Genomic DNA, 57,671 nt, shown 5'->3' with positions numbered 1-57,671 from the left:
TTCGTCGGTATCGAATAGCACCGTTTCACGGCGTTGCTTTACTTCTACAGGCACAATTTCGTCTTTGAATTTGCCCGCTTCGATTGCCGCCACCGCTTTCTGTTGGCTAGACAGCGCATACTCGTCTTGCTGTTGACGGGTTAGGCCGATTTCTTTTGCAACGTTTTCTGCCGTCACACCCATGTGATATTGGTTATAAACGTCGGTTAAACCGTCTGCTACGAGCAGGTCTTTCAGCTCTAGGTTGCCCATTTTGTTGCCATCACGAATACTACTTGGCGCGGCAAACGGAATCTGAGACATGACCTCAACACCTGCTGCAACAACAATCTCTGTATCGCCACTACGGATATGTGAAACCGCATCCATGACGGTTTTCATGCCACTGCCGCACACCATGTTTACGCCATACGCAGGAACCGCGTCCGGAATCCCAGCGAACAATGCCGCCTGACGACCGACTCCCATGCCTTGACCTGCGCCGACAACGTTGCCAACAATGACTTCGTCAATCTTGTCGCCATTCAACTTCGCCGCTTCCAATGCGCCCTTAATCGCTACTGCTGCCAAATTGCCAGCAGAGGTATTTTTAAGACTGCCACCAAAGGCGCCAATTGGAGTGCGCTTCGCCGCTACGATAAACACTTTTTCCATCATCTTCTCTCCTTAGTGCATGTATAGGCCGCCATTCACCGACAAAGTCTCACCGGTGATATAGGCCCCTGCATCGCTGACCAAGAAGCTCACTGATGCTGCAATTTCTTCTGGTGTAGCAAGGCGTTTCATTGGGATTTGATTCGTGATGGATTCCAATACTTCTGGCTTCATTTGCTCAACCATTGGTGTACCAGTGTAACCTGGCGCAATAACATTTACTGTCACACCCGAGCGAGCACCTTCATACGCCAAGGCTTTAGAGAAACCTATCATCCCAGCTTTCGCCGCCGAGTAGTTTGCTTGACCAAACTGCCCTTTTAGGCCATTGACTGAAGAGATGTTAATGACACGACCACCGCCTTTTTCGCACATCGCAGCGAATAGAGGTTGCGTAACGTTGAATAGACTATTGAGGTTGGTATTAATGACGTCATTCCAAGCTTGCGCAGTCATCTTTTTAAACACGCCATCACGTGTGATACCTGCGTTGTTGATAACGACATCAATGGTCCCTTCTTCCTCAAGCAATTGCGCTAACTTTGCTGCACACTCTGCAGTGTTTGTTACGTCCAACTCAAAAAGGCGAACCTGATCTTTGGTAAACCCTTTACTGTTGAACCACTCCAACGCACATTCATAGTTGCCTGTGAAATACGTAGCGATTACACGGTAACCATCATTCACTAATTGAGAGGAAATAGCAGAACCAATTCCGCCTTTTGATCCGGTGATCAAAGCGACTTTCTTCATCGAAGACTCCATTCTTAACGGCATTTAAAAAAGCAAACTAAATACACTGATGAAATAAATCACCAACTGACGTGTTTATTTATTCTTTTGGCTATCAATCCTGTGATGCCTTTTATTTTAAGTTAAACCAGAAATATTACATTTCAAATAAAAAACTAATCCATTTGCATAAGATTGATTTAGATCTCATTAAACATGAAATGTTATAAAATGGTTAACTATTTATAAGTCATTGTTTTAAATAAAATAAAGTTAAACACAAGCTTATCAGAACATAAATTTAATCATTATTTATCAATAATTTACATACCGAACAGTGGACGTTACATCATCTCATGATTTCAGATACTACTCTCATGCTCAGAGTTGTTCTCTATAAATACGATTAGAATAATAATTCAAATATCAATATAAGCAATTGTCAGTAATATCATTTAATTACTAACTTAAATGGTATTACTGATAGTATAACCTTAATTTTATATTTATAGTTTTACTTATGAAAACTGGTATATTTAGAATGTAAAAAATAGAAGAAAACGTCTCATTTTGGTGCAGTTCGCACTATTATGACGCAGCAATTAAAAAATAATTTCAGTTTTATTTTAAATATCCAAATAACATCAATTAATTAGCATTTAACGTATCGAATCACTTTTTATCTATTGAAGTACCGGTACGGTGCAATATTCGATAGTGCCATCTCCTAAAGCAATCATCTAGATTCTTTAACCCAGTAAATTGATGTTATACCCAAATGACGTCAAGATGCAGAAATCGTGTCAGTGACATGCTCCGCAGGGCGAGTTTCCTTATCCCACAGCCTTTGTTAACGATTTTTGATTTAGAACCACTAGATCTTCAAATCGTTGCCGTGCCTGTGAGCCAAGTCATTCTCGCTGAACCTAGCACCTTGAGGTTATTTGGGGATATTTGGGGATAGTATCCTTTATTAATTTGCACTATCTTTGTGGCTTCTATCAAATCACTTAGTTATCAACAAACATGAATCTTGCATTGCTCAGTATGTTCATCCCTACCTTCTTTTTTGTCTCAATTACACCAGGAATGTGCATGACGCTCGCCTTAACGCTAGGAATGAGTATCGGTTATCGCCGCACATTATGGATGATGATTGGTGAACTCGTCGGTGTCGCGCTGGTTTCAGTCTCGGCAGTACTAGGGATCGCCGCGATCATGCTCAACTATCCTTGGATGTTTATCGCACTAAAGTTTATTGGTGGCGGCTACTTACTCTATCTTGGTGTAGAAATGTGGCGATCTCGAGGTAAGTTAGCAATAAATGTCGATAATTTAGAAAAACCCAAAAGTGGCAATGTCGCGCTCATCATGCAAGGCTTCGTTACCGCTATCGCAAACCCAAAAGGCTGGGCATTTATGATTTCTCTGCTGCCGCCTTTTATCGATCAAAATGCGGCTCTTGCTCCACAGCTGATCGTGCTTGTCTCCATCATCCTTCTTTTTGAGTTCATTTGTATGTCTCTGTATGCCACGGGTGGTAAAGGACTGAAACGCGTGTTGGGTCAATCAAAGAATGTGCGCCTGATGAACCGTATCGCGGGCACTTTAATGATGGGGGTTGGTGTTTGGCTATTACTGAGCTAAAGCAACGCTGGAAATGATGAAAAATATCCTAAGAAAAATTACGCGAAACATAAGTGAAGTATTAGATTTTCAGGCCCGGGTTTGGGTCGTAAACGTTTATGCTGGAGAACACAAAGGCGAATCTTACGTTATAAACGAAGACAGCTTTTCCGAGCCATTGCAATGGATGAAAAAGAAAGGTTATCACACATCCATGCTGCGCCTGGTTGAATCGATGAAGCGCTCTCAAATCATTGAGTTCGATTTAGGTCACGTCAAACACCGCCTGATGCGTGTGAAATAGCACAAAGTAAAACGCCACTCAAACTGAGTGGCGCAAGCACTTTTAACCTTCAGCACCTCGCCTTACGGCGCGGTATCAATCTCGACAGGTAAGTAGTGCTTCGGTTCTAGTTTGAACAGTTCAGGTAATACGGTACCAATGGAAATGGAAGACCATGTACCTGATAGCACACCAATAAACATCGCGGTTGAGAAACCCGCTAGCGGTGCTCCCCCCATAATCCATAGTGCACCAACAGTAATCAGTGTTGTGCCTGATGTCACCATCGTTCTAGAGAACGTCGCGATGACAGCCTGGTCATTGATGTCTTCCATTTTCCAACTTTGTTTCGCGATCAGTAGCTCACGAATTCGATCTGAAATGATGATCGAATCATTCAATGAGTAGCCTAAAATTGCCAATACGGCAGCAAAAACCGTTAAGTTGAATTCCATTTGGGTAACGGCAAAGAAGCCGAGGACGACAATTACGTCATGAGCCAGAGCAAATACAGAGCCACTCGCTAAGCGCCATTCAAAACGGAAACACAAGTAACCAAGGATGCTCAGCACACAAATCAATAGTGCTAAACCGCCTTGATCAAACAAATCCTGACCAACTTGAGCACCAACAATACTGTTGCTGACGACATCAACTTGATGTGAAACTGGCTTTAATACCTCTTCCACACTCGGCAGAGTTTGTCCTTCTTCTGGGGCGGAGTAGCGAATAAGCCAACGACCATCTTCACCTGTGCGGGTGACAGAGGTTGATTCACCAAGTTTTGGTTGCAGTGCATCAAGCAGATCGTGGTTGGTTAACGACTTATCGACTTTCACTTCTGTCACCATACCACCAGTGAAATCCAAGCCAAGATTCAACCCTTTAAAGCCCAGAGCACCAAGCGCGATCACCGTCAAAACGATAGAAACTAGCGTAGTGAAGTGGCGAATTTTACGAATATTTTGTTTTAGCATTTCGACCATGATTAAACCCTCACATCACGACGGGCATCTCGGCCCCAAATTAAATTGATCATTGCTCGAGAGGCAAATACGCCTGTAAACATACTGGTTAACAAACCTAATCCGAGTGTTAAAGCAAAGCCTTGGATTGGACCGTTACCGATGGCGTATAAAATCACGGCGGTGATCATGGTAGTAATGTTGGCATCAAGGATGGTCGAGAACGCGCTATCAAAGCCCAGATCAATCGCTTGAGCGAAACTGCGGCCTTCACGCATTTTGTCCTTAATACGTTCGAAGATAATAACGTTGGTGTCCACTGCCATACCAACGGTTAACACCAACCCTGCAATACCTGGAAGCGTTAGCACCGCACCTGGTAACAAGGCAATTAAGCCAAGCAAACAAAGCATGTTGGCACAAAGCGCCACGTTCGCCACCCAACCTAAGCGGCGGTACCAAAGGGCCATAAAGGTCAGTGTTAAACCCATACCCAAAGCAAGTGCCGCAAAGCCATTTTCAATGTTTTCAGCTCCCAAAGAAGCACCAATAGTGCGCTCTTCTACGATAGTAACCGGGGCTGTTAGCGACCCCGCACGAAGTAATAGCGCTAACTGCTGCGCTTCGTCCATGCTGCCAGCGCCGGTAATACGGAATTGGCTACCAAGTTGAGATTGAATAGTCGCAACGCTGATAACGCGCTCGCTGCGCTCCGTTACGCCACGATCGTTTGTCTTGTATTCGCGGTAAACCGTCGCCATTGGCTTGCCAATATGCGTTGCAGAGAAATCACTCATCTTTTTACCGCCCGCGTGGTCAAGCGAGATGTTAACTTCTGACATACCCATATTGTCGACGCCTGCACGAGCGTTAACAATGTGCTCACCCGTTAGGACTGGTCGTTTCTCCAGAACAACAGTTCGGCCATCGTTATCTTTCAGCACAAGATCTTGGCCGCTTCGCGCTTGGCCTGCATCTTTCACTTCATAGAATGCCAAACTCGCAGTGGCACCAATAACGTTTTTCGCTTGTGCTGGGTCTTGTACACCTGGTAGCTCAATACGAATGCTGTCTTTACCCTGACGCTGAACTAATGCTTCCGTAATGCCTAGCTCTTCAATACGACCACGCATAATCTTCAAGTTTTGTTGCAATGTCGTTGATTGGAACTCTTGAATATTCTGCTCACTTGGCTCAAGAACAAAACCGCGAGACGAGCTTTTCACCACCCAACCTGGATAGTTTTGACGCAAGAATTTGTTTACTTCAGCTAGGGCGGTATCAGTCTCACTGTTTACCGCAATGCGGTTACCACTTTCTGCGCGAATTTGTACACCACGCACGCGCTGATCTCGCAGGCTTGCTTTGATCTCATCGATCAAAGCATTACGTTGCTCCTCAAATGCTTTATTTACGTCGACATTCAAGAGGAACTGTACCCCACCGCGAAGGTCAAGACCGAGTTTGATTGGGCTAAAACCCATCTCATTCAGCCACTCTGGAGCAACAGACACATATGAGAAGGTAATGCTGTCTTCTTTATTTAGCTCATTGTTTAGTAACGCACGAGCTTTGCTTTGCGCATTTTCATCATCGAATACAATGGTCGTTTTGCCATCTTTTTCGATGATTTTGTCTGCTGAGATATGATTGGTTTTCAGTAGTTGATTCAACTGAACAACCGACATTTCACTGCTGTTTTGGTTTGAAAACGTTAGCTGGATCGATGGTTGCTCACCGAACCAAGTCGGAATCGCGCTTAACGTTAAGATAATGACCGTCGTGATTAATACGACATATTTCCAAGCTGAATAGTGATTCATCAGCTTTCTGTTCTTTTGCTGCTTTGGTGTTTTTTTCATGTAAACATCATCCCTTCACTACGAAGTGAAGCTTTTAATAACAAGGCTTAACACACGACAGATGCCCCCAGAATAAATTCAGGGTATGAAATGCTCAGGACGGTTACGCCCTGTTGAATACAATCGTCGTGTTAAGAGTGCACAATGGGCAAATAGATGGTGTTTAGGCAGAAAACTGACTATTGAGTGCGACGTACATTGCGTTGGTCTCTTTCCAACCAGAAATGCGATGATCGCTTGTGAAATGATAAAAAGTGTACTGGTTTTGACGCCAATTGATATCCATCAGGCTGTAGGCATAACCTGCGTCAACATAGAAAGGCGTGTTTAGGTCACCAACAACGTCAACATGCTCATCATCGAGGCCTTCACGTAAGTGAGAAACCCAACGTTGAGTGTTAAATAGAGCTAGCGTATCGAGTCTTGCATGACTTTCAGAAATCGGAGACTGCGTCGTTTCTTCTGAGACTTCAGAAAAATCGATTGAGGTATTTGCAAAAGCAATACTCGCAACAAATGGTTGCAGCTTAGAAAAGTAAGGTAAATGAGCTTTCTGATCGATTTGCGCAGCAAAAACATGCGCTGGTAGCAATACCATCGCAAGCAGCATAAAAAGCAATTTTTTCAAGCAAATCTGAGACATAAGAACTCACTAAAAACAAAACGAGTCGAGTTTTTTCACTCGACTCGATGATAGTATTCCTATTAATTATGGTTCACAACTAAAAAGTTATAAATCTCTAGAGGCTTTAAACTAAAGGCGCTCTGTTAACGGTAAAAGATATCGCCTTTATCGACATCTAAATAGATTTTGTTCTCTTGCTCCAAACCACCACAATAAATGAAGTACACATTGCGCTTGTCATAAGTAACCGAACGAACCCAGCCACCGAGCTCTTCAAAATCACTCGGATCACAGGTTTCATCGTCTAACAATTGCTGGGTTTTCTTGCGGAAGATGTCCAAGTGGACTTTTAAATCATCCGACTTCTGCAAATATCCATCCAGTATTTCTAAACGCTCTTGTTCTTTAATAACTGGCTCTGCATCAGATAATCCTTCGGCATTCAACCACTCAGCTTTTTCTTCACCGCCCTCTTCATAAACAAGGTAACCAGAGATTCGATACCAACCATCCACTTTTTCTAACACCGATACTTTTTCTCCCTTATAGAGCGTATCGACAACCAAAGCATTAACATTTGGCTTATTGTAAACATTGATTCGACGCTCAATGACATAGTATTCGGTCACTTCAGGGGGGGCGGTTTCTAAATCCAGAATCGGTTTGGATATTTCTTCTTCCACTGGCGCTTGCTCCACTTGCGCAGCTTTTAGCGCTTCAGGTTCATCTTTTTGCATAAAGAAGAAATAGTATCCAGCACCCGCCCCACCGAGCAACAGTATGACAATCAATGCGATGAGAATTTTCTTCATGTACTTTTCCTTTTCATTCTTTGTTCTTATCTCACCGGCAACACGCATGTCGCGGAAATTTGGGTATATACTCAAAAGGGTCGGTCAACTAACGCGAGCAATAATGATCAACAAACTCAATTGGATACTGTTGCTTCTTCTGTTCCCCATTATGGGGCACGCCAATATTCAATGTAACCCATCGTCGTGGAATGACAATCTTACCCAATTCAATCGTTTAGAGTCCAATTACAATAAGCATGTTGAGGTATTCAATGCACTTTTAGCCGAACATAAGCAGCGCCAGTTATTGTCCCAAACCTTTTCCCTACATGAACTCGTGTTACTTTGGCGCGCCCGCTCGAACCAAAATGCGTTCAAAACTCAATTAAAAGCCTCCATTCAATATAAAGAAGAACTCACGACTAAAGCTAATGAGTTGATTAAATTGAGCACACAATCTCAATGGTCAGCAAATGGATGGAAGAAACTTGCCCAAAAGTGCCGTGAGTCAAACGAAACAGCCAATCAAATCACTGCGGAGTGGTATAACACCAACGCTTTGCAACTTGCCGAGGATTACAAACGCCTTTCTTCACAGTACCAAGCACTAGCGCAACTCTATGATAAAGAAGCGAGATCGCTTCAATACGCTCAAGATGTTTCTAGGTAAAAATCGAGCCCGTTTTGAAAAGACGATGTCGGGTTTTCACTCCAATATTGGACGTTATTCGTGCTTTAATTCCCTCTTTTAGTGATCCCAACATTATATGTAAAAAATGGGACTGTTCCCTTTTACAAACTTGACTAAACCATGACCAAGAGAGGCAACTTATAGAGACATACGTCACAATAATGCTTTACTTATGGCCAATTTTTGGTTAATTTACCCATTAATAAAATTTAATAAAAAGTCACATTTGGCTGGAGATGATGCTACAACCATGGTTATCAATCGATTAAGTAACAGGGACTGTCCTAATGCTACCAAAGCCAAGTTTTTGTCAGTAGTTAGGCACGTAAAAGAGTTTGGTTCAATCAGCGATTTGGACCTTTGTAAAATCTTCGGAGAAACAATTTGGAGTGATGGGAGGGAATACCATTCAGCTGCGTTCTCATTCAAGGTTGATAGATACACAGGTAACTGTGAAATCTCACAATACAAGCACCAATAAGGCTTAAGAATTTATAAGGCGGAGTCAGGAAACTGATTCCGCTTTTTTGATCATCGCGATCGTAAAGTCGTGATCGGAATAACCCTCGATCAATTGTGCGTCTGGACATAGCCATCGGCAATAGCGTAACACCCCAACTTTATTATGCGATGCGAGCATTCTCATGCTCGGCAGCTTTTCTTCATCCAATAAGTTAAACACGCACCCTTTCTCTGCGGCCCGGTACATTTTCTCGATCATCTCAATGGTATGATTTGGATTCGCGGATTGATAATTCAATGATCCAGAAGCAAAGACATAATCACTACGGGGCAATACCAACGTTGAAAAGTCACCGCATACGAACTCACTTTGAGTACGAAAGTCCCGCTTTCTGGCCTCAGAGATAAACTGTTTTTGCTGATCAATGCCAATATAACTTTGGGGGCGCAGATTGTTGAACTCAATAAACGCTAATAAGTCTCCGTAGCCACACCCAATATCTAAAAGACTTGAACCGTCTAACGTTAACCCACGGCACAAGGCTTCAAATCGACTGATTTGGCTGTACTTATCCCTCCATCCCAGCGTTCGCGCTCTGTCTGTACCGAACTGTCGGTATCGCTTTCGGTGATAGTGAGCAATCTTAAGTCTATCGAGAAATTTCATCTTTCTTATGCATAAATCGGCAAGCTTCCATTTCCTTTCACTTGTCTAATCGCCAAGTGCGTATGGATATCTTTTACGTTTTCTAATCGTTGTAGCTTTCTAGTGAATGTTTCATAACCAGCGAGATCTTTGCTGACCACTTCTAACAAATAATCATAAGCCCCTGATACAACATGGCACGAGATCACTTCGTCCATTTCAACAACAGCATGTTCAAATTCATCAATCGAAGAAGCTTGGTGGTTGTTCAAACTGACTTCAACAAATACGGTCATCGCAATACCCACCGTGTCTCTGGACACAATGGCTCGATAACCGCTAATTACGCCCTCCTGCTCTAAACGCTTAATGCGTCTTGCACAAGGTGATGCCGACAATCCTACTTTGTCAGCGAGCTCTGCCGTAGTCAGGGTCGCATCCTTCTGCATCAAGTTGATCAGTTGCCTGTCAATTTTGTCCATTTGCCCTTCCATGCCAATAATCACTAACAATTAACATTTATACGCGCTTTATCACCAACATCAAGCTTAATTACGTCAAACTTTGCCTCCCTTTGGCACGAGTTTTATTCAACAATTAACACATCATTTACAAATGGACATGCCGACAATGATATTGGGATACGCAGCTATATTAACGACCTTACTGCTTTGGTCTGGTTTCTTTATTTCTTTAAAAGGGGGCGCAATTTCTAGTTTGCAGCCAGCCGATATCGCGTTAGTTCGCTTTCTAATCCCAAGTTTAATTTTATTACCATTTGTGATTAAGCATAAGCAGGCGCTTCGCGTCGTGCCTAAACGCTACCTAACTGGTGTTGTGGTAGGGAGTGGCCTGCCCTACTTGCTGGTCGTCGGCACAGCTATGCACTTCGCTCCCGTGGCGCACGGCAGTGCATTAGTACCTGGTACTTTGCCATTATTTGTTTCTGCTATCGCGGTGTTGTGCTATCAACAGTCGCTGAGTGCTCACCGCTTAATCGGGCTTTCTACGGTGCTGTTAGGGATTTTCGTATTTCTTCTTTCTAATAGCGGTGCAGAGTACAACTGGTCTCAATTACAAGGCCACATCCTGTTTCTAACCGGTAGCATTATGTGGGCTGTTTTCACCATCAGTGCTCGTGTTGCTAACCTTAATGCGCATGTCTGTGCTGGATTCGTTGCAATCGCGTCTTTGGCACTGCTCATCATTGCGGTTGGCTTCGGATGGGTAGATAGTTACCTAGCGATAACGCCGATCAGTCAGTGGCCGTGGGAAGAATTATTTGGCCACGCGATGTTGCAAGGTGTCGGCGCAGGCTTAATCGCCTCTTTTACCTTTATCTATGCAATCCGAATTATTGGCGCCGAAGCCAGTGCTGCTTTTGGGTCATTAACTCCAGTCGTCGCGACACTTCTTGCCGTTCCAATCTTTGGTGAACAACCAGATTCACTTACTTGGTTAGCGCTGATGCTGGTAACCTGCGGCAGTATTGTGGCAAGCCAAATCTTTATGAAAGATGGAATGAGCCAAACTTATCGCCCACCACTTCACAGATAGCGATAATTTTACAAAAACTTTTGTCCTACTATCTTGAATAACAAAATGGCGTTTTGATAGCCTCGATTTAACCAATAATTAAAACGCCAATGTAATGCCTGCCACTCATACTAAAGATGAACTGCATAGATTCCTCAAACCGGGAATGAAACTTTCGACTAATTTCGAGTTTGGGCCTAAGGACCAGTATACGTATTCCACCACCTATCTTGGGATGAAAGAGAACGCGTATTTGATTCTTGATATACCGATGCGTTTGCTTGAAGAGCAAGTGATGAGAAAACTCCCAAACGCCGATGTCATCGTGCGTGGTGTATCAGATACGGAGTTAGGCCATGTCATTGCATTTAAATCCAGTGTTCTAACAACTGCGGTTCGTCCTTCGCCCCTTTTATTTATTCGAATTCCAGGAACATTTGCAACCAAACCAGTCCGGGAACACGAACGATATAAGCTGCAAATGGATTGTAAGATTGTTCATGCGGGGAATGTTTACGACGGTAGCCTTATCGACTTCTCACTGGCAGGTATTGGTATCTCAACCTTTATAGAGCCTGAATTCAACGTTGGTGAAAGTGTCACTATCGACTCTTCTCTAAGTCACTATATCGGAGAAGAAAATCGGTGTGTCATTGCCAACATTAAGAAGTTGGTGAAAGGCTGGATAATAGGAATTAAGTTTGAAAGCCCAATAGCGATGAGTCACGAGCTAAAAACAGAGTTACTGGAGCAGTCCTTTCTAACCAGTAACGTCTGAACTTACTGCTGGCTAAAGCGCGTCGCCTCAAAGCTGTTGAGCACTCTGTGCACCGCATAGGTCACGAGCAGAGTGACAACAATAGCAAACAAAATACTACTCACGCGATACAGCGCGCTGAACATTAAATCGCCATCCGGAGTAAGGTATTGGCCAAATAAAATACCTAATGTAGTTAATCCGCCAAACCCAGCTCCTGACCCACTAGACTCTTTTACATGCATATAGCTGAACATCATCGCGCCAATCCACAGCAATGGGACGATAAACAGCAAGGTATCCGACCAATCGTATAGTACGAGCTGCCCAACGATACCAAAGGTTACCCCCATCAAGGTCCCCATTGCTCTTTTGCGCGCATACCCTAAAGCACCGTTCCAATGCATAGGAAACAATAAAAGCAAGGTTGTCGCCTGAGCGGACATAGAATCACTGAGGTCAAATAGCTGGAATACCAAGAAAGACATTGTAGCGATACTCGCCCCCATAAGGGCTTCATGCCGCATGCGGTGACTCTGTTTAGGCTGAGATGGTTTTGCCGGTGGCTGACGAGGCTCTGCATCAGGGATCAAAAATGTCACGACGTAGGCCACGATCACTGAAATAACATTCGCTTGTAGGTTGCTGAATACCAGATCATTTAAGTCGGTTGTTGGATAACTTGCAAAATGCAGCATGATGCTCAAGCTCAGCACGCTATTTGCCCCAAACAGGAATAAGCTCCCTTTTGACATACAGGCGAACTTATACAAAAACAACCCGAAGGCGATGATCGTCATCATGCCAGGATGTCCACCAAATAGCCCACCAAGAATACCGACCTCTAATCCGCATACGACCGCTGAAAAAATCAGCTGTCGTGCGGCATGCAGGCTCATGACTGGTACCATTCCAAGTAACAACATCGGTGTTACGGTAAAAAATACGCCATAATTCCAGCCAAAGACCTTACATAAGGTGAAGCCAATGGTCGCGCCAGTTGCAATGCGCAAACACTGACGGAAGTCGTTTTCCGACATGGGATGATCCCATAACTTCATATCGCCTCCCCGTTAATAAATGTAATGAAGAAGACTCAAAAATCGGATCTGACATCTCGCTAACCAGCCAGATAACGAGTTTTCTGGCAACAGTTGCACAGTCGCACGTGCCCCGGCCGGAAATGCGCGCTGTTGAGGTTCATCGATAGCTAAATGTAAACGTAAACGCTGCGCGTCTCTCACCCAACGGTTTGAGTCTGTCGGTGTCGCTAAACGGCCATCCGCATCAAACTGGCCCGAGCTTACCCCCGCATCCACACTCGTAATACGAGCTTCAAATACGTCACCTGGCAAGCTATCAAAGGCCACTAACGCCCGACTGTTCTGATTGAAGTGTCGCAGACTCTTTTCACGAAAGTCGGCAATAATATCCACGTCATCCGAGACTAAAGCCACAAGAGGCGTACCAGCTGCCGCATAGGCACCCGTTTCCAGCTGCAAGTTAGCGACAACGCCATCATGTTCAGCAATTACTTGAGTGTAAGACAGATTAAGTTCCGCTTGTTTTAGCTGGTTTTGTGCCACGCGGATATTTACATTCGTTGCACCTAAATCGCCTCGGTTTACTTCCAACTCTTTTAAACGAGCGCGCGCGGCCAGTAAGTTTGCTCTGGCTGCCGTTGCACTACTTTGTGCGTCGTCACGCTGTTGTTGCGAGGTGCCATTGCGATGAAACAATGTATCAAGACGTTTGGCTTCGCGAACTTTTTGCTCGGCGACAATTTTGCTTGCTTCAACGTCCGCTTTTGCCGCTGCAATAGAGGCATCAAGCTGTTCATTATTTTGAATCACACGCTCAAGGTTAAGTTGAGCCTTTTCTACGGCGAGCTGATAAGGCTGTGGATCAATCTGGAATAGTAGATCGCCTTGGCTTATTTCTTGGTTGTTGGCAACATAAAGATGCGTAATCTGTCCACTCACACGGGGAGCTACTTTAGTTACCACTCGCGTTGCCATTGCCTGGGGCGTCAGTGGCATGGCGAGATCTGCGACTAGAAAATAGGCAAAGACAAGGACAAACGCGACGCAAGAATACTTGATCCAACGTGCGAATTTTTGATCTGGAGTCATAGGCGTTTACTTCTCTTTTAATTCGGGTTTCTGACTTATTCGCTAAGTGAATCAAGTGCATTGTGAGCAATCTGATCGAGGATCAATGAAAGCTTTTGAAGCTCTTGGTCATTGATTTCTGTCAGTAGCTTGCTCCGTACTTGAAGAATTCGAGTCTCCATTTGCTTGAGTAGGGTTTTACCTTCTTCTGTAAGGCTAACAATGCGTGCTCGCTTGTCATGCTCACTGCAATAGCGAGTGATCAGAGATTGCTCTTCTAATAGCTTTAATGTGCGCATCAGCGATGCCAACTCAATCTCAAGCGCTTCAGCCAAATGCTTCTGACTAACGTTGTCGCCCATTCGATAAAGTTTCCATAACGCAGTCCAACGCGGGTACGTCAGGTTTAAAGGCTCCAACTCGCGATCTGCAACCATTTTCCACAAACGGGCAACACGAGATAACTTTTCAGCCAGAGAAAGGTCGCGCAAACTGTTGATGTCTTGAATCATAAGATCTACTCAATTACTTAGCTTGCTAAGTAATATAAGATAGTTAGCACGCTAAGTAAATAAGTTTTTGTGATTTAAATCACATAGAATATGCCATTGGGGAACAAGTTTGCGTAACGCAACGTAGTACTAGGGTTGAATAGTAGTGATATACGACACTAAAGGTGATATCAGCACTCCTGGCTTATCAACAAGTGAAGCATTGAGATACAAAAAAGCACAACCCTAAGTTATGGCGTTGTGCTTTTCGGTTTAGTGAGCGATTGAATTATCAATTAAGGCTCATAGCGAATGAGTTCATCACGTTCGTTCAATTAAGAATCGCTGCTTGAAGTCAACAAAGGCTTCATGCAGCGCATTTTCTTTAATCGGTTTGAGCAATACGTAATTCGCGCCCGCCTCCATAAACGCATCACTGGTTTCTTTCGCCGTATCGGCAGTACAAGCATAAATTGGCGTGCCTAACTTCAGCTTCTGTCGGATCTCTTTGGTTGTTTCAATTCCTCCAAGATGCGGCAGTTGGTTGTCCATCAAAATCAAATCGTAAGTATGATCTTTTAAGAACTCCATCGCTTCCAATCCATCTTTTGCCCAATCAACCTGCATTTTGTACTTGTTACAAAATGCTTTAAGAATGAAGGCATTAGTATGGTTATCTTCTACCAACAGTACTTTTAGACTCTCTGCGAATAACTCCCCAGGCTTAACTCGCAAGCTTGAATCAAGAGGGGTGAGCACTCGCTCACGATCTTTCACTGGCATTGTAACAACAAAGGTCGTGCCTAAACCTTTTTGACTACGTACTTGAACGTCACCTTCCAGCATATCGACGAGGCTTTTCACAATGGTCAGTCCCAAGCCACTGCCACCGTATTCTCGAGTGGTCGTTGCTTCCTCTTGAACGAAAGGTTCGAACATTTGGTCGAGCTTATCGGGCTCTATGCCGATGCCCGTATCCGTAATTTCCACTACCAACACACTATTTTCGGCGCCGTAGAACTGCTCCAGTTCAGCATGCAAGCGTACGCTGCCCGAGGGGGTAAACTTGACTGAGTTACTGACTAAGTTGAATAAAATTTGGTTCAGACGAACTTGGTCAGTAAAGATTTCAACATTGGGATCAATCTTGTTTTCAATGACGAGGTTAACGCCTTTATTTTCGCAAATTGGACGATAAATGTTTTCTAACGTTCGAATCGTGTCAGTGAACGAAAACGGGTGCTTTTGAATATTAAACTTACCCTGCTCAATCTTCGAAAAATCCAAAATATCATTCAAAACAGCAAGTAAGTGCTCACCACTATGTCGGAGTACATCAATTTGGTTATTCTGCTCTTCCGTTTCGACCGAGTCTTTCAATAATTGAGCAACTCCCAGAATGCCATTGATTGGCGTTCGGATTTCATGGCTCATTTTAGCCAGAAAATCGGCACGTGCTTGGGCGGATTTTTCTGCCTCTTTACGTGCCAAGTTACTTTGTTTTTCCGCTTCAATAAGCGTCGTAATATCCTGACCTTGAACAATGATACCGCTGATATCACCGTCAACTCGAATCGGCGATAAGTTCCAGCGATATACCTTGTCTCCAATTGGTACATTGACGCCAGTTAACGTGGCTCCTTGAGCTGCCATTCGCAGGTGCGGCATCAACTTTTCTTTGAAGCCTTTAAATACTGGGTGCATGGTTTCAATGTCGTTTTCCATGACCAATTCTTTGCGGGCTGCCGGATTGATTTGGATGAGTACTCCAGACTCTGACCACACCATAATCGGCGATAACGCAAAGTTAAACAGATCGCGGAATGAACGCTTTTGCGCTTCCAGCTCTTCAAAGGTGTTTTCTAGTGTCGAACCAATATGATCGAACTCCTCGATATCCGATCCGCCAAATCGTTCGAACCCTTTTTCTTCACGAGCCGAACGAGTGTATGCCATCAACGAGCCAAGCTCTTCGACGACTCGATTCTCAATCCACTCTTTGGTCATCAACGCAATCATCACCATCCCGATAACTGAAGCCAACATCGCCAAAAGGTGCTGGATTTGCAGCGTCACAACACTCTGATTGTCTTGCACGGTTAGCAAACACAAATCCGTCGTGGCAGCATTGACTTCGATAGGGGTTTTAATGATCAACAACTGGTCAAGCTTTTGCTGAGACTCTCGCCGCTTCAGAACATCAAATATCTTGTACGCTTCATCTCCGACTAGGGAGCTGGCTAGTGGCGTATCGTTGGCCACCAAAACAACATTATCAACGTTCCCTTCGTTTTTTAGTCTTTCCATCAACCCGAAGTTGTTATCTAGAACAACAACATTGTAAGAATACCCCATCACTTCACCGGTTTTAGGTTGTAAAACCGGTACACGACGCAGTAACAGATGGCGAGTTCCCATTGGGGTATGTGAAGGGAGGTAATACCAATTGTTGCTAAAAGTCACTTGGCTCGCGAGATCATTGAGAATCAAGTTATTGATGCCATAGAAATGCGCATTCCCATCGTCCCAAATAATGCCTTGATGATCGGTGAGAAAGCGAAATTCTGGCGTATGGGAAGGATCACTCTGGTCAATACTCATGAAAAAGTAATTGAGAGCTTCTTCATCCCGTTCTGTATAAAAATCTAAAACAACATCACTCTTCGAGTTACTGTTGTGATGAATCTGAATCGCAGCAAAATGGCTATCAAAAATATTAAGAATCAGCGCTGACGTCTGTTGCTTAGTTCTATCCACTTCTTGCCAAATAATTTGCTTCGAGAAGTAATAACTCTGAACGAAGATGCCTAAAATGATCGGAGCAAGTACGAGAATGATTATTTTCGTAATAAGCGTCGACAATGAGCGACGCTTTCTTGTTTTTGATGTAGTTGTCATCAATTGTCTGAGTATCTAAATGCGCGTTTTCTTAATGCTTCAATTCTTTCTGGAGAATCAGATTTCGTGACGACTTCAAAATCACCAGAATAAACGGTTGGAACGGGTTTCCCTTCAAGATCCCACTTAATCGCTTCTGCCATTGCAATGCCAGTATCATCGTTCATACGCATAACAGTAACGTCTAACTCCCCTTTCGAAAGCGCTTCTAATTCTGCAGAGCCGCCACCCCAGCCGTTGATCATGACATCTTCACGCCCTAATTCTTTCAGCGCATCAACAGCCCCTAGCGCCACATCTGTAGAACACGCATAAATAAAATCGACGTCAGGGTATTTTTCCAAACTCGCTTTTGCTGCTTCATACCCAGACTGCTTTGTCGCTTTGGTATAGTAAGCAGATTGTAGTTCAAAGTTGTTATCACGGTTGACTTGATTGATAAAGGTATTGCCTCTGATATCGCTGATATACCCTTCTGAAAAGTAGAGCACACTATAATGGCTCTGTTTTGGAAAACGCTTACCAAACTCCACGGCAAGCTCACGGCTGCCTTCAGCATGATCAAAACCAACATAAAGGAACGGTTGGTGATCCTCCCAATCTCTTACCGGTGTAGTGATATTTTGTAAGATCAACTTGGTTTTCTTTGAGTCTAAGACGTGTTCAACAAACTTACGATGCCTAGTGGTATCGAGAGTGAAAATCAGATAATCGGAGTTGCTCTTCAGCGCTTCCATTAAAGACAAACTTTGTTGCTTAATATCTGCGTTGGGACGGGTAAATACTTGATTAAGTTGATAGTCGATATCGAGTTTATCTAAACGCTGTTCAAATGCGTCTATATTTCGAATCCAATAATCCGAAATCTGTTGGCCTGGATAAACCACAGAAATTTTTAAAGGACGTTTTTTGTCTCTTTCAACCGGAACAGGAGTCTCTCGCACGGCGTCAGCCAACGCATTCGTTAACTGCTTCTGTTCTGGAAACTGGTCTAAAAATTCTTGATATGCCCAATACCCATTGAGGACTTGAGTGGCTTGCGCTATCGGCGCGACAGTGGCCATTGACATCAGGGAGAATACTAACGCTTTTTTCATCTACTGCTCTTTTAGCTTTTTATGAGCCTAATTCAGCTCTATTCGTTACCTAGCCGAGTCATCCTTTACTCTTGTAATCTACCTTCCTCTGAGTGCCTGTTTCAATAATAAATTGGTTCTTAGTCTGAGTTGGAACGAATAAACGTTTATTGTGTACCTAATTGTAAGGTCACAAAATATCATTTCTCCTTTTCATACTCTGAGTGTTTAAACAGAACACCAACCCATTATGCGTCAGTTTGTTCTTACATGGTACTCCAAAACTAAAAAGAAACCGCCTCTGTGGACGGTTTCTTTGTTATTCGGCATGTCGCGAACGCTTATTTCGATAAAGCCATTTCTAACATCATCTGCTGATTTTCATCAACGACAATACTTGCTTTTGACGTAACAAGTAGCTCTTTCTTAGCTTTTGTTAGTTGCTTAATATAATACTCAGCCCGCATGGCAAGTGTCTTTGAATCAAAATCCGAAGACCACTCCAATACCAAGGGACCTTTTCCTTTTAAAGCTTTCGCTCCTTTGCCCGTTTGGTGCTGATTGAATCTTCGCTCAACATTGTTTGTGACACCGCAATACAGCGCATTGCGGTTATTTCGTATCAAATAGACACTCCAACGCTGCGCTGTATTTTCAATCATGAAAGTAGTGACTCGACCTTAGCTTTTAGTTCATCGAGCTCTTCTTTAAGCTGAGCAACTTCGAGCTCTAACTGGCTGACTCGATCAGAATTAGAGCCAGCCGCTGACACCGGCACTGCTAGCTCAGAGACGTCAACGTCGCCACAGAACAAATGCATATAGCGTGACTCTCGCTTTCCGGCTTCACGCGGTAACTTGACCACTAATGGCCCTTTATCTTCGCTTGCTAAGTGCTCCAGAACCGTTTCAACTTCTTTTACATCATGAAATGTCGCGAGACGATTGGTACGAGTGCGAATTTCCCCAGGCGTTTGAGCACCACGCAAAAGCATACAGCACACGATTCCCTTCTCTTGTTCTGTCAGTTTTAAATCACCAAACTCCGTATTACAGAAACGGTGCTGATACTTGCTAACACGGCTGTTAAACGCACTTTCGTCACTGACGAGCCTACGCTCAATTAGAGCATCAACGGCATCGAGAACGTCTGACTCAGAGAGCGACATTACGGGATCACGGTTGCTTTTTTGATTACACGCGTTGGTTAAAGCGTTTAGGCTGAGGGGGTAAAGATCTGGGGTGGTGACTTCTTTTTCGATCAAGCAACCAATGACTCGTGCTTCAATTGCCGTTAGCTCAACTTTCATAATGCATTTCCTTATTATTTTTGCATTTGACTTGGTACCTAAATCGCTTCGAAATCATGCATCATACATTGGCAAAGAGATGCAAGAAGCGTTAACGATTCAGGTGTCGGTGTCAGGCTAAAGCATAGCGCAAGACCTGGCACCCTTTGCGAATCGGGTCAGGTATCAATGCTCCGAGAGAATTGGCACTTTCGTCAAATTGCCATCTTGATCAACCATCATTATTTTTGAACGATTCAGCTCAACTTCGATGATTTCGAGTTGCTCGCGAGCGTTGATATACGCTGTTTTTAACTTTTCAGCCACAGAGCGAGTGGCTTGCTCATTATCTTGACTACTTACTTGCTCCGCAGTGTTCCCAGAGTCCATATCAAGTTCATCATTTTGCATTCAATGGTGTTGATAATATAGTGAAGGCCACGTTATGACAATGCATCGATGGATTCTACGATGTTGCCCAAAACTCGATTAAAGAAGCGTGATTATGTAGACACATCGCAATTGGTTGAGAAATGTTCAACTCTGCATTGTGATTGATCTAAAGACTGTTATGCCACTGGATGTTGTGCTTTAATCGAGGGAGATATTCATAAAATTAGGAAAGAGAACTATGAGTAGCGTATTTGAAATCGTTAACCAAGCTCGTCGTAAAAACAAACTAAAACGTGAGCTGCTTGATAACGAAAAGAAAGTTCGTGATAACCGCAAACGTGTTGACCTTCTAGAAAACCTTCTAGATTACATCAAACCAGAAATGACTCACGATGAAATCGTCGCAATCATCAAAAATATGAAAGCAGACTACGAAGATCGTGTTGATGACCACATCATCAAAAGTGCAGAAATCTCTAAAGCACGTCGTGACATCAGCCGTCGTATTCGCGAACTGACTGAAGAAGACAAGCAAACTAGCGGCAAAAAATAAACGCTTAAGCTAGATTTTCCAACCCCGAGTAAGGCTACCTTACTCGGGGTTTATTTTTGTCTCTAAACTAAGCGCCGTGTACAATCAATCCAACTCTTATTCCTAACGCATTCAGCTTTCTATGTCCTCAACTACGACAAGTACACAACCAACACTTGCAAAACAATTATTTACGATGACTTGGCCAATGCTATTTGGCGTTCTATCTTTAATGAGCTTTCAGCTTGTAGATAGTGCATTTATCGGTCAGCTCGGCGTTTTACCTTTGGCCGCTCAAGGTTTTACTCTTCCGTTGCAAATGGTCATTATCGGCATTCAAGTCGGTTTAGGTATCGCCACGACCGCTGTCATTTCTAAAGCGCTTGGTGCGAATGAAAGTCGTTATGCCAAACAGCTCGGTGGCTTAGTTTTGATGATTGGCTCAATCGGTGTAGCCGTTTTTGGAGGGCTAATTTGGCTTTTGCGCTACCCCATTTTATCTCTATTAAGTGCTCCAGAATCTGTGATGCCGATTATCGACAGCTACTGGCCTTGGTGGCTGCTAAGTTCATGGACTGGAGCGGTTTTATATTTTTACTACAGTATTTGCCGAGCTAACGGCAACACCATGTTGCCTGGCACAATGATGATGGTGACCAGCGGTGTGAACCTTGTGCTCGATCCACTATTTATTTTCACGTTTGACTTGGGTATTAACGGAGCCGCAATAGCAACCATCGTTGCTTTTGGGTTTGGTATTTTAGTCGTCGCGCCTCGCGTAAAGAAGAATCACTGGGCAACAACGCAGTGGCAAGACCTCAACGTAGCTAAAAGTGTTGCGTCTATCGGTAACATCATGGGACCTGCGATGATCAGCCAACTGCTGCCTCCGTTGTCGTCCATGTTGGCAACAAAGTTGTTGGCAAGCTTCGGGACCGCAGCAGTCGCCGCTTGGGCGCTCGGTTCACGCTACGAATTCTTTGCTATCGTTTCGGTGTTAGCGCTGACAATGTCTATGCCCCCAATGGTCGGGCGCTTACTTGGCGCAAAGAACTACCAAGATATCCAATCGCTAGTCAGTATTGCCGTAAAATTCATTCTGGGCTTTCAACTTTTGATCGCAGCCATTACGTTTGCCGTCGCAAACCCACTTGCACTACTGATGACCAGTGATGTTCAAGTAGAGCAAGTATTAGAAATGCATTTGCTGATTGTTCCTATCAGCTTAGGTTCACTAGGTGTATGTATGTTGATGGTTTCTCTTTGCAATGCATTAGGTAAGTCTTACACCGCGCTCACCATTTCAGCGCTACGCTTGTTTGTCTTTTTCCTTCCTTGCTTATGGGTTGGCGCTCAAATGGGGGGAATCCGAGGTCTACTTTTAGGCGCTTGTATGGGCAACATTCTGGCGGGCATTTCCGCTTACCTAACCTATCGACAAACCATACGTAAACTCGCTAGCGCTCAAGCAAACGCATAACAATGCATGGTTAAAATAAAGCCCCTTTGATTGGGGCTTTATCGTCTTGAAATGTTATCGATTTAGGCGAGTTTTAATTCATTGAAGAGCTCAAATAGCTGATTCGATTTATAAGGCTTAGGTAAATAAGCATCCATACCTGCAGCAAAACAGTTGTGAATGTCTTCTTCCAAAACACTCGCGGTGAGCGCAATAATGGTCGTTTTCTCACGCCCGGCTTTCTTTTCCCAACGACGAATTTCTTTCGTCGCGGTCAGTCCATCCATCACCGGCATCATACAATCCATTAAAATTGCATCGAATTCTTCTCCCTTTGTGATGGCTTCCAACGCTTCTTGTCCATTGCTTGTTATCAAATAGTCATACCCTGCTTTATCCAGAAAGAAACTCGCGATTTTCTGATTCATCAAGTTATCCTCCGCGATTAAGATCCTCCTGTGAGAGCGCGATGTTCGATATTCAGACTTTGGAAGACCATTAGTGACAGTGTCACTTGATATAGTTTTTTCTACCTTCGCTAAGTCGTCAATGACATGCTTAAATCGATTGCCAAGAAAAGGCAATGTGAGTACAGCATGTACTCTTTCTGCATTGTCGTAGGGAGTGGATAGATGATGCTGACAAATAATCACACGACGAAGATCATATTTGAGTGACAATTCATCTAAGGCTTCATCCGTATTGGAGTCGTCACTATGGCACAGAAATATGACATCAAAGTCATCGTTTATTGCTTTTACTTCATTAACATTATTCGCACCAAAGAGATTGATTTTTGCTAATCGACACTCTTTCAAAAGTTGATCAGCGTAATCGTAATTTGTGCAGATCAAGAGCCCTTTATTTATCACGTCCGAACGCCAGCCAAACACCGGAATAACGTCAACCTCAATAGAGAATTCAAAGCATGTGCCCACTCCTTTTGTGGATGTCGCTATAAGCTGCCCTCCCATCATGGATACCAGTTGACGACAAATTGCCAATCCCAGTCCCGTTCCACCGAACTGCCTCGACACCCCTTCATCTTCCTGAGTAAAGGGTTCAAAAATCGTCGTTAACTTATCTTGTTCAATACCTATCCCGGTATCTTCGACTTTAAACATCAGTACTCCGCGCTCTTTCTCAGGTGACTCGTCATAACTGACATCAACACGTATATGCCCGCTTTCGGTAAACTTGACCGCATTCGATACCAGATTCGTGATGACCTGCTTGATGCGATGATCATCAACCATCACTCGAGTTGGAATGTTTTCAGCTAAGTTAATCCCCAGCTCTAGCTGTTTAGATGTGGCTTTGGATTGAAATAAAACCATCGACTGGTACACCACCTCTCGGATATCGGCCTCGACTAACGACAACTCCAGTCGACCAGATTCGATTTTAGAAAGATCCAAAATATCGTTAAGCAAGGTAAGTAAAGTTTGGGATGAAGAGTCAATGTCATCAACGACTTCTTGTTGATGGGAAGATAATTCGCTTTGAGAGAGTATCTCCGTCATGCCCATAATACCGTTTAGGGGGGTGCGTATTTCATGCGACATGTTGGCAAGAAATACTGATTTAGCGCGATTAGCAGATACTGCTGACTCTTTAGCATGGAGTATTTCGTCTGTTTGTCTCTGCTTTTCTTCAACCACTCGATTCACTTGCTGAGCGAAAATCGTCAGTTCATCACTGCCATCGACTTTGACTTTCGTCTGTTTCTCTTCATCGTTGATCAGCGCCGTTAAGGTATGAATAATCGCATCTAGTTTGCTATTAACCCGAAACCAAGTGCCAAAGCCAAGCCAGCAAAGCATGACGATAACCAAAATAACGCCAGAGGTAATCATCGCAATATTGGTCTTTTGTTCATGAACTTGTGTTAGGAGCGACTGCTCTGTTTGTTTCGTGAACCCATCAATGAGTACTTGCAAGCGTTGCACACGGAAATCGAGTTCTCTCAAATACGCTTCATAGTCACTACGTGACATGTCCCCTGACATTAATCGCCCACGAGATGCCAAATTTCTCTGATATCTCGGCGACGTAAACAAGCCTAGCAATTTATCAACTTGATCGTATGACCCTCCTAAATTTAAAAACGCATCCAAATTTTGCTGCTGTCGATCAATAGCCTGAAAAAACAGACTCTGACTCAACCGACTCTTAGGATCTTGAACTAGGCGATGTGTCAACCAGGCTTCTTTCTGTGTCCAAAAAGACAGCTGAGCAAGGTAAGCAATAAAATTCTGCATTCGAATACCGTCCTCACTGCCATACCACTGATGATTTTGTAGCAAAGAGCGCGACATATTTTGAAGCAGTTGAAATGCCCAATCGCCAAGGTCATCCATCTCGTCCAACCTACCGGATAATACCCCTAGCATGGCCTCTTTCAGCTCATCAGCATATTCAGCGGTATTGGGGTAACTGACGAATTTTTGATGCATGGAAGAAATAACACCGTCTTGTTCTTCTATATTAAGTGCGGCTGATGCTTGAAGCGTAGGCTGGCGGCGTGCTTTCTCTATGGAGTATATAAAATGAGAGGCTTGGGATATCAACTGGAAACCTTGGATATTGATTACCGTTTGATTGAGACGGCTTACGCGCAACGCATTGTCAGAAAACTGCTGAACTGCAAAAACCACTATCACCACCGTGGGTAATAGTGCGAGGAGTGCTAAGCGTGTTTTTATTGATAATCTCAACATCCATCAGCCCAATGGTTGATCTCATCCGATTATTTAATACTAGACTAGTTTCTAGCATTGAAAGGCATATACGACATGGTTACTTTAAAACAACATTCACCTACCAAAACCATGGTCATTCCGCTTATTTCGCCATCGGTCAATGAAATGGTAATTGTGACTCGAATCATACTTTTTGATCTTCAAGCTGAGTTCAAACAGTTAAGTTTCACTCATACCTAAGATGCACATCACTTTTCATAAAATTCCAAACCATATGTTCACCTATTTCGTTGCCTTATCGAGACAAATCACACAAAAATGCAAACGAATTCACAGTGACAACAAAACTAATTTGAAAACACACATTATCATCGCGAAAAAAGTGGATGACTTTTTAAATGTCAATACGTGAAAACCACCGCTTTAGTCACATTAATTCACCACTAACACGACCTTAACTAGTGTTTTACACTGGATTTAATTTTCCTAGCAGAATAAGGGCTCCGACCTTAGAATCCGCACACATAACTATTACAACCCGATTACATAACCCACCACACTCTTGCACGCTGCCGAAGAGGCAACAGCAGAGAGTATGGTTAGCCCCCAAAACGTGAAAGGTCTAATACAACAATGAGTCCAGAGAAATATCTCCAAGACTGGCAAACTAGCCAAACGATTGCTGAATCTATTTCCCCTCTAATTGGTAAGCTATATCGTCAAAAAGGAATCGAAGTGGTTCTGTTTGGTAAAACGCTTATCAATGCTACTACTATAGACATTCTCAAAACTCATCGCGTTGCAAGACGTTATACAGGCAGCCCACTCTCACTTGAGCACACGATGCCTATCATTCAAGCGCTATGTGAAATGAGCATTTCTTCGTGTCGTGTCGATGTTGGCCAATTGGCAACTAAGTACTGGAATGAGCATGACGATACTGCATCTCTAAATGATTTCCTTATCACTGCACTCGATGGCGCACGCGATGCAGACTCTTCATTGAAAGCGCGTGATGTAGTTCTTTATGGTTTTGGTCGCATTGGTCGACTACTAACTCGCCTTCTGATCGAGAAAAGTGGCCCAGGTTACCCACTACGACTACGAGCGATTGTGGTTCGTGGCGGTAAAAAAGGCGATTTAGATAAGCGTGCTAGTTTACTGCGTCGTGACTCAGTCCACGGTCAGTTCAACGGTAGCATCGTGATCGATGAGGAACGTAAAGCTCTGATCGTTAACGGTAACTACATCCAAATCATCTACGCAAACAATCCAAGCGAAGTGGACTACTCTGCTTACGGTATTAACAACGCGCTTGTTGTTGATAACACAGGTGTTTGGCGTGATTCTGAAGGTCTAAGCCAACACTTAGAGTGTCAAGGTGCAGAGAAAGTGCTGCTAACGGCACCAGGTAAAGGCGATATCAAAAACGTTGTATTCGGTGTAAATGAATCAGTTATTCAAGAAGATGACACCATCATCTCTGCCGCGAGCTGTACCACAAACGCAATCACGCCGGTTCTTAAAGCGCTGAATGATAAATATGGTGTCCTTTCTGGTCACATCGAAACCGTGCACTCATACACAAACGACCAAAACTTGATCGACAATTTCCACTCTGGTGACCGCCGTGGACGTAGTGCTTCTCTGAACATGGTTCTAACTTCAACTGGCGCAGCTAAAGCTGTAGCAAAAGCACTGCCAGAGCTAGCTGGTAAGCTAACAGGTAACGCAATTCGCGTACCGACACCAAACGTTTCGATGGCAGTCGCTAACCTAAACTTAGGTGAAGACGTAGACCGTGATTCACTGAACGATTACTTGCGTGAAATGGCGTTGAACTCTGAGCTTTCGGCACAGATTGACTACACCGATTCAACAGAAATTGTATCAACTGACTTAGTTGGCTCTCGCCATGCAGGCGTCGTAGATGGTCAAGCGACTATCGCACAAGACAAGCGTTGTGTACTTTACATCTGGTACGACAACGAATTCGGTTACAGCTGCCAAGTTGTGCACTGTATGGAACAAATGATGGGTGTTCGTTACCAAACATTCCCTCGATAGGTGAACTTTGCTCCACAACGTTAACCACATAGCGTAACGGACAATATCTCATATTTGTTCTAAATAATAAGCGCAAAGCGCATTACTAATATTTTTCCCCGTTTATACGCCTGATCACCCTTAGGCGTTTTTTCATTTCGCTCATTTGACACTCTCCGGACAAAGTGAAGGCTATCATTCATGTTTTGTTCATGTTCACAGCATTAATCTGAACACATGAATTACAGAGAGGTCATGATTATGAATCGGATTATTGTTACTGCACTGGCACTGATTACGGGCTTTTTTACATTAGTATTTAGCTTGATCATTGCGATTCCGTTGACCATCGCAGCATTGATTACAGGCAAGCGTATTGAGAAGCGCGTGAAGAAAATGCAGAAAGAAATGCATGAAGAGTATGAATTCAATACTGGTAAAGCCGATGCTATCGAAGGTGAGTTCGAAGAGGTTCGCCGATAAGTAAATAGAATTTATATAAGTTTCTCTCCCCCGACTGCTCCTGAGAAACTTCTTGCTTTCACCCTGTCTTTTACAATGGCAGGGTGCTTTTTTACAAAAAAGGCAGCCACCTGGGCTGCCTTTAATATTTTGTTGTCTTGGCAAATTTATACGGTTACGACCACTCGAAGTGCCAATAGCATGAGAACAATCCCTGACAAACGATCAATTAACACCGCTTTAGAACGAATTCTGTCCACTACTTTAGAGCTCGATAACACTAGGGTGATAAAGGTATACCAAAGCCCGTCCACAACAAATGGTGTAGCCACAATGATCATCTGATTGCTCAAATCATTACCTAGCGCTACAAACTGACTGAATAATGCGATAAAAAACAAAGCAATTTTAGGACTTAAAATCGAGATAAAAAAACCTTCTCGAGCAGACTGGCTTACCGTTGTTTCCTCGCCTGACTCCAACTTCGCCGCCACACCGCCTTTCGAACGCAGCGCATTGAACCCTAAATATGCAAGATATGCCGCGCCTGCAAGGCTGATCGTCTTGAACAACATCGGGCTTTGCTGCAAAACAACAGCGAGGCCAATCAGCGTGATAAAGGCATAAACGCCAATTCCAAAGGCGTGTGCCCAAGCCGTTGCCAAACCATGGATGCGTCCACCAGCCAAGGCATGTTTTGCCACAATCGCTAGGCTAGGCCCAGGAGACATAGCACCGAGTAAACACACGGTAAAAAGTGATAACCAAACTGTTAGTGTCATAAATAACCTCTCTCCATTTGAACTCAATCTATCAATTGAAGAGCTATAATTTGAAATCAAAGTTTCGCATAAAAGTCATGATTTAAAATCATAACCTAATGAATGGAGTATTCCGATATTTTCATCACCGCGTGGATTTGCTCTCGCACCCACTGATGAGCTGGATCATTGTCGTATTTAGGATGCCACATCAGCCAGTATTCATGGGTAGGTGTCTCAAAAGGAAGCGCTTTATGAACCAAAGGCCAGTGCTTGGCCAAATTATTTGCAATGTGCTCCGGAACTACCATTAAGTGCTCACTTGAGACCAAACGATTTACCGCCGCAGAGAAAAAAGGCACTTTAAAGGTAACATGACGCATCAGCCCCCTGTCTTTTAGTGCCATATCGGTACTTGAGTCTTTGTCTCCCCCACCCGTCACTTGAATATGCGAATGACTAATGAGGTCCTCTACAGAAATCGAAGCCTTACCAGCTAAAGGGTGAGACGCCTTCATCAAACAAACTGACTTATCAGAACCAATATTGATGCTAGATACACCTTCAGGCTGAGTGGGATACATAGAAGAAGCAAGGTGGATTCCTAACTCGTGAAGCTTATCGATAAAATCTAGCTGCCACAGTCGATACGCCAAATCCAATTGTGGTGCTTGTTCACCCAAGTGAGAGGCAATATCGGGCAAAACGTATTGTGCCACGTAATCGCTTGAGGCAATAACCAGCTCGCCTTGCCACAGTTGCGGCTCAAAAGGTTTGTCATCGAGTAAATGGTCAAACTCAGCCAGTAACGCATCAAGCTTTGATTTTAACGCTATTGCTCGCGGAGTTGGTATCAGCTGATTACCTTGACGAATAAGCAGTGGGTCACCACACAAATCGCGCAATTGTGCAAGCTGTCGGCTAACCGCAGACTGCGTAATGTGCAAACGCTCTGCAGTTCGGCTGACATGACACTCTTCTAAAAGTACATGCAAGGATCTAAGTAGATTCAAATTGATGTTGTTTAACATACTGGCTCAAGAAGGTTTTAATAAATAATGGCACCCATGAAGCTTATTTCACAAACTGGTTGCCAGTTGTATTAAAGAACTCAGCTAAAACGGTATGAGTCATGAGGTGCCTTAGCTCTGGGTAACGTTGAATTTGATCTCTGATTTCGTTCAAACGAGTCATCGTAGGTACTTCGACAAAAACCATCATATCCGTTTCACCACTGATTGCATGGCACCATTTTACGCCATCGATTTTGTATAGTTCGTCGGCATATGATTCGCAATAATATGTGGATGTAGATTTATCGAACTTTAGAGCAAAATAAGCACAAATCGAGTCCCCGCCTGAAGAGGCAATTTCAGCGTGATACCCGAGAATCACTTTGTCATGTTCTAGCTTACGAATACGAGCCGTCACCGCAGAACGAGAAAGGTTCACTTTATCCGCAATTTCAGTCACCGACAGCCGAGCGTTGTGTCGGAGAAGATCCACAATCTTGTGATCAAACTTGTCCATATACTTACCAAGCTTTCCTTATTTTTCTCATTCTATACCGATTCTAACTGCATAAGAAACCAACATTTTGTTGGAAATATTTAAAACAACCGTCATATTGACGGTTCAGTAAAGCATTTTGTTATTAAGATTTTGGATATGCTATTTGGTAAGCATGAGATGCGCACCGTTATCCATTCAAATAGAAGAGCGATAACGCATTGAAATCAAATACGCTTCTTATGTATTCAGCGCACTAGCGGGCTCATTAAACTCCAATAAATGAGATAATTAGAATCCACAAGCGTTTTCGTCATAAGCCCTACAACATTGGATGAATCAATTAGCATGGAACAGCTCAAAAAAGACATTTCACTCACATCCGGTATCGCCCAACTATCCACAACATTAATGGGAACGGGTCTTTTTATGATACCAGCTATTGCAGCAGGCATAGCGGGTCATTTTTCACTATGGGCCTGGATTTTATTATTCATCGCCATTTGTCCTATTGCGCTGACTTTTGCCCAGCTAGGCAAGCGATATCCCAACGCGGGCGGAACCGCATTTTTTGTGCGTAAAGCATTTAACGCCAAGCTGGAAAGTAGTGTAGCTTGGCTATTTGTTAGTGTCATTCCGGTAGGGGTTCCGGCCGCGATTGCACTCGCCGCAGGCTTTCTACAGCAAATATTGCCAGAGCCTATTAGCAATAATCTGTTTGCACAAATTCTAACGGTATTACTTCTTGTGTTCGTCAACTTGATGGGCACTAAGTCATCAGGTCATTTACAAACTCTTATTGCTTTGAGTGTCTTTGCGCTCGTTGGCACATTTTTATGGAAAGGTGACGTTAACAGCACCGATCTCGTGATGCCAGCTATCACACAAGAGTCAATTTGGCCTATTACCGCAGCGCTTGGCGTGATGTTCTGGTGTTTTGTTGGCATAGAGGCTTTTGCTCATATGGGGGAAGAATTCAAAAACCCTCAAAGAGACTTCCCTATTGCCATTATTGTCGGTTGTTTTGTAGCGGGAGCTACGTACTGGGCTTGCTCTGTTGTTATTTTAAAGTTTGGTGCATATGGTAATGCTCAATTCGATAATGCATCGATTCCATGGTTGAGTGCTCAACTACTTGGCGATGGGGCCAAATGGATAATCAGTTTGATCGGATTCTCCGCTTGTTTCGCGAGCGTTAACTTATACACACAGAGCCTAGCGCGAATGGTCTGGGCTCAAGCTCGGGAACATCGTCCTTACAGCCCACTAGCCAAGATTTCGCGTCGTGGTGTCCCTTTCTCAGCCACCTTATTAGTTGGCGGCGTACTGCTAATATCTTGCGTGATAGGAACGCTATCGCAGCTCGATCTGGAGTTTTTCCTAAAACTAGCAAATAGTGTATTCGTTTTGGTTTACATGTTGGCGATGTTAGCCGCTTATAAATTGCTTCGTGGGTTTGGTAAAGCGCTTGCGGGACTTTCTCTACTGCTTTGTACCGGTGTTTTTATATGTTTAGGCTGGCCAATGTTTTATGCACTTGGCATTTTCACTCTACTTTTACTGCCTTGGAAACAGTGGCGACATAAACGACAAACACGCGCAGTTGAATAGTCACTGCTTCCCATGTCGAAAAATTAGGGCTAAACGTTGGATACCAGCGTCTATATTCTCTAACGCGATATTGCCATAACCAAGCACGGCACCATGCCAGTGACGTGCTTGGAAACCTGGATGTTCATAATAGCTCAAAGGTCGCAAGATGATCCCTTCATGTTCTGCCAGTTTTGTAAAACGCAGCTCATCCATACCGTTTTGCCATTTCAACGTAATATGAAGTCCCGCCGCTTGGCTAACGACGCAAACACTGTCGCCAAAATGCTGTTGAACGGATAAATGTATCTGTTCATGCTTGGTTTTATATAGTCGGCGCATTTTTCGGATATGGCGCAACAACCCACCCTCGGTAATAAAATCCGCCAACGCTTCTTGAGTGTGCGTCGGTGAATCACCACTTAACGCATCTTTAACCACCAAACATTGCTCTACTAAACGTTCAGGAACCACAAGGTAGCCAAGCCGCAATCCGTTAAACATTACTTTACTGAAGGAACCCACATACAACACACGATCATCTCGACCCATTTGAGCTGCTAGCCCCTGTAAGCTGGTGTAGGGACGATGAGCAAACTGAAATTCGCTGTCATAATCGTCCTCGATGATCCAACTTGATTGCTCGACCGCCCAGTTGATGATCTTTCCTCTTTGCTCGGTATTGAGTGTGGTCCCCATCGGATATTGATTACTTGGTGTGATATACAGCGCATCGGCATCGCTTGAGGTCACCGCTTCCACATCAAAACCTAATTTCTCTCTTACGAACAAAGGCTCAAATTGATAGTTTTGGAACTGAATCAACTTCCGCATTTGCGCGTAACCTGGTTGCTCCATCAGAACCTTATCACCTTGTTTGAGCACTACCATCGTCGCAATTGACAACGCTTGCTGCGCCCCAGAGGTAATAATAATGCGCTCTGGGGAACAATTCACTGAACGACTTGATGCGAGGTAGTCAGCTAAAGCACAGCGCAATGCCCAACTACCCTGAATATCTTGATTCCCCAACAAGCAGGGGCGGGACATGTGGCGATTGAGTAACTTTTGCCACTGCGCCATCGGAAATGCGTCCAAATCCGGCACACCCGGTGCAAATGCGCGGTTGATATCAAAGTGAGTTTTCGGTGATGAGTCTCTCTGAACTGAATTAGGTTCAGGCAAGTACTGCTCCGGCAGTTCTACGGCAACATAAAAGCCAGAACCTTTTTGGCTGTTCAAGTACCCTTCCGCCACTAACTGTTCGTAGGCAGAAATCACGGTATTCCTACTTAGATTAAGCGCCTGTGAAAGCTTCCGCGTAGAAGGCAACTTCCCATTCTTCACCCACAATCCTTGAACAATTTTCTTGCGAATAGCAAAAAACAACGCTTGCTGACGCGTTCCATCACTGTCTTTTAAATGCAGGTCACCGATATCAATCAAAGACAAACTGGATCCATCCATTAGTTAAAAGTGGCTCTCTTTAAGCTACCAGTTAAACGCTACATTGCAATCAAAGAACGAGGATCAATCGCTCGTAATCGTGAGCAAACAAGGAGAGAAAATGCTATCCAACACCAATAGAACGGAAATTAAGAAAGGCGCACATAAAGCCGTCTCTGATGTTAGCAAACTGCACGCCATCATAGATGAAAGCCTAATCGCTCATATTGCGATAACCAACGAGTCAGGCCCTGTGGTCATCCCTATGCTGGCATGGCGTGTCGATGATTACGTGTATATCCATGGTGCCAACAACAGTCGACTGTTACGCTCACTCAAACAAGGAGTGCAAACGTGCTTAACCTTTACTTTGCTTGATGGTTGGGTATTGGCTCGAAGTGCATTTCACCACAGTGCGCATTATCGTAGCGCCGTGGTCTTTGGCCAGTTTGAGATGGTGGAGGATAACCAAGAGAAAGACAGGTTGTTGAATCACTTTATCGAACAGATCGCTCCAGGGAGAACAAAACAAGTCCGTTTGAGCAATGAAAAAGAGCTCAAAGCCACCATGCTGCTGCGTATCCCACTCACAGAGGCATCTGTGAAAATCAGCAATTTTGGCGTCAACGACGATGCGGAAGACATGGACATTCCTGTTTGGGCAGGTGTCCTACCCTACCGAACTGTCGTAGGTCCACTGCAAGCTTGTGAAGATTTGTATGAAGGTATCGCTGAACCAGACTACCGCAGTGCCTACTCTAATCGTTGGCAGGAATAAGCACCGTAAAACGTGCGCCGCCTAAGTGACTCTCGCCGACAGAAAGTTCCCAACCTAATTGCCTCGCTGCACTGGTAGCGATGGCAAGCCCTAAACCAAAGCCTTTCACGTCGGCGTTGCGGCTTTTGTCTAAACGCGAAAATGGCATAAATACTTCTTCTCGCATCGCTTCAGGTACGCCCGGACCATCGTCCTCAATATCGATGCTCCAGCAATCCGCTACCATTCGAATCGTCACCTCAACGCAGGATTCACCGTAACGCTTGGCGTTTTGCAATAAATTATCGAGGACGAGGTTACCCAAAGTAGGCTGAAAGTGAATCAATTGGTTCGCGAGTTCATTTTCCGCTCTCAACATGGCGGACTCTAAGCCTAGGTAATTCATACGGCTTTTGCACCAAAGTGGCAGTTCCATGGTTTCAACAGAATCGACCCAAGAGTGGTTTTTCACACTCAAGCGAGACAGCATGACGATGTCGGAAGTTAAATCCGTCACTACATCAACGTATCGTTCAATATCGTCATGTAACTCTGCCTGCATTTCACCACTCGTGCGCCTAGCTAAATCCGTCGCTAGCTGAATACGACTCAGCGGAGTGCGCACTTCATGAGGAATAGCTTGAGTAAAGATGTGTGTTTGGCGTACTCGTCTCTCAATCTCTTCAGACATGCAGTTGAAGCCTTGGGCGAGCTCTTTCACGGGTTGCGAAAATTGCTTTAGATCGACTCGCGTATTCAACTCACCAGAACCAAATTGTTGTTGTGCAGCCGTTAGTTGCCTAATTTGGCGGTCAAGACGTCGTACAGGTATGTAAACCATAATGCCTAAACTGCACACAACAACCAAAAGTAGAGTCAGTATAAATACAATCTCAGAATCTTCATTCCAATCAACATCTGGGCTAAAGAAATCAGTTTTTTCTTTGAAAACTAAACTCTTCGAGGTGTTAGGTAAAGGGAATACCGCAGCATAGGTACTGCCATCAATAAGATAAACAGGTATCCCCTGTATTCGGTACAGCAGCTTACAATCTCGACAAGGCGGTGATCCGTCCCAGTTTTCAACCAATGTTAAATCAAAGATAAAGAAATCTTGCTTGCCGTTTTCGGTTAACTTCTTGTAGAGAGAATCCGGAGTGCCTCGTTGCTCAATGTATTGATCGACAAAATAAGCACCATCACTCAAAAAAACACCGACTTCTGTTTTGCGCATGTACTCTTCCCCCATAAAGAGAAACAAAGCAACAGTCAGCGCAAGGCCAGTAACTAACCCCACATATAGACGAGTAAACAGGGAAAACATGCGTCATTTACCTGTCAGCATGTAGCCGTGGTGACGTATGGTCTTAATGGTAGCGGTATGGATATGAGCCTTAGAGAATTTCTTCCTTAGTGAGGATATACGCATATCAATCGAACGATCAGTAATGCAGTATTCAATGCCTCTGGCAAGACGGCAACATGATTCACGAGATACTGGCTTATCGACATTCAGCATCAGGAGCTCTAGAATTTCAAACTCAGAGCTCGTTAAACCAATATCTTTTTGCAAATAAAATGCTTGGGAGCGACGAAGACAAAGGCTAATGCCATATCGGCTCAGCTTTTCTTCTTCAACGGTATCAACTTGACGACGATAGCGACGCAACGCCGCTTCAATACGGGCGAGAAGGATGTTGCCTTTTATCGGTTTGGTAAGGTAATCATCAGCACCGAACTTAAATAAGCTCACCTCGCTCATTTCATCATCGGTTGCAGTCAAAACAATGATAATCCCATGATAAAATTTACGTGCCTCTTGGCATATTTCTGCGCCATTTTTTCCTGGTAACATCAAATCTAACAGCACTAGGTCCGGCTTGAGTTCCTTAATCGTTTCTAATGCATTTTGACCGTTATCGATAACAGTTACTGTATAGCCTTCGGCTTCGAGGTACATTTTGGTTAATCGAGCAATCTCTGAGTCGTCTTCTACCAGTAAGATTGTATTACCCACCATGAATCATTTACTCCACCAATATGATGGAGGGAGTATATCGCTCGTCCTATACTGCGCAACCCACTTAAATGATAATTTTAATAAAAAGCAGGCTTACATACGCTTACAAACCATACATATACGATAACCCTAATCATTCTATACCCCTTAAACCATGCAATAACCTGATGTTTTATTTATTATCAGAATATAGCTTCACATAGAAAATAAAATTCGGAATAAAAATCTACTATATTTTTAAACATATCGAATAATAGGTCTTACCAAAAAACAATATCAACATATATGCCTTAGTTTGCTTATATAGACAGGACTTTATGTTGCTTCTAAGTTTCCTGCTCTAATAAAGTCTACGAGTAACATGAAATGAGATATTCCAAATTAACACCTTTAGCCATATTTTGCGCGATAAGTCTAACTGCTTGTGGCGGCAGTGAATCTAATTCGAAACCATCGACAACGACACCTCCAACACCACCAGTGCCAACATTGAGCACTGTCACAATCCCAACTGTCGTTTCTACAGAGTTTCCGGCCAAGTTAAAAGTGGCTGCTGATGCGGGCTTCACCCACTATGTGAAAATCTCCCTTTCTGAAGCAAATAACAATGATACATTTCACATTGTGGCCGTTGATGACGGTGCGAATAATGAAAAAATCTTTCGTGCAGCCAAAATCATCCAACACCTTCTAACAAACCAACCAGACTCTAAGTACGGTGCTGACAAGTCTCGTATCGCTAAGACATTAGCCGAGCGTGATGCCACATTAATGCTGACCGAAAACGACGAACAGAATGATGAGATGTTAACCAAAATCTTTATCAACGAACTGATTCGCCAAGACAAACTGAACGACGCAGTTACAAACTCGGGCTTAGCACACTCTTTTGATACGAGTTCTCTAGAAAAGTTTGTTGTAAGCATGATGGTACTTAACGAAGAAGATATGGATACACTTGTCACATCTATCGTGGCAACATTAGTAAATAGTAAAGAAACACCAAACTGGCTAAGGAACAGCCAATCTTTGATGTATCGAGAACTGACAGTTGAAGGCGATTGCCATTACATGAGTAATTTTGCCGATTACTGTGCCAATCTTGGTAAAAAAGCCGAACGAGACGCCGCTTTTGAAGAAATTTTACACTTGGTCCAAGCGCAAGGTATTGCACCTAACACGGGGACTGCGGCACTGCAAAATGACATTCAAGCTCATGCGTTAAAAATCTATAACGATATTCAAGCGGGCAAACCGACGGTGTGGCGCCCAACTCAGTATGACTGGGACGATTGGAAATCGGACGACTTCGATCCTGAAAGTGTTAAACAAACGGGCCCTTCATATTCTCACGAATACTTTGCTGCCGCTTTTGAAGCTTACATGGGTGTAGCAAAAGCAAACGGACAAGGTTTAGATGGCTACCAAGCGTTAACACGTGAAGAAATGCAAACTCAAGATCCACAAGCCGTTGATTGGATCAGCGGCTTATTCCACGGATACTTGCAATACACCGCGAACATCGACTCTGCTGGCGTCAAACTTTACACAGAAAAGACAAATCCAGGCACTGTGCCTACCTTCCGTATGGCTCCCAACAAAGACGGCTTAATAGAAGCATACACCTACAAATCTCAGTGGCTGACAAGAGTGAAGATCATTGGCGACGACGCAATGAATGTGATCGGTAATGACCAAAACAATACCTTTGAAGGCAACAGCAAAGACAACAGCATTTATGGTGAAGGTGGTATCAACACCTATATCGTGCCACACAAACTGGCAGAATGTACTGTTATCAAAGCAAAGAGCGTTTCTGTTAAGTGCCCGAGTACAGGCTCGGATGAGTTGTACGACATTCAAAAGATCCAATTCACCGACCAAATCTTAGATGTAACCGAGCTATAAACGATGAAAAACATGAAGAAACTTACTCTATTCGCTCCCCTACTCCTTGTAGGTTGTGGTGGCCTAGCTGTCATGGATCGTACTGATGCCGTAAAAGCACAACCAGAAATGCTGATCAAAACCGACGGAGATTTTTGGGGATTCGGTGCAGATGGTCATTTTGATTTTGCTGGTAAGTACAAAGGCAACTATTCACGCAGTGCTTCTAACTCAAGTTGGTTTAACCATATCTCTTTCAAAGAAGGTACGATGGGAGCAGAAGTGACTCGTATCGACAACGGGGAAACTTGGCTTTTGAACTGCACTGGGGGCGGTATGTCGGTTAACTACATGGGCGTCGATTTTGGTGGGAATGATCCTTACACCTGTGATATCACCCAAGATGGCGTCAAAGTGGGAGAATTTGCTATGGAGCCAAAATCCGCTCTCATCGACATCAGCTTCGAGAAAAAAGAGACTGGCGTAGTGCGTATCGGCAGCACCCACTTTAATGTAGAAACCGTACATACTAGTCCCGACGCCATGATGGCGGTAGACATTCCATTGGGTTATAGCTTTAAGGAAGGCACACAAGAAATTGCCGCCGTACAGACGAACGGTACCATTGCGGTACAGATGCTCCCAGAACTTAGTGAACAAAAAAAGGATGTGATTGCCATCGGCGCTGTTGCAAGTGCACTAAGCTGGCGCCCTAAGAAATAGCCATTACATTAAAAAACACCACACAAAATAATAATAAAGCCCTTTACCTTGAGGGCTTTTATTGCTTGTTTTCATAAAGACAAGTGAAGCATTACTTTTCTAATCTTCCCGCATACTGCTTGGGCGTTAATCCACGATGCTTCTTAAACATACGATTGAAGCTCGCCACATTGGTGTAACCAAGGCGCATAGCTATGTCATCAATGCTCACGCGCTTACTCAATAACCCAGCCGCAACATTACTCAATACATAGCCGGATACCATCGAGAAGTTGAGGCCTAATTTGTGCAAACGACGTTGAAACTGCTGTTCAGATAAATCAAGCAGAGAAGAAACGCGCTCTAACGTTGGCAATCCATAATGACTGCTGTAGTTCACCACTTCATAAATCACTTTCAACTCATCTTCTGGGTCGGGCATATTAAGCAAATCATCCAAATCGGAAAAACTCATCGCTAGACGGCTGTCTTCGCGATGGCTCACTTGGCGGGAAGCTAATCGGTCATCTCCCGGGATCCATATTTCTGTTTTTGGCTGACTCCATTCCACCTCGCAGCCGAAATATTCCCGGTATCGCTCAGTATTTTTTCTCGACCCTGAAATCTTGACGCGCAAAGGCTGATAGTCTTTACCAAGAAATTCGCGTAGCACTTTAATCATAAATACCGCACAGCGGATACTATCGTGCACCTTTACTGACGTTTCTATAAACGGATTGTGGTAAGTCCATTTGATGATTTTGCCCGACTGTTCGCCAGCAAAAAATGCCCCAGATTGTAAGTTACTCGCACCATAATTAACGCGTCGAATCGCGCTGGCTAAATCATTCCCAGAAAATAGCCAGCGTCCCACAGGCCCAAGCTTTTGCAGTTCAATACCTCGGCTGAGACTCAAAACCACATCTGGATCACTGCTGGCTTGTTCAACACAACGATACCATTCTGCGACGGCTTTTAGCGGGATCAGTGTCATTGGGTTGTGAAATACCGACGACGGAATCCCCAGTTCATCCGAGCCCAAATTATATTTAGATAACGCGAGGTTATGCATGTTTAGAATGCCCATCGCGCGAATAAATCGAACCGTCTTCATTACCAATCACATCAAATTTAATCCTCTATTGATTGAATCTGTCACAAAGAAAGACCTAAATCAAATCCAGATCACAATACGCCAACCGTTTGATAGAGGAGTGTTTAATGAGTTTACTGAGTGTCCCATTTGTCGGTACAGGCGCAGATACGGCGTTACATGTTGTCGCTGCTGTCGTTTTAATCGCGAGTGTCGCGGGCGCGTGTTACGGCTTTTGGAAAATCCATGAGTTGCCAATTAATAAGGCGCACAGCAAAGACCATCATCAGATAGGGCTCATCACTGCGCTCACCTGGATTGGGTTTGTCTGGCACTGGGTTTGGGTGCTAGCTGTGATCTTTGCATTCGTTGATATGGAAAAAGCCATCATCAATCTGCGTGATACATGGAGAAGTAAACCGCAAACAGAAACACAGCCAAAAGAGGAAGCGTAATGTTAGAAGGTTTAGCGGTATGGGCTCTCTTCATCTATCTGCTGCGTTTGGTTGGCATGCCTTGGAACAAAGCAACCAAATCGTTCGCTTATCTTGGCGGTTTGAGTTGGCTGATGTTCGTATGGGTAGGTTTGATTAACTTCACCCCGATGGATTTATCCGGTGGTTCTGTCGTGCAGTCACCACACATCCAATTGCGTCCAGATTCAACCAATGTGAAGGGTAAAGTTGACCACATTTACATTAAGCCAAATCAACAAGTTAAAGAAGGTCAGCTTATTTATGAACTTGACCCAACTCAATACGAAATCGCATTAAATCAGGCGAACGTATCCGCCGATTCTGCACGAGTCGCATTAGCTACGGCAAAAGGCGACATCGAGATTGAAGAAGCGAATCATCAAGCATTGGTGCAAGATCTAGAAACATCAAAGAGCCAATTGGAAGCGGCGAACGTTGACTACAAATTGCAGAAAAAGATGCTAGATCGTTATGTTGAGCAAAACCGAGTGGTGCAAAACACCATCACGGAAAGCGACATCGACAAACAATCGAGTGCGGTTGATATGGCACGTCACAACGTGTTAACCCTTGAGTCTCAAATTAAGAAGAAACAAGTCGATATCTCACGTGCAAAACTGGCGATTCATAAAGCAGAGCTCGCAATTGAAACCAAACAAGCCGAACTGCGCCAAGCTGAAGAGCAAATTGCAAAAGCGCAATGGGATTTGAATAGCACAAAAGTTCATGCCCCAACAGATGGCTTTGTCACCAACTTTATCCTGCGTGAAGGTCAGCGTGTATCGATGATGCCGCGTATCAACATGTACACTAACGAGAAGTACGTGCTGATGCGAGTCAACCACCAGGCGATTCGTAACATCAAACCGGGTCAGCCAGCGGAATTCTCTTCGTCCGTTTACCCAGGTAAGATCTTCTCAGCGACCGTTGAAGGCATTGTTGAAGCAACAGGTGAGTCACAAGGTAATCTACTGGGTTTCGATGATTCCGTACGTGTCACCACTGGAAAGAACTTACAGAACAAACACCACTTTGTTCGTCTTAAGATTGATGAGCCAGAAGGCTACGACATCCCTGTTGGCTCTGTTGGCCTCGCATGGGTCAGCGGTGAAAAACCGATAGGCTTCATGGCCTTCTTAGATGTGATTCGCGGGATCATCATCCGAATGAAGTCTCAACTGTACTTCTTCTACTCTATCTAAACTCGCAAACCGCCAGTTACGCTGGCGGTTTTCTTTTCATTTGTATCCAAACATATCCTTTTCCCGTATAACAATTAGTTAGTAAATAGCGGAGAAGATTCATGTCGGCAAAGGAAAGAAGCCTACCTACCCATCGCATCTCAAGATTCAGCAAATTCGCCTCACTTGCTACCCGTGTCGCAGGCAATGTGATTGCAGAAGGCACGAAGCAGATAGCCAAAGGCAACAAACCAAAAGCGAAAGACCTATTGCTGACGCCGCAAAACATCGCGCGTTTAACCGACCAACTTGCTCACCTACGTGGCGCTGCAATGAAGCTTGGTCAAATGCTCTCAATGGATGCTGGTGATGTTTTAGAACCTGAACTTGCCGATATTCTTTCCCGTCTTCGTTCCGACGCAGACCCAATGCCTGCAAAACAACTCAACGCAGTAATGGAAAGTTCGCTTGGAACGAATTGGAAAGCTGAGTTTCTATCATTTAACTTCAAACCAATCGCCAGTGCATCAATAGGACAAGTGCACCAAGCCTACAGCGATGCGGGCGATAACCTAGCCGTCAAAGTGCAATATCCGGGCATACGAAAAAGTATCGATAGCGACGTAAACAACGTAGGTACGCTGCTTAAAGTGGTTGGGTTGATTCCAGAATCCGTCGACTACAAAGGGCTACTAGAAGAAGCCAAAAAGCAACTGCATGATGAAGCCGATTACGCACGAGAGGCGCAATTTGCGATTCGTTACCATGATGCTTTGAAGGGGCATCCTCATTTTGTCGTACCAAAGATTCACACTGAAAGTTGCTCAGACTCCGTTCTCGCCATGGAATTTATTGACGGCGTACCCATTGAACACATCGAACATTATGATCAAAGTACGCGAGATTTTGTCATGCACAGTTTGCTCGAATTGCTGTTCAGAGAGCTGTTCGAATTCAAGATGGTGCAAACCGACCCTAACTTCGCCAATTACTTGTACATTGAAAGTACTCACCAAATCGGCTTGTTAGATTTCGGTGCAACTCGCGAATACAGCGAACGATTCAGTGCCGGCTATCGCCAAGCCTTTGCGTCCGTCATGAATAATGACGAACAAGGCTTGAATGACGCGCTTGAACAAATTGGCTTCTTCAGCCAAACCATCTTACCTGATCAGCGCCAAGCGATTCTCGATTTAGTAAAAATGGCATGTGAACCCATGTTAGTTGATGAGCCATATGATTTTAAAGCCAGTGGCTTAGCGCAAAAACTTCGCGAAGCTGGCACTATTTTGAGCATGGAACAAGAGTACTGGCATACCCCACCTGCCGATGCCCTATTTTTACATCGTAAAATTGGTGGAATGTATTTGCTCGCAGCGAGAATTGGCGCAAAAGTGAACATTCGCCAATTGGTACAGCCATATCTCACTATCAACAGCGAATAGCCTATTGTTTTTCTGTTACTTTCAAGTACCTTGAGCAAGGTTAAGATGCATAGTTGTGCATCTCAATAACATGCCATACTTCCATAAAACGAATTAACTATCGGGGTACTCGGTGAGCAAGTTTCAAGATCTCTCCACTCTAATCCAGCAAATTGGCCAAGCCGAAGAAGCGGATCAAGTCGCAACGCTCAATGAATCTATTGAAGCGGGTCTCGAACCTGGCGCAGTCGCCCTAATTCTGGAAGCCTTTCCAATCGATGATCGTGTTCGCTTATGGCGAGCTTTGCCACTAGAACTGCATATCGACGTGTTAACGGAAATGCGTGCCGACGTACGTTTTTCTATCATCAATGCATTATCTGAAGTCGAGCTAAAACTCACCCTCGCTAAACTTGATAACTTATCGCTGATCGAATGGGCGGATTCGTTGCCTGAGTCGATCATCAACGAAGCGCTCGCGTTAATCGAAAAAGATGAGTTAGAGCTTTACGATCAGGCAAACGAATATGAAGATGAAGAACTCGGCCACTGGGCTGAGCGTAAAATCATCACCCTGCCCTTTAATATTACGATTGGAACGGCTAAGCAGTTAATGGAGCGCTATAGCTACGACACGCCTCAACAAGTCTACCTGATCAACCGTAATAAACAGTATCGAGGGACAGTCAATTACTACGAAATTTTACGTAGTGATCCTGATACTCGCTTGAAAACACTCGTTATTGAAGCGGTGACGGTGCTAGACAGTAAGATGATGCTTCCCGAAGCGGTAGAAGCATTAGAGCACAGCACACTGCCCGCTCTGCCTGTGACTGATGCAGACCAAACTCTGATTGGTGAAGTCGATTGGCAATTTGCATTGAGTACGCAACGTGAAATCTACGAAGCGCGCTTAATGGCCGGTACTGGTATGGATGAAGGCGATGACTTGTTTGCGCCAGTATTAAAAAGCTCACAAAAACGCGGCGTGTGGCTGGGCATCAATTTGCTGACTGCAATTTTAGCGTCTGTCACTATCGGGCTATTTGAAGACGTGATTGCTCAAGTGGTGGCTTTAGCCGTACTAATGCCAATTGTTGCATCGATGGGTGGCATTGCAGGCAGCCAAACGCTGACTCTAATGGTTCGTGCGATGGCGCTTAATCAGATTACCCCAGGTAACCGATTCAAATTCTTAAAAAATGAGTTGGGCATAGGCTCACTGAACGGCATTGCTTGGGCGCTAATCATCGGCGGGTTAGCCGGATTGTGGTTCCAATCGCCAGTTTTAGGTGGAACCATTGCGCTGGCCATTATCGTCAACATTATTACCGCTGCTTTATTTGGCGTGTTGATACCCATTATTTTGGATAAGTTTAAATTGGATCCAGCCTTAGCAGGTTCGGTTATTCTAACGACGGTGACAGATGTGGTTGGTTTCTTCGCCTTTTTGGGAACGGCGAGTTTAGTCATGCTCTAAAAAGCCCACTGTTTATTAATCAATCATTAGCATAATAGAGTCAAATTGCATAACGCAGTTGCAATTTGCAAACAAACTCAAACTTTAAGCAACGCATGTCACAGAAACTACGTATTTTGGGGCATATTAAAGTTGGCACAGTAACTGCATTATATAAATTGACCCTTCTTAAGCCGAGGGTCACCTAGCCAACTGACGTTGTTAGTGAACTTGATTTTGTTCACATGTATATAAGCCAATCGCACTCTTTGCGGTTGGCTATTTTTTTATGTGGCTACTGCTCTCCTTTATCCTCTGAACGAGATCAGTTGTACTTTTCTTGCCCTCACCCGACTGTTTACTGTTTATAAAATTCAAATATTCCCTCACTAACCCACCAGAAATACCGATTTCAACAAAAATAAACCACCTAACCCAAATAAAACCAAGAAAACACACCCAAAAAAGAACAAATAACGTCCAAACCAAAAATCTCATCATGAAATCGTTTTCTTTTCATAGAAATCGACTGAACAATCCAGAGTTATAGATAAATTTAATCCATAAAAACAAATAGCAATTCAAAACATTCATTTCACATAGAAAACCTGTCTATAAATCATACAAAATACGTAAAAATAAACTTTTCACTTTTAGAATTTAAAAGCCAAGTCATTGTTATTAAAAGAAAAAACAGACACCAAAAATCAAGCAAACGTTTAAATTGCAATTTTATCATTGACTATTAAATTTACATCACGATAATACGCGCCGTTTGCCTGAAAACCAGGTGCTATAATTTAATATTTCAATGTGCGGAGGTAATAATGGCTGGAGACAATAACTACAGTCTTGGACCAGTTCCCAACACGGCCAGAAAAGGCGTGGCATCACTAACCATGGTGATGTTAGGGCTCACTTTTTTCTCCGCAAGTATGTGGACAGGGGGTTCTCTCGGTACTGGGCTCTCCTTTAATGATTTTTTCCTCGCTGTTCTCATCGGTAACCTAATCCTCGGTATTTACACTTCTTTCCTCGGTTACATCGGCGCCTCTACTGGTCTCTCTACTCACCTTCTTGCTCGTTTCTCTTTTGGTTCTAAAGGCTCTTGGCTTCCTTCCGCTCTTCTTGGCGGTACTCAAGTTGGGTGGTTTGGAGTTGGTGTCGCGATGTTTGCGATTCCGGTGCATAAAGCAACGGGCATCGATACCAATACTTTGATCCTTGTCTCCGGTTTGCTCATGACCGCGACCGTTTACTTTGGCATCTCCGCACTGATGGTGCTGTCAGCAATCGCCGTTCCTGCCATTGCGCTACTTGGCGGTTACTCTGTCATTGAGGCAGTAAATAGCGTTGGCGGTATTAGCGAACTACAACAAGTTCAACCAACCGAGCCACTCGATTTTTCAATAGCTCTCGCGATGGTTGTTGGCTCTTTTGTCAGTGCTGGTACATTAACGGCAGATTTCGTCCGCTTTGGCAAAAAGCCGCGCAGCGCCGTGATGATCACCATGGTGGCATTTTTCATCGGTAACTCGTTAATGTTTATCTTTGGCGCGGCAGGTGCATCCGTGACTGGTCAATCAGACATCTCTGAAGTGATGATTGCGCAAGGCTTATTAATTCCCGCCATCATCGTACTTGGATTAAACATTTGGACGACTAACGACAACGCGCTCTACGCATCGGGTCTTGGATTTTCCAACATCACTGGCTTACCAAGTAAATACATCTCGATGGCGAACGGGCTTGTTGGCACACTTTGCGCTCTCTGGCTCTACAATAACTTTGTTGGCTGGCTGACCTTCTTATCGTTGGCAATTCCACCGATTGGCGGCGTGATCATCGCTGACTTCTTCACGAACCGTAAACGCTACGCAAACTTTGAAGCCGCCCAATTCCAAAACGTTAACTGGGCTGGCATTATCGCTGTCGTGATTGGCGTTGGTGTGGGACACTTCCTGCCTGGCGTAGTGCCGATTAACGCTGTACTTGGCGGCGCAATTAGCTTCCTGATTCTTAATCCTATTCTTAACAAAAAAGCACTGGCTACACAGCCAGCGTAAGGAACCATCATGACAACACTACTGATCAAAAACGTAACGCTAAAAGGACAAGAAGGTCTGCAGCAAATTTTGATTGAAGATGGTCAATTCAAGCGCATTGAAAGCAACGATGTGGAGCTTAATCATAACGGTGACACCATCGATGCTGAAGGCGGCATGGCGGTGGCGCCTTTCTGCGAGCCGCACATCCACTTAGACACAACGCAAACCGCAGGCGAGCCAAGCTGGAACATCTCTGGCACATTGTTTGAGGGTATTGAACGTTGGGCTGAGCGCAAAGAAATGCTGTCGATTGAAGACGTGAAAACGCGCGCAAAACAAACCTTAAAATGGCAGATCGCAAACGGTGTACAACACGTTCGTACTCACGTCGATGTTTCAGACCCTACCCTAATTGCCCTAAAAGCGATGGTAGAAGTGCGTAAAGAGATGAAAGAGTGGGTAGACATCCAAATCGTTGCGTTTCCGCAGGAAGGTATTCTCTCTTACCCAAATGGCAAAGAGCTGCTAGAAGAAGCAGTCAAATTGGGGGCGGACGTTATTGGCGCGATTCCACACTTTGAATTCACACGCGAATATGGCATTGAATCACTGCACTACGTATTCGAGTTAGCACAAAAATACGACCGTCTGATCGACGTGCATTGTGATGAAATCGATGACGAGCAATCTCGCTTCGTTGAAACGCTGGCAGCATTAGCGCACAAGTTCGATATGGGAAGTAAAGTCACGGCTAGTCACACAACAGCGATGGGTTCCTACAACGGCGCATATGCATCTCGCCTGTTCCGTTTACTACGCATGTCCGGTATCAACTTCGTGGCAAACCCATTGGTGAACATTCACTTACAAGGCCGCTTTGATGATTATCCGAAACGTCGTGGCGTAACACGAGTGAAAGAGATGCTAAATGCCAACATCAACGTCTGCTTTGGACACGATGACGTATTCGACCCATGGTATCCACTTGGTACAGCAAACATGCTGCAAGTGCTACATATGGGTCTGCACGTGTGTCAGGTGATGGGTTATGACCAAATCAACAACTCACTGGATCTGATCAGCACCAATTCAGCACGTACACTGAACATTCAAGACAAGTACGGAATTGAAGAAGGCAAACCAGGTAGTCTTCTGATTCTTCCCGCAGAAAATGGTTTTGACGCAGTACGTCGCCAAGTGCCGGTTCGCTACTCGGTTCGTCACGGTAAAGTCATTGCAGAAACACAGCCTGCGACGACTCATATTCATCTTGAACAAGCAGAGCAAGTAACGTTCAAGCGCTAAGGTTCGTAAAAATACCGACTAAAACGAAAAAGGGTCTGACGAAATCATCAGGCCCTTTTGCTATTGGCAAACGTCACTGCTGTTCTGTGTCTTACCACCTTAGTAGCCAACCGAACGCACAAAAATGCTATTTAAGATGACCCGAAACTCACTAAGTTGCATAAGGTTCTGATGGCTAAATCTCAATTACACTATCGAACTTGGAAATTCCTCTCTGCGTTCGGCATACTTCTGCCTTCACTTTAGTTGTAGATATAACTCATGACCTTATTAAGCCAGATAGAATCGCAATTTTTGGAATTTATGCAGCAAGAGATGCAAGTCGATGCGGCGCATGACATAAGCCATGTTCAACGGGTCGTAAACACCGCAAAAAAACTGGCTATGGAAGAAGGCGCCGACTTATCTATTGTGCTTCCCGCCGCCTATTTACATGATTGTTTTACCTATCCGAAAGATCATCCAAACCGCAAGCAGAGCTCAATCATTGCAGCCAAAAAAGCGGTCGCGTTTTTAGAAAGTATCGATTATCCGCAGCAGTACCATGATGCCATTGCCCATGCGATAGAAGCACACAGCTTTAGCGCTAATATCAGACCCAACACATTGGAGGCAAAAGTCGTTCAAGATGCCGACCGTCTGGACGCTTTAGGCGCAATTGGCATTACTCGCTGTATACAAGTGAGCACTGAGTTTGATGCTCAACTTTACGATGACAAAGACATCTTTGCTCAACAGCGAGAGCTCGACGATAAACAATTCACTCTGGATCACTTTCAAACCAAGTTATTCAAAATCGCTGAAACTATGAACACGGAGTCAGCGAGACGCGAAGCTCAAAAACGCAAAGCCTTTATGCAAGCGTATATAGAGCAATTACACGACGAGGTGACAGCATAAATGTCAGAAAGCTATACGTTAATTAAAGAGCTTAAACGCCAACTAAAGTTAGCTGGGCTGCATTATGCCGATGTTGCACAACACCTTGATTTAAGTGAAGGAAGCGTCAAACGTTTACTCGCTGAAGGTCAACACATTAGCCTTGAGCGCTTAGAGCGAATTTGCCAATTGATTGGCTTAGAAATGGCGGAACTGTTTAAGCTTGCGGCTGCGCGCAATAAAGGTCTAGAGTCGCTAACGTTAGAGCAAGAAAAGCAGTTGGTTAACGATAAAGCCCTGCTACTCGTGGCAATCTGTGTTGTAAATGGCTATCAGTTTGAGCAGATCGTTCAGCAATACACCTTCAATGAGTTGGAACTGGTGCAAAAGCTTGCTCATTTGGATCGTCTGAACATCATCGACTTGCAGCCAAATAACAAAATTCGTTTGCGTATATCTCCGACATTTAAGTGGCAGATGGGCGGCCCTATTCAACGGTTCTTCCAACAGCAAGTTCAAGATGCCTTTTTCCAAAGCTACTTTTCTGGTGAAGATGAACAGTTGTCCATGGCGACAGGATTGATGAGCGTACCAACCAACAAGAAGCTACAACAGAAACTGCAAAAGGTCATCGATGAGTTTTATCAGGCTTGCCAAAGTGATAGCTCTCTCGATATGGACGAAAAACACGGCACCTCTCTGATTATTGCGATGCGTCGCTGGACGTTCCCTTTGTTTGAACCATGGGAAAGAAAACCTACTCAGAAGTCTCGAAATTAGTAACTCAATAAACAAATGGAGATGAAAGTAACGAATTTCGTTACTTTTGGTGGCATGCAACGTCACTTGAAAGAGAAAGCTGGTTTAATCGTTCATTGAGCATAAAGTGCTCCCATCTCATTCGACTTTGTTTAATCGGAGCCAGCATGTTTTTCTCAAAACGCTTTTTTCCTTACTTTGTGACGCAGTGTCTTGGCGCACTCAATGACAACATCTACAAAAACGTTCTGTTATTGATGGTGACATACAGCCAAATTGATAACTTACCAATATCCGTTAATCTATTTGTTAATTTGGCGGCAGGCTTATTCATCCTACCTTTCTTTCTATTCTCAGCGCATGCTGGTGCCGTCGCTGACAGCATGGACAAAGCCAAATTAATCCGGCGTCTAAAGCTCATCGAGCTGGCTATCATGTCTTGCGCTGCAACCGCTATTGCCACTCAAAGTGCCATGCTGATGCTGGCTCTTTTGTTTATGACAGGCACTCAATCGGCCTATTTTGGTCCCGTAAAATACGCCTTACTACCACAAGCGCTCAAACCAAATGAGCTTGTTAAAGGAAATGCTTGGGTTGAAATGGGCACGTTCCTTTCGATTCTTATAGGTACGCTTAGCGCAGGCCTGCTGTTAGCCATTCCTAATGGTACCTTGATTGCTTCTTGTGTCGTGATTGCCTTGTCTTTGCTTGGTTTTATGAGCAGTGTGAATATTCCAACGATGCCTAGCCAATCGAATGACAAAGCGAAATTTGAACCAATTTCTGGTTTAAAGAACACGTTAAAAGTGGCAAAAAAACAGAGAGGCATTTGGATGTCTATTCTAGCCATCAGTTGGTTTTGGTTCATGGGTGCGACTTACCTGACTCAATTCCCTAACTTTGCGCGTGAACATTTGTTTGCAGACAGTACTGTCGTTTCTTTACTGTTGGCATTGTTTTCCATTGGTATCGCTACAGGCTCTTGGTTGTGTGAAAAGCTCTCTTTCAACCACGTTGAGCTTGGTATTTTGCCATTCGGTATCCTTGGTCTGACAGTCTTTGGCGTCGACTTGCTATGGGCCGTCCCAAGTTATCCATCACTTCCGATTCACTTTTATGATGTGCAAAGCTTCGTTGCTGAATCCAAACATCTGCGCGTCATGATTGACCTGTTCCTTGTTGGTGTAAGCGGCGGTGTCTTTATTGTTCCTCTTTATGCGTTCATCCAATCTCGTTCAAACAAAGGGGAATGTGCACGTGCCATTGCTGCTAACAACATCATGAATGCGTTGTTTATGGTGGTGTCTGCTTTGGTTTCGATCGTTGTACTCAGCGCACTAGAGCTTTCTATTGTGGAACTGTTTGCCATGATGGCAATAGGTAACTTCTTCGTGGCAATCTATGTCTATCGTCAAGTACCGGAATTTACACAACGCTTTATCAGTTATTTACTCAGCCATTGTATGTATCGTGTGTCCGTAAAGGGGCGCCAACATATTCCTGAACAAGGTGCTGCGTTAATAGTGGCTAACCATGTTAGCTATGTCGATGCATTGATTTTGATGGGAACCTCTACTCGCCCGGTTCGTTTTGTGATGGACAAGTCCATCAGCGAGCTACCTGTTCTTAAATATGTATTCCGTCATGCCGGTGTTATCCCGATCTGTTCTCCACGTAAGTGTGCCGACACTTACCGACGAGCATTTGAACAGATTGAACAAGCACTTAACGACGGTGAGGTTGTCTGTATCTTCCCTGAGGGTCGTTTAACGTCTAACGGTCAATTGGGTGAGTTTCGCCCTGGTGTAGAGAAAATCCTTGAACGTAACCCTGTTCCTGTCATCCCTATGGCGTTAAAAGGGCTTTGGGGTTCTTTTTTCAGCCACAAAGGCGGACATGCTCTCACAAAACGACCGACTCGTTTTTGGTCAAAAGTGGATGTTGTTATCGGTGAAGTGTTAAGCCCAGCTTCTTTAAATCGTCATCAATTGCAACAACAAGTACAGGATTTAATGGGCTGATACGCTTGCTATACCGATCAAACTTTGCAGCAAAACGTAAATATGCACCACAAAGCACAAGTAGTTCCTTGTTAATTAGAGTAGGATATCTACGACGTCATAAATCTAGGGGGTATTATGAGAATCATCATCTTACATGGTCTTTATATGCATGGACTGGTCATGCAACCTCTTAGCCAAAAGCTGCGAAAACTCGGATACGAAACGCAAGTACTCAGCTATAACACTGTTGCTATCGATGAGTCTTCACTGTTTGATTCTATTGATCATTCGCTTAATCCACTGACCACAAACGTGCTCGTGGGGCACAGCCTGGGAGGCTTGATGATTAAGCGCTATCTCGCCAACAGAAAACCGAGCACTAGCTTAATCTCTCATGTTGTCGCCATCGGTTCGCCTCTTAAAGGCGCGTCCATAGTAGGTCGGATTCAAGATCTCGGATTGGGTGCAATTTTAGGCAATTCGCCACACCACGGATTAAACAGACATGATGACGCTTGGGCTTTTCCGCAAAAACTCGGCAGTATCGCAGGAACGATGCCGATTGGTGCCCGCCCATTGTTGATCCGTAATGACAACACCATGTCGGACGGTACGGTTACCGTAGAAGAGACAAGACTGGACGGTATGCAAGATCATATCGAAGTGAAGCAAACGCATACGAGCCTGATTTACAACACCTTCGTGCCACAGCAAATTGATCACTTTATTCGCACAGATTATTTCCGTCGATAGCACACTTTTCCATCATACAGATGGAATCGACTTTCCAAGCTATTCAGTTCGCAGTACTATCCTAGCTCCACTTCCTCACAACTTGGATGAAGTGGCACATTTTTAATTGTTCTCAGGGCGGGGCGAAATTCCCCACCGGCGGTATACTTTTTCAAGTGAGCCCGCGAGCGCTCGATTCGTCGAGGTCAGCAGATCTGGTGAGATGCCAGAGCCGACGGTTATAGTCCGGATGAAAGAGAATAAGAATACACCAGCATAGCGAGTCAGATTGCTAAGAGTGCTGGTGCACTTCTTTTTGATCGTATTTTACGACGATCTCTCATACCGCCCTGATTCTGGTGAAATTTAGGAGTTAACCATGAATCAGTCATCACTACTTGCCGAATTCGGCGACCCAATTACTCGCGTTGAAAACGCACTTATCGCTTTAAAAGAAGGTCGTGGCGTACTACTTCTTGATGATGAAGATCGCGAAAACGAAGGCGATATTATTTATTCAGTCGAGCACCTCACTAACGAGCAAATGGCGTTGATGATCCGCGAATGTAGCGGCATCGTTTGTTTGTGCTTAACAGATGCTCAAGCAGACAAACTGGAACTGCCTCCAATGGTGGTAAACAACAACAGTGCAAACCAAACCGCATTTACGGTTTCTATTGAAGCGAAAGTTGGTGTAACAACGGGGGTTTCAGCAGCAGATCGCGTGACGACCATTAAAACGGCGGCAAACCCGCACGCAAAACCGGAAGATCTTGCTCGTCCGGGTCACGTATTCCCTCTGCGCGCACGTCCAGGTGGTGTAATGACTCGCCGTGGTCACACAGAAGGTACGATTGACCTGATGCAAATGGCAGGGCTTCAACCCGCTGGCGTACTATGTGAAGTGACCAACCCAGATGGCACGATGGCAAAAGCACCTGAGATCGTTGCGTTTGGTCGCCTGCACAACATGCCAGTGCTGACTATTGAAGACATGGTGATGTACCGCAACCAGTTCGAATTAAAACTGGCATAATTAAATCCCAGCTCTGAAAGAAGCCGCGCATTTGTGCGGCTTTTTTGATCGATCCTCTTTGCACTTGAGTAATTATACTTATTGAAAACAAAGGGAACAACACCATGAAAGGATTACTGAAACTCGTCGCTCTCGTTGGCTTTATCTCCATGAGTTCGCTTGCTCTCGCATCTGAGTGCCCTGATATTCTTCAAGGTAAGCAAAGGTTGTTAAATTCAACAGAAGAAGTCGACCTATGCGAAAGCTTTAAGGGAAAGACGCTTCTGGTCGTCAATACAGCAAGCCAGTGCGGCTTCACTCCTCAGTTCGAGCAGTTAGAAACCCTCTACCAAACTTACAAAGAGCAAAACTTCACCGTCATTGGTTTCCCGAGCAATGACTTCCGACAGGACAGAGGAAGCGAAACAAACACAGCGAAAGTCTGTTATCTCGATTACGGGGTCACCTTTCCAATGATGGCTCGCTCCTCAGTATTAGGCGTAGATGCAAACCCCGTATTCAGCGAGATTACTAACCAAGCTGGCATCAAACCAAAATGGAACTTCTATAAGTTTCTAATTAGCTCTGAAGGCAAAGTTATTGCCACTTTTCCAAGCTCCACATCACCGACAAGTACTACGCTTACCAATATGATAGAGCAACAATTGTAAGGTGACGACCATGACAACACGCTCAACCATGCTACAACTCGGTTACTTAGGCCTTGTTCCATTTGTGTTTAGTTTAGGGCTGATTTTCACAGACATTTCACTCTTCAATTTAAGTGGCCAGCAATTTTTCATCGCTTACAGTGCCGTAATATTAAGTTTTTTATCCGGCATACTCTGGGGGAATGGCATTGAGCATTACTACCACCGCCTTAGCAGAAATATATTAATTCTCAGCAACCTTTTTGTCTTACTCGCTTGGGGCGCATTATTGCAGGGTCACAAACATTACGCGGTCGCTACCCTACTCTTAGCAATTGGGTATCTTGCTGTTTGGTATGCAGAAAAACTCGTGAGGAAAGTCGAACAAGACGCCGAGCCCAAGGGATATCAAGGAATGAGGAGCAAACTGACCTTCGGCGTAATCGTAATGCACGGATTGGCTTTAGTTTCATAACCTGGTCTGTCCAGTACTAAGATCACAAAAAAACGTCTTTTTATAAAACAATGTTCATTTCGTGAATGCACACATATTTTGAACACTGTTTTGTTTCATTTATGAATCAATCCACATATAAGTAATTCAAAGCATTCACAAAGGATATGAATATGTTTTTTCGCAAACTTTTGTTTAGCACTGCGATGATCAATGCAACGACAGGTTGCGTGTCTTACCAGGCACAACAAGCCGCCGCTCAAACAGTAAATAATACAGGAGCCGTGCTTGCCAATGTGATTAAAACTACGATTGCTCAGCCATGTAATGTTGCAATCACTGCTGCTAGCTTGTTTTATCCGCATGCCATATTTATGACTAGTGTTCCGACTCAAGCATGTACAAGCGTTCTTAGATAATACGAGTGTGATAAGCATAAAAAATGGCGACTCTACCGTCGCCATTTTTAAGCATCAATGCTATTTACAGTTACAGCGTCAATAAGTAATTAACTAATTGATTGTACTCGTCGTAAGTACGAATTTCGTTGGCCAAAACAATGTATTTATTGTTCACAACCACACCCGGAACCCCTCTTAACGTGCTGGCAGAGAATTGCTTATCAAAGCCTTTCTGCATTGAGTTTACGGCGAAACTGTTGTACGCCGCATCAAACTTCTTACCTTCTACGCCATTATCAACGAAGAGCTGTTTCAGCTCAGCGTCATCTTTTGGCGCTTGTCGCTTTTGATGAATTTGGGCGAACATGGCAGGAATCATTGTATCTTCAACCCCGAGCGATACCATCGTCGCGTAGGACTTGGCCATCGGAATCGCCATATCTCCGCCCATGAACCCCACATGTACCTTTTCAAACTTTGCCTCTTTTGGCAGAGCAGGTTTTAAACGCTCAATAAGCGACTCAAACTTGTAGCAATGTGGGCAATAAAAAGAAAAGAATTCCGTCACAACAGGTTTCGATGCTTTCTTAACATCCAGAACTTTGTAGTGCTTCCCTTCTTCAAATTGCGCTGCGTGAGCGGTAAAAGTCAGTAAAAGTGCACTACATAAGGCAAGTAGTTTTTTCATTGTTTATTTCCTTGTGGCATTCAAATGCCAAATCATTTCATTTGGTAAAAAGGGGGAAACCCCAAGTAATTTGAGATGAGGAATTAAACAATCGGAGGACGATAAAGCTTGGTGATCACTGTCACTACTTTTTCGACTAAAGGCCTATCAATCAATGCAAGGCTGTAAGGAAGAAGCAGTAAGTCGTTTTGAGATAAGTTGGCGGGAATTTTGACCATACAGGAAGAGCTACAACTCGTGTGAGACTGTTGCACCTTATTGATAGTTGACTCATCGTGATGTGATTCTACGCAGTCGTCATTGACGCCAAGTTGTTTGTGCAGAGCAGCCTGCTGAACAATAATATCGCGTACTTCAATTGTTTTCACCGGGGCTGAAGCCTTCGCCATAGGAGCGACACTGCTCAAAAGCATAGCGGCTAAACAAACTATCGCGGTCAACAATGTACGGTTAAACTTCAACATAGCTACATCAACAAAAATGGTGATTTAAGATAATACATGATAACGATTTGACTTCAAGATACGGACTCTGAGTTCCGCCTCGCCTAAAAACTTGGTACGTTAACGGTTCCATATCCTTGAGGCTTCTCAATACCGCTCCCCTCTCACAAGAACTCATAGCGATTAAGCTATTCATCATTTAGATAGTTCTTCACCTGATACCAGCGACAATTCGATAAAACTTGAAATCGTTATGAAACACGAGTAATAGTTAGAAGAGTTTTTGTACGAACAAGGAAAGATCAATGCTTAAAAAGAGATTCTTTAAGACAAAAGATGAAGTTGAAGTCACGTTCGAGCTAGATAAAGACCAGTGGGACTCCATCCATATTGCTGGGGATTTTAACAACTGGCAGCCAGAACCGATGAAATTAGTGAAGAAAAGCCGTCAATTTAAATTTAAAACGCGCTTACCTAAAGAGCAGAATGTTCAGTTCCGCTACTTGCTCAATGATGCAAAGTGGGAAAACGATCCTCAAGCCGACGCTTATGTTCCCAATGCTTTTGGCAGCGACAACAGCGTCGTGTGCACCACCGAATAAAACGTAAGTTCACCCTAATATTCCATATTAAGGCGCTACAGTTGCGCCTTTTTTAGACTTTTCAAAATGTGATTAATGATTAAGTTTGAATCATTACTTGGGGTATTTATCGAATCAACTCATCCGATAACCTTATTCTGAGAAAGCTTTATTTGAAATAATTCGTAAATTTGTTTAAGTTCCAGTGATATTAAATATTGTATACATCACTCAAATGAACGCACAACAAGTCAAACCATCTTTAATCATTGTGGAAGACGATCCCAAATTACAAGCTATGCTGGGAGAGTATTTTGTTGAACAAGGTTTCCAGGTCAAATGTATCGACAACGGGACAGACGCACCGGAAGCGATTATTGACACACAGCCAGACGTGGTTTTGTTAGATTTGATGCTACCTGGACAAGACGGCCTGAGCGTATGTCGTCAAATCCGTGAATGCTACAAAGGCAAAGTATTGATGCTGACAGCGAGTGATGACGACTTCGATCACGTCGCCGCATTAGAAATTGGCGCCGATGACTTTGTAACCAAGCCAATCAAACCTCGAGTGCTGCTGGCACGCATTCGCATGCTATTGAGAAGAAAAGAGGCAGCCTCTACCGAGTCCGAAAACGGTCTACAAATTGGAGTACTGTGTTTAAACCGATTACGTAAATCATGCGTCATGAACCAGGAAGAAATTGCGCTGACTGACGGTGAGTTCGATTTATTATGGGTTCTCGCAACACACGCAGAAAAAACACTCTCACGTGAGTGGTTAACGAAAACACTACGTGGTATTGAGTACGACGGTACAGATCGCACCATTGACAACCGTATTGTGACATTGAGAAAAAAATTAGGTGATGCCTCTTGCTCTCCACAAAAAATCATCACGGTTCGCGGCAAAGGCTACCTATTTATGCCTGATGCATGGAATGAATAATGAGACGGATTTATCTGGAAAGCTTTGTCGGTCTTATCATTCTATTTATGGTGAGTTTGTGGGGTTACGAATTCTTGGTCTATGAGATCAACACAGATTACGATTACCTGCTACAAGAGCAAGAAGGTCAAGCTTTCCACGATCTTATCTATCCTATCTACGAAGAGCACGGACTAGAATACACTCAGCAACAGCTTGAGCAATTTGCCACGTCCAGCCATCGCTTGTTGATTCCTCACACGCTCGAAGAACTTCCAGAAGACATCAGAAAAGCATTTGAAAGTGACACCTCTGTTAACGTTGCTTACGACGAAGAAAGGGATATATGGTTCCGCCTAGATGCGGACACCCCTATTTTCAAAATGATCGATGATCCGGATAGCTCAGTTATTCAGGCGATTAACTTTGATGACAACATTGTATGGTTATTCTTTTTAGCCGGATTTGCTCTGTATTGCATACTGCTGATCTGGTTTTTGAGCCGTCGAATTCGTGAGTTAGAAAGAGTCACGGTAGAGTTTGCTTCAGGCAACTTCAAAGCACGAGCAAGCACCTCAAGCGCCAAATCCGTTGGGACACTGAACAAAAGCTTTAATACGATGGCTGACAAAGTTTCTCGCCTGATCACTAGCAATAAAATGCTGACCAATGCAGTTGCGCATGAATTACGCACTCCTATTTTTCGTTTACAGTGGCAAGCTGACTTGTTATCGGACTCTACATTAACCGAACAACAGAAAAAGCATGTACGTAGTATCGTCGAAGACATTGACGAGATGGAAGACATGGTTGAAGAGCTGCTTTATTACGCCAAAATGGAACGCCCAGATACGGCGTTGCAAACAGAAAACGTAGCACTCGCCAAGTTAGTTAATGAGTTAAAACAGAGATGGCAAAAAGAGACCAAATTATCTATCTCAGTCAATGAAACAAACTCTGAAAACGCGCGCGCATTCGCCGATCCAAAACTGCTAAAGCGAGCCTTGGATAATCTGCTACGCAATGCAATGCGATACGCAAATACTCAAATTATGGTTGAGATAAAAAGTGATCAGCAAAGCTGTTTAATCCATGTACATGATGATGGTATAGGTATAGAAGAGCAGCATTGGCCTCACCTTTTTGAAGCATTTTATAGCGCGGATGAGTCCCGAAACAAAAACACGAGTGGATTTGGGCTCGGTTTGGCGATCGTCAGGCAGATAATGGAACTTCAACATGGTGAGGTTTCGATTTCTCATAGCCCACTTGGTGGTGCTTGCTTCACACTTCGTCTTCCAAAATCAGACAGTTAAGTTAACCTCTTTCCTCCTTTACAGAAGACGACACTTCAATACACTCCAGCGACAGAGCTCAGCAATAAAACAG

General features: G+C 44.0%; 56 protein-coding genes and 1 riboswitch (1 of these 57 running past the window's edge). Of the genes, 30 read left to right on the top strand and 26 right to left on the bottom strand.

Translation table 11 applies throughout. The features are described from left to right. Together L3V32_RS18885 and L3V32_RS18880 are read right to left on the bottom strand one after the other, a co-directional pair. Window positions 1–654 carry the 5' portion of an acetyl-CoA C-acetyltransferase gene (locus L3V32_RS18885; RefSeq protein WP_237284959.1) on the bottom strand. It extends 555 nt beyond the left edge of the window, so 654 of the gene's 1,209 nt are visible here — the first part of the coding sequence; it begins with the start codon at window positions 652–654; the stop codon falls past the left edge of the window. A gap of 12 nt (window positions 655–666) precedes the next feature. Then, on the bottom strand, window positions 667–1,407 hold the full coding sequence (locus L3V32_RS18880) for an SDR family oxidoreductase (RefSeq protein WP_005398281.1): 741 nt from the start codon (window positions 1,405–1,407) through the stop codon (window positions 667–669). A 1,005-nt stretch (window positions 1,408–2,412) separates the two neighbouring features. On the opposite strand from L3V32_RS18880, the gene L3V32_RS18875 reads away from it, so the two are divergent. Then, window positions 2,413–3,033: a LysE family translocator gene (locus tag L3V32_RS18875; protein WP_046875887.1), complete on the top strand. Its 621-nt coding sequence runs from the start codon at window positions 2,413–2,415 to the stop codon at window positions 3,031–3,033. Between the two features lie 16 nt (window positions 3,034–3,049). Further along, window positions 3,050–3,316 carry a hypothetical protein gene (locus L3V32_RS18870; protein WP_237284958.1) on the top strand — a complete coding sequence of 89 codons (267 nt, stop codon included), beginning with the start codon at window positions 3,050–3,052 and terminating at the stop codon, window positions 3,314–3,316. A 62-nt stretch (window positions 3,317–3,378) separates the two neighbouring features. On the opposite strand, the gene secF is transcribed toward L3V32_RS18870, so the two are convergent. From secF to L3V32_RS18850, 4 genes are all read right to left on the bottom strand, one after another. Further along, window positions 3,379–4,281, bottom strand: coding sequence for a protein translocase subunit SecF (secF, locus tag L3V32_RS18865; RefSeq protein ID WP_005397711.1), 903 nt, complete (start codon window positions 4,279–4,281; stop codon window positions 3,379–3,381). Window positions 4,282–4,283: 2 nt separating this feature from the next. Next, a complete protein-coding gene (secD, locus tag L3V32_RS18860; protein WP_167427333.1) occupies window positions 4,284–6,122 on the bottom strand; it encodes a protein translocase subunit SecD in 1,839 nt (612 codons plus the stop codon). Between the two features lie 163 nt (window positions 6,123–6,285). After that, window positions 6,286–6,765, bottom strand: coding sequence for a hypothetical protein (locus tag L3V32_RS18855; RefSeq protein WP_104973502.1), 480 nt, complete (start codon window positions 6,763–6,765; stop codon window positions 6,286–6,288). Window positions 6,766–6,890: 125 nt separating this feature from the next. Next, on the bottom strand, window positions 6,891–7,559 hold the full coding sequence (locus L3V32_RS18850) for an SH3 domain-containing protein (RefSeq protein ID WP_237284906.1): 669 nt from the start codon (window positions 7,557–7,559) through the stop codon (window positions 6,891–6,893). 103 nt (window positions 7,560–7,662) lie between these two features. Between L3V32_RS18850 and L3V32_RS18845 the strand changes: the two genes are divergently transcribed. Further along, window positions 7,663–8,211 (top strand): ATPase, encoded by a 549-nt coding sequence (locus L3V32_RS18845; protein WP_203343517.1) that lies wholly within the window; start codon window positions 7,663–7,665, stop codon window positions 8,209–8,211. 526 nt (window positions 8,212–8,737) lie between these two features. Here the strand turns inward: L3V32_RS18845 and L3V32_RS18840 are convergent. Both L3V32_RS18840 and L3V32_RS18835 read right to left on the bottom strand, forming a co-directional pair. Beyond that, window positions 8,738–9,361 carry a class I SAM-dependent methyltransferase gene (locus tag L3V32_RS18840; protein ID WP_005397716.1) on the bottom strand — a complete coding sequence of 208 codons (624 nt, stop codon included), beginning with the start codon at window positions 9,359–9,361 and terminating at the stop codon, window positions 8,738–8,740. A 5-nt stretch (window positions 9,362–9,366) separates the two neighbouring features. Then, window positions 9,367–9,822: an Lrp/AsnC family transcriptional regulator gene (locus tag L3V32_RS18835; protein ID WP_031780652.1), complete on the bottom strand. Its 456-nt coding sequence runs from the start codon at window positions 9,820–9,822 to the stop codon at window positions 9,367–9,369. Between the two features lie 148 nt (window positions 9,823–9,970). On the opposite strand from L3V32_RS18835, the gene L3V32_RS18830 reads away from it, so the two are divergent. Both L3V32_RS18830 and L3V32_RS18825 read left to right on the top strand, forming a co-directional pair. After that, a complete protein-coding gene (locus tag L3V32_RS18830; protein ID WP_005397718.1) occupies window positions 9,971–10,897 on the top strand; it encodes a DMT family transporter in 927 nt (308 codons plus the stop codon). A gap of 94 nt (window positions 10,898–10,991) precedes the next feature. Beyond that, window positions 10,992–11,654, top strand: a complete 663-nt coding sequence (locus L3V32_RS18825) for a flagellar brake protein (RefSeq protein WP_237284905.1) — start codon at window positions 10,992–10,994, stop codon at window positions 11,652–11,654. A gap of 2 nt (window positions 11,655–11,656) precedes the next feature. Here L3V32_RS18825 and L3V32_RS18820 read toward each other — a convergent pair whose 3' ends face one another. From L3V32_RS18820 to L3V32_RS18785, 8 genes are all read right to left on the bottom strand, one after another. Beyond that, window positions 11,657–12,694 (bottom strand): DUF2955 domain-containing protein, encoded by a 1,038-nt coding sequence (locus L3V32_RS18820; RefSeq protein ID WP_237284904.1) that lies wholly within the window; start codon window positions 12,692–12,694, stop codon window positions 11,657–11,659. Window positions 12,695–12,706: 12 nt separating this feature from the next. Next, entirely contained in the window at window positions 12,707–13,765 is a 1,059-nt protein-coding gene (locus tag L3V32_RS18815; RefSeq protein ID WP_053807920.1) for an HlyD family secretion protein, read from the bottom strand. Window positions 13,766–13,800: 35 nt separating this feature from the next. Further along, window positions 13,801–14,256 (bottom strand): MarR family transcriptional regulator, encoded by a 456-nt coding sequence (locus L3V32_RS18810; protein WP_237284903.1) that lies wholly within the window; start codon window positions 14,254–14,256, stop codon window positions 13,801–13,803. Between the two features lie 300 nt (window positions 14,257–14,556). After that, window positions 14,557–17,133 (bottom strand): quorum-sensing autoinducer 2 sensor kinase/phosphatase LuxQ, encoded by a 2,577-nt coding sequence (gene luxQ / locus L3V32_RS18805; protein ID WP_167427332.1) that lies wholly within the window; start codon window positions 17,131–17,133, stop codon window positions 14,557–14,559. Next, a complete protein-coding gene (locus tag L3V32_RS18800; RefSeq protein WP_005397733.1) occupies window positions 17,133–18,230 on the bottom strand; it encodes an autoinducer 2-binding periplasmic protein LuxP in 1,098 nt (365 codons plus the stop codon). Before L3V32_RS18800 ends, luxQ begins: the two co-directional genes overlap by 1 nt. A gap of 320 nt (window positions 18,231–18,550) precedes the next feature. Next, window positions 18,551–18,871 carry a GIY-YIG nuclease family protein gene (locus L3V32_RS18795; RefSeq protein WP_012842363.1) on the bottom strand — a complete coding sequence of 107 codons (321 nt, stop codon included), beginning with the start codon at window positions 18,869–18,871 and terminating at the stop codon, window positions 18,551–18,553. Next, window positions 18,868–19,518, bottom strand: coding sequence for a YceH family protein (locus tag L3V32_RS18790; protein ID WP_047008119.1), 651 nt, complete (start codon window positions 19,516–19,518; stop codon window positions 18,868–18,870). The genes L3V32_RS18795 and L3V32_RS18790 overlap by 4 nt, the downstream gene beginning before the upstream one ends. A 165-nt stretch (window positions 19,519–19,683) precedes the next feature. Next, complete coding sequence (locus L3V32_RS18785; RefSeq protein WP_031780656.1) at window positions 19,684–19,887, bottom strand: hypothetical protein; 204 nt, start codon at window positions 19,885–19,887, stop codon at window positions 19,684–19,686. Window positions 19,888–20,128: 241 nt separating this feature from the next. Between L3V32_RS18785 and L3V32_RS18780 the strand changes: the two genes are divergently transcribed. Then, the gene (locus L3V32_RS18780; RefSeq protein WP_005373603.1) at window positions 20,129–20,443 is read left to right on the top strand and encodes a DUF496 family protein; all 315 of its coding nucleotides are present in this window, start codon (window positions 20,129–20,131) and stop codon (window positions 20,441–20,443) included. A 121-nt stretch (window positions 20,444–20,564) separates the two neighbouring features. Beyond that, on the top strand, window positions 20,565–21,902 hold the full coding sequence (locus L3V32_RS18775) for an MATE family efflux transporter (protein WP_237284902.1): 1,338 nt from the start codon (window positions 20,565–20,567) through the stop codon (window positions 21,900–21,902). Between the two features lie 62 nt (window positions 21,903–21,964). Here L3V32_RS18775 and L3V32_RS18770 read toward each other — a convergent pair whose 3' ends face one another. Then, complete coding sequence (locus L3V32_RS18770) at window positions 21,965–24,601, bottom strand: ATP-binding protein (RefSeq protein ID WP_237284901.1); 2,637 nt, start codon at window positions 24,599–24,601, stop codon at window positions 21,965–21,967. A gap of 615 nt (window positions 24,602–25,216) precedes the next feature. Here L3V32_RS18770 and L3V32_RS18765 point away from each other — a divergent pair. Both L3V32_RS18765 and L3V32_RS18760 read left to right on the top strand, forming a co-directional pair. Beyond that, the gene (locus L3V32_RS18765; RefSeq protein WP_237284900.1) at window positions 25,217–26,650 is read left to right on the top strand and encodes a glyceraldehyde-3-phosphate dehydrogenase; all 1,434 of its coding nucleotides are present in this window, start codon (window positions 25,217–25,219) and stop codon (window positions 26,648–26,650) included. Between the two features lie 240 nt (window positions 26,651–26,890). After that, a complete protein-coding gene (locus L3V32_RS18760) occupies window positions 26,891–27,112 on the top strand; it encodes a hypothetical protein (RefSeq protein WP_005397748.1) in 222 nt (73 codons plus the stop codon). 146 nt (window positions 27,113–27,258) lie between these two features. Here L3V32_RS18760 and L3V32_RS18755 read toward each other — a convergent pair whose 3' ends face one another. The 3 genes from L3V32_RS18755 to L3V32_RS18745 form a co-directional block, all read right to left on the bottom strand. After that, the gene (locus L3V32_RS18755; protein WP_237284899.1) at window positions 27,259–27,873 is read right to left on the bottom strand and encodes a LysE family translocator; all 615 of its coding nucleotides are present in this window, start codon (window positions 27,871–27,873) and stop codon (window positions 27,259–27,261) included. A gap of 95 nt (window positions 27,874–27,968) precedes the next feature. Next, window positions 27,969–28,883, bottom strand: a complete 915-nt coding sequence (locus L3V32_RS18750) for a LysR family transcriptional regulator (RefSeq protein WP_005396380.1) — start codon at window positions 28,881–28,883, stop codon at window positions 27,969–27,971. A gap of 43 nt (window positions 28,884–28,926) precedes the next feature. Next, window positions 28,927–29,382 (bottom strand): Lrp/AsnC family transcriptional regulator, encoded by a 456-nt coding sequence (locus L3V32_RS18745; protein WP_005396378.1) that lies wholly within the window; start codon window positions 29,380–29,382, stop codon window positions 28,927–28,929. Window positions 29,383–29,709: 327 nt separating this feature from the next. Here L3V32_RS18745 and yjeH point away from each other — a divergent pair, with 327 nt between their 5' ends. Then, on the top strand, window positions 29,710–30,972 hold the full coding sequence (yjeH, locus tag L3V32_RS18740; protein ID WP_237284898.1) for an L-methionine/branched-chain amino acid transporter: 1,263 nt from the start codon (window positions 29,710–29,712) through the stop codon (window positions 30,970–30,972). Here yjeH and L3V32_RS18735 read toward each other — a convergent pair whose 3' ends face one another. Continuing rightward, entirely contained in the window at window positions 30,973–32,418 is a 1,446-nt protein-coding gene (locus L3V32_RS18735) for a PLP-dependent aminotransferase family protein (RefSeq protein ID WP_237284897.1), read from the bottom strand. It abuts the gene before it with no gap. 100 nt (window positions 32,419–32,518) lie between these two features. Between L3V32_RS18735 and L3V32_RS18730 the strand changes: the two genes are divergently transcribed. Beyond that, a complete protein-coding gene (locus L3V32_RS18730) occupies window positions 32,519–33,175 on the top strand; it encodes a pyridoxamine 5'-phosphate oxidase family protein (protein ID WP_006741174.1) in 657 nt (218 codons plus the stop codon). Here L3V32_RS18730 and L3V32_RS18725 read toward each other — a convergent pair. Next, entirely contained in the window at window positions 33,156–34,478 is a 1,323-nt protein-coding gene (locus tag L3V32_RS18725) for an ATP-binding protein (protein ID WP_048624822.1), read from the bottom strand. The two genes, L3V32_RS18730 and L3V32_RS18725, sit on opposite strands and share 20 nt — an antisense overlap. A gap of 3 nt (window positions 34,479–34,481) precedes the next feature. Next, a complete protein-coding gene (locus L3V32_RS18720; RefSeq protein WP_005396371.1) occupies window positions 34,482–35,174 on the bottom strand; it encodes a response regulator transcription factor in 693 nt (230 codons plus the stop codon). Window positions 35,175–35,540: 366 nt separating this feature from the next. On the opposite strand from L3V32_RS18720, the gene L3V32_RS18715 reads away from it, so the two are divergent. Then, the gene (locus tag L3V32_RS18715; protein WP_237284896.1) at window positions 35,541–37,082 is read left to right on the top strand and encodes a hypothetical protein; all 1,542 of its coding nucleotides are present in this window, start codon (window positions 35,541–35,543) and stop codon (window positions 37,080–37,082) included. A gap of 12 nt (window positions 37,083–37,094) precedes the next feature. After that, window positions 37,095–37,784 (top strand): hypothetical protein, encoded by a 690-nt coding sequence (locus L3V32_RS18710; protein WP_237284895.1) that lies wholly within the window; start codon window positions 37,095–37,097, stop codon window positions 37,782–37,784. 91 nt (window positions 37,785–37,875) lie between these two features. Here the strand turns inward: L3V32_RS18710 and L3V32_RS18705 are convergent, their stop codons facing one another. Continuing rightward, window positions 37,876–38,877 (bottom strand): AraC family transcriptional regulator, encoded by a 1,002-nt coding sequence (locus L3V32_RS18705; protein WP_054866979.1) that lies wholly within the window; start codon window positions 38,875–38,877, stop codon window positions 37,876–37,878. A 107-nt stretch (window positions 38,878–38,984) separates the two neighbouring features. On the opposite strand from L3V32_RS18705, the gene L3V32_RS18700 reads away from it, so the two are divergent. From L3V32_RS18700 to L3V32_RS18635, 14 genes are all read left to right on the top strand, one after another. Further along, window positions 38,985–39,311 carry an MFS transporter gene (locus L3V32_RS18700; protein ID WP_046875867.1) on the top strand — a complete coding sequence of 109 codons (327 nt, stop codon included), beginning with the start codon at window positions 38,985–38,987 and terminating at the stop codon, window positions 39,309–39,311. Next, window positions 39,311–40,534, top strand: a complete 1,224-nt coding sequence (locus L3V32_RS18695) for an HlyD family secretion protein (RefSeq protein WP_237284894.1) — start codon at window positions 39,311–39,313, stop codon at window positions 40,532–40,534. The genes L3V32_RS18700 and L3V32_RS18695 overlap by 1 nt, the downstream gene beginning before the upstream one ends. A gap of 101 nt (window positions 40,535–40,635) precedes the next feature. Further along, window positions 40,636–41,958: an AarF/ABC1/UbiB kinase family protein gene (locus L3V32_RS18690; RefSeq protein WP_237284893.1), complete on the top strand. Its 1,323-nt coding sequence runs from the start codon at window positions 40,636–40,638 to the stop codon at window positions 41,956–41,958. Window positions 41,959–42,070: 112 nt separating this feature from the next. Continuing rightward, window positions 42,071–43,417, top strand: a complete 1,347-nt coding sequence (locus L3V32_RS18685; RefSeq protein ID WP_005396363.1) for a magnesium transporter — start codon at window positions 42,071–42,073, stop codon at window positions 43,415–43,417. A gap of 806 nt (window positions 43,418–44,223) precedes the next feature. Next, complete coding sequence (gene codB / locus L3V32_RS18680) at window positions 44,224–45,462, top strand: cytosine permease (protein ID WP_237284892.1); 1,239 nt, start codon at window positions 44,224–44,226, stop codon at window positions 45,460–45,462. Between the two features lie 9 nt (window positions 45,463–45,471). Then, entirely contained in the window at window positions 45,472–46,749 is a 1,278-nt protein-coding gene (locus tag L3V32_RS18675; protein ID WP_237284891.1) for a cytosine deaminase, read from the top strand. A 261-nt stretch (window positions 46,750–47,010) separates the two neighbouring features. Then, window positions 47,011–47,649, top strand: a complete 639-nt coding sequence (locus L3V32_RS18670; protein WP_226420430.1) for an HD domain-containing protein — start codon at window positions 47,011–47,013, stop codon at window positions 47,647–47,649. After that, window positions 47,650–48,408: a helix-turn-helix transcriptional regulator gene (locus L3V32_RS18665; RefSeq protein WP_237284890.1), complete on the top strand. Its 759-nt coding sequence runs from the start codon at window positions 47,650–47,652 to the stop codon at window positions 48,406–48,408. A gap of 146 nt (window positions 48,409–48,554) precedes the next feature. Next, the gene (locus L3V32_RS18660) at window positions 48,555–50,408 is read left to right on the top strand and encodes an MFS transporter (protein ID WP_237284889.1); all 1,854 of its coding nucleotides are present in this window, start codon (window positions 48,555–48,557) and stop codon (window positions 50,406–50,408) included. 117 nt (window positions 50,409–50,525) lie between these two features. Next, window positions 50,526–51,143 carry a triacylglycerol lipase gene (locus tag L3V32_RS18655; protein ID WP_237284888.1) on the top strand — a complete coding sequence of 206 codons (618 nt, stop codon included), beginning with the start codon at window positions 50,526–50,528 and terminating at the stop codon, window positions 51,141–51,143. Window positions 51,144–51,247: 104 nt separating this feature from the next. Next, window positions 51,248–51,388, top strand: a riboswitch (FMN riboswitch). Between the two features lie 113 nt (window positions 51,389–51,501). After that, the gene (gene ribB / locus L3V32_RS18650) at window positions 51,502–52,158 is read left to right on the top strand and encodes a 3,4-dihydroxy-2-butanone-4-phosphate synthase (protein WP_006741191.1); all 657 of its coding nucleotides are present in this window, start codon (window positions 51,502–51,504) and stop codon (window positions 52,156–52,158) included. 104 nt (window positions 52,159–52,262) lie between these two features. Further along, window positions 52,263–52,808, top strand: a complete 546-nt coding sequence (locus L3V32_RS18645) for a glutathione peroxidase (protein ID WP_005396353.1) — start codon at window positions 52,263–52,265, stop codon at window positions 52,806–52,808. 10 nt (window positions 52,809–52,818) lie between these two features. Continuing rightward, window positions 52,819–53,262, top strand: coding sequence for a DUF3429 domain-containing protein (locus tag L3V32_RS18640; RefSeq protein ID WP_005396352.1), 444 nt, complete (start codon window positions 52,819–52,821; stop codon window positions 53,260–53,262). Window positions 53,263–53,414: 152 nt separating this feature from the next. Beyond that, entirely contained in the window at window positions 53,415–53,660 is a 246-nt protein-coding gene (locus tag L3V32_RS18635) for a hypothetical protein (RefSeq protein WP_237284887.1), read from the top strand. A gap of 70 nt (window positions 53,661–53,730) precedes the next feature. On the opposite strand, the gene L3V32_RS18630 is transcribed toward L3V32_RS18635, so the two are convergent. Both L3V32_RS18630 and L3V32_RS18625 read right to left on the bottom strand, forming a co-directional pair. Next, window positions 53,731–54,330 (bottom strand): thiol:disulfide interchange protein DsbA/DsbL, encoded by a 600-nt coding sequence (locus L3V32_RS18630; protein ID WP_006741193.1) that lies wholly within the window; start codon window positions 54,328–54,330, stop codon window positions 53,731–53,733. An 83-nt stretch (window positions 54,331–54,413) separates the two neighbouring features. After that, complete coding sequence (locus L3V32_RS18625; protein WP_031780538.1) at window positions 54,414–54,794, bottom strand: hypothetical protein; 381 nt, start codon at window positions 54,792–54,794, stop codon at window positions 54,414–54,416. Window positions 54,795–55,078: 284 nt separating this feature from the next. Between L3V32_RS18625 and L3V32_RS18620 the strand changes: the two genes are divergently transcribed. From L3V32_RS18620 to L3V32_RS18610, 3 genes are all read left to right on the top strand, one after another. Beyond that, window positions 55,079–55,375 (top strand): isoamylase early set domain-containing protein, encoded by a 297-nt coding sequence (locus L3V32_RS18620; RefSeq protein WP_005396349.1) that lies wholly within the window; start codon window positions 55,079–55,081, stop codon window positions 55,373–55,375. A gap of 214 nt (window positions 55,376–55,589) precedes the next feature. Continuing rightward, entirely contained in the window at window positions 55,590–56,303 is a 714-nt protein-coding gene (locus L3V32_RS18615; protein ID WP_005396348.1) for a response regulator, read from the top strand. After that, complete coding sequence (locus L3V32_RS18610; RefSeq protein ID WP_176319179.1) at window positions 56,303–57,598, top strand: ATP-binding protein; 1,296 nt, start codon at window positions 56,303–56,305, stop codon at window positions 57,596–57,598. The genes L3V32_RS18615 and L3V32_RS18610 overlap by 1 nt, the downstream gene beginning before the upstream one ends. Window positions 57,599–57,671 lie beyond the last annotated feature (73 nt).

Source organism: Vibrio sp. J2-4 (assembly GCF_021728155.1).
In the GTDB taxonomy this organism is placed as follows: domain Bacteria; phylum Pseudomonadota; class Gammaproteobacteria; order Enterobacterales; family Vibrionaceae; genus Vibrio; species Vibrio diabolicus.
Note: the sequence above shows the minus strand (reverse complement) of the source record. Positions and strands in the feature narration are given on the sequence as shown.

Bases quoted from the DNA above. Each gene is read 5' to 3' on its own strand.
- codB (WP_237284892.1), top strand. From the start codon at position 44,224: ATGGCTGGAGACAATAACTACAGTCTTGGACCAGTTCCCAACACGGCC.
- secF (WP_005397711.1), bottom strand. From the start codon at position 4,281: ATGGTCGAAATGCTAAAACAAAATATTCGTAAAATTCGCCACTTCACT.
- L3V32_RS18765 (WP_237284900.1), top strand. From the start codon at position 25,217: ATGAGTCCAGAGAAATATCTCCAAGACTGGCAAACTAGCCAAACGATT.
- L3V32_RS18675 (WP_237284891.1), top strand. From the start codon at position 45,472: ATGACAACACTACTGATCAAAAACGTAACGCTAAAAGGACAAGAAGGT.
- L3V32_RS18775 (WP_237284902.1), top strand. From the start codon at position 20,565: ATGTCCTCAACTACGACAAGTACACAACCAACACTTGCAAAACAATTA.
- L3V32_RS18660 (WP_237284889.1), top strand. From the start codon at position 48,555: ATGTTTTTCTCAAAACGCTTTTTTCCTTACTTTGTGACGCAGTGTCTT.
- L3V32_RS18875 (WP_046875887.1), top strand. From the start codon at position 2,413: ATGAATCTTGCATTGCTCAGTATGTTCATCCCTACCTTCTTTTTTGTC.
- L3V32_RS18615 (WP_005396348.1), top strand. From the start codon at position 55,590: ATGAACGCACAACAAGTCAAACCATCTTTAATCATTGTGGAAGACGAT.
- L3V32_RS18825 (WP_237284905.1), top strand. From the start codon at position 10,992: ATGCCTGCCACTCATACTAAAGATGAACTGCATAGATTCCTCAAACCG.
- ribB (WP_006741191.1), top strand. From the start codon at position 51,502: ATGAATCAGTCATCACTACTTGCCGAATTCGGCGACCCAATTACTCGC.
- L3V32_RS18770 (WP_237284901.1), bottom strand. From the start codon at position 24,601: ATGTTGAGATTATCAATAAAAACACGCTTAGCACTCCTCGCACTATTA.
- L3V32_RS18730 (WP_006741174.1), top strand. From the start codon at position 32,519: ATGCTATCCAACACCAATAGAACGGAAATTAAGAAAGGCGCACATAAA.
- L3V32_RS18640 (WP_005396352.1), top strand. From the start codon at position 52,819: ATGACAACACGCTCAACCATGCTACAACTCGGTTACTTAGGCCTTGTT.
- L3V32_RS18785 (WP_031780656.1), bottom strand. From the start codon at position 19,887: ATGGACTCTGGGAACACTGCGGAGCAAGTAAGTAGTCAAGATAATGAG.
- L3V32_RS18845 (WP_203343517.1), top strand. From the start codon at position 7,663: ATGATCAACAAACTCAATTGGATACTGTTGCTTCTTCTGTTCCCCATT.
- L3V32_RS18840 (WP_005397716.1), bottom strand. From the start codon at position 9,361: ATGAAATTTCTCGATAGACTTAAGATTGCTCACTATCACCGAAAGCGA.
- L3V32_RS18830 (WP_005397718.1), top strand. From the start codon at position 9,971: ATGATATTGGGATACGCAGCTATATTAACGACCTTACTGCTTTGGTCT.
- L3V32_RS18870 (WP_237284958.1), top strand. From the start codon at position 3,050: ATGAAAAATATCCTAAGAAAAATTACGCGAAACATAAGTGAAGTATTA.
- L3V32_RS18780 (WP_005373603.1), top strand. From the start codon at position 20,129: ATGAGTAGCGTATTTGAAATCGTTAACCAAGCTCGTCGTAAAAACAAA.
- L3V32_RS18735 (WP_237284897.1), bottom strand. From the start codon at position 32,418: ATGGATGGATCCAGTTTGTCTTTGATTGATATCGGTGACCTGCATTTA.
- secD (WP_167427333.1), bottom strand. From the start codon at position 6,122: ATGAAAAAAACACCAAAGCAGCAAAAGAACAGAAAGCTGATGAATCAC.
- yjeH (WP_237284898.1), top strand. From the start codon at position 29,710: ATGGAACAGCTCAAAAAAGACATTTCACTCACATCCGGTATCGCCCAA.
- L3V32_RS18760 (WP_005397748.1), top strand. From the start codon at position 26,891: ATGAATCGGATTATTGTTACTGCACTGGCACTGATTACGGGCTTTTTT.
- L3V32_RS18755 (WP_237284899.1), bottom strand. From the start codon at position 27,873: ATGACACTAACAGTTTGGTTATCACTTTTTACCGTGTGTTTACTCGGT.
- L3V32_RS18790 (WP_047008119.1), bottom strand. From the start codon at position 19,518: ATGAAAGTTGAGCTAACGGCAATTGAAGCACGAGTCATTGGTTGCTTG.
- L3V32_RS18635 (WP_237284887.1), top strand. From the start codon at position 53,415: ATGTTTTTTCGCAAACTTTTGTTTAGCACTGCGATGATCAATGCAACG.
- luxQ (WP_167427332.1), bottom strand. From the start codon at position 17,133: ATGACAACTACATCAAAAACAAGAAAGCGTCGCTCATTGTCGACGCTT.
- L3V32_RS18725 (WP_048624822.1), bottom strand. From the start codon at position 34,478: ATGTTTTCCCTGTTTACTCGTCTATATGTGGGGTTAGTTACTGGCCTT.
- L3V32_RS18815 (WP_053807920.1), bottom strand. From the start codon at position 13,765: ATGACTCCAGATCAAAAATTCGCACGTTGGATCAAGTATTCTTGCGTC.
- L3V32_RS18750 (WP_005396380.1), bottom strand. From the start codon at position 28,883: ATGTTAAACAACATCAATTTGAATCTACTTAGATCCTTGCATGTACTT.
- L3V32_RS18620 (WP_005396349.1), top strand. From the start codon at position 55,079: ATGCTTAAAAAGAGATTCTTTAAGACAAAAGATGAAGTTGAAGTCACG.
- L3V32_RS18705 (WP_054866979.1), bottom strand. From the start codon at position 38,877: ATGAAGACGGTTCGATTTATTCGCGCGATGGGCATTCTAAACATGCAT.
- L3V32_RS18715 (WP_237284896.1), top strand. From the start codon at position 35,541: ATGAGATATTCCAAATTAACACCTTTAGCCATATTTTGCGCGATAAGT.
- L3V32_RS18855 (WP_104973502.1), bottom strand. From the start codon at position 6,765: ATGTCTCAGATTTGCTTGAAAAAATTGCTTTTTATGCTGCTTGCGATG.
- L3V32_RS18645 (WP_005396353.1), top strand. From the start codon at position 52,263: ATGAAAGGATTACTGAAACTCGTCGCTCTCGTTGGCTTTATCTCCATG.
- L3V32_RS18630 (WP_006741193.1), bottom strand. From the start codon at position 54,330: ATGAAAAAACTACTTGCCTTATGTAGTGCACTTTTACTGACTTTTACC.
- L3V32_RS18835 (WP_031780652.1), bottom strand. From the start codon at position 9,822: ATGGACAAAATTGACAGGCAACTGATCAACTTGATGCAGAAGGATGCG.
- L3V32_RS18655 (WP_237284888.1), top strand. From the start codon at position 50,526: ATGAGAATCATCATCTTACATGGTCTTTATATGCATGGACTGGTCATG.
- L3V32_RS18795 (WP_012842363.1), bottom strand. From the start codon at position 18,871: ATGATTGAAAATACAGCGCAGCGTTGGAGTGTCTATTTGATACGAAAT.
- L3V32_RS18820 (WP_237284904.1), bottom strand. From the start codon at position 12,694: ATGAAGTTATGGGATCATCCCATGTCGGAAAACGACTTCCGTCAGTGT.
- L3V32_RS18800 (WP_005397733.1), bottom strand. From the start codon at position 18,230: ATGAAAAAAGCGTTAGTATTCTCCCTGATGTCAATGGCCACTGTCGCG.
- L3V32_RS18690 (WP_237284893.1), top strand. From the start codon at position 40,636: ATGTCGGCAAAGGAAAGAAGCCTACCTACCCATCGCATCTCAAGATTC.
- L3V32_RS18810 (WP_237284903.1), bottom strand. From the start codon at position 14,256: ATGATTCAAGACATCAACAGTTTGCGCGACCTTTCTCTGGCTGAAAAG.
- L3V32_RS18710 (WP_237284895.1), top strand. From the start codon at position 37,095: ATGAAGAAACTTACTCTATTCGCTCCCCTACTCCTTGTAGGTTGTGGT.
- L3V32_RS18745 (WP_005396378.1), bottom strand. From the start codon at position 29,382: ATGGACAAGTTTGATCACAAGATTGTGGATCTTCTCCGACACAACGCT.
- L3V32_RS18695 (WP_237284894.1), top strand. From the start codon at position 39,311: ATGTTAGAAGGTTTAGCGGTATGGGCTCTCTTCATCTATCTGCTGCGT.
- L3V32_RS18880 (WP_005398281.1), bottom strand. From the start codon at position 1,407: ATGAAGAAAGTCGCTTTGATCACCGGATCAAAAGGCGGAATTGGTTCT.
- L3V32_RS18700 (WP_046875867.1), top strand. From the start codon at position 38,985: ATGAGTTTACTGAGTGTCCCATTTGTCGGTACAGGCGCAGATACGGCG.
- L3V32_RS18670 (WP_226420430.1), top strand. From the start codon at position 47,011: ATGACCTTATTAAGCCAGATAGAATCGCAATTTTTGGAATTTATGCAG.
- L3V32_RS18625 (WP_031780538.1), bottom strand. From the start codon at position 54,794: ATGTTGAAGTTTAACCGTACATTGTTGACCGCGATAGTTTGTTTAGCC.
- L3V32_RS18850 (WP_237284906.1), bottom strand. From the start codon at position 7,559: ATGAAGAAAATTCTCATCGCATTGATTGTCATACTGTTGCTCGGTGGG.
- L3V32_RS18610 (WP_176319179.1), top strand. From the start codon at position 56,303: ATGAGACGGATTTATCTGGAAAGCTTTGTCGGTCTTATCATTCTATTT.
- L3V32_RS18720 (WP_005396371.1), bottom strand. From the start codon at position 35,174: ATGGTGGGTAATACAATCTTACTGGTAGAAGACGACTCAGAGATTGCT.
- L3V32_RS18665 (WP_237284890.1), top strand. From the start codon at position 47,650: ATGTCAGAAAGCTATACGTTAATTAAAGAGCTTAAACGCCAACTAAAG.